This window comes from Siphonobacter sp. SORGH_AS_0500, from assembly GCF_002838835.1.
In the GTDB taxonomy this organism is placed as follows: domain Bacteria; phylum Bacteroidota; class Bacteroidia; order Cytophagales; family Spirosomataceae; genus Siphonobacter.
Genome location: NZ_NHPP01000015.1, coordinates 1 through 57,671, shown reverse-complemented (window position 1 = coordinate 57,671; position 57,671 = coordinate 1). Strand labels below are relative to the sequence as shown.

Genomic DNA, 57,671 nt, shown 5'->3' with positions numbered 1-57,671 from the left:
GCCCTCTCCTGCCAGCGTGACCGCTGCCAGCTTTTTTCTAGGAGCATTAACTCAGACCATGAAATCATAGCATTGTGAGGAAATGGTTGCTACCAGCGGAAAAGCTGGTAGCGGCATGACCTACCTATCCGCTCAGAAAAACTAGATGCATTGTAGCTGCCAACGTGGCCGCTGCCAGCTTTTTCGCTGGCAGCACTACCCCAGGCCATGAAATCATAGCTATCATGAGGGAGTGGTTGCTGCCAGCATGCTCCGACCAGCTTTTCCGCAAAAATGAATAGAATTAATTGTTCGCTTACAATCAAAAACTAATGGCGAGTCGTAGAATGCTTTGATTTGGTCGAATTAAATCTTTTTCTTTTCCTCGTTTTTCCTTATTTATGGGTATGAAACGGGTTATTTTCTTCCTCAGCACTTTCTTTACTTGGTCTATGGCCTCCGCCCAACAAACTATTTTCGAGCAGTCGAAAGGAGCCGAAACCCCAACTTACGAGCAGGGTATGGCTTATTTTCAGCAACTGGATCAGCAGTATCCACAGGTTCAGATGCGAACCATGGGGCCAACTGATTCGGGCGAACCCCTGCACTTGATTGTGGTGAGCAAAGACAAAAATTTCGATCTGGCCGAACAGCGAAAAAAAGGCAAAGCCATTCTGCTGATTGATAATGCCATTCACCCCGGCGAGCCCGATGGTGTGGATGCCTGTCAGTTATTACTTCGGAATCTATTAACCGAAAAAGATGGATTAAGGCTGCCAGACCATCTGGTGCTGTGTATAATTCCGTTCTACAATATCGACGGAGCTTTGAATCGGAATTCCTTTAGTCGAGCGAACCAGAATGGGCCTCATGCGTACGGGTTTCGGGCCAATGGGCAGAACTATGATTTAAACCGGGATTTCGTAAAGGCAAATAGTAAAAATGCGACCTCCTTTGCCGAAATTTTTCATCAGGTTGATCCTGATGTATTTGTAGATACGCACGTAAGTAACGGAGCTGATTATCAACACGTCATGACCCTGATTGCCACGCAGCATAGTAAAATGGGCGGTGTTTTAGGGGAGTTCCTGCATACGAAAATGGAGCCTTACCTCTATCAGAAAATGCAGGAGAAGGGTTATCCCATGACTCCATACGTGACGAATTTCGGCCCCAATGTTACCAAGGAAGGATTCAGCGGATTTATTGATTACCCTCGCTACTCAACGGGTTATGCCGCTCTGTTTCAGACGCTGGGATTCATGCCTGAAACACACATGCTGAAGTCTTACGACCAGCGGGTAAAGTCTACGTATGAGTTATTAAAAATCTATCTGGACTTCACAGTAACAAATGCTAACGAAATCCTAACCCTGCGAAAACAAGCCAAAGAAGCCGTGAAAACGCAGCAAATCTTTCCTTTAGCCTGGAAGAAGGACACTACCCGTTCGCGTACGATTGAGTTTCTGGGTTATGAGCATGGGTATAAGCCCAGCGAAGTTTCGGGTCAACCCCGGCTGTATTATGATCGCTCCAAACCTTTTCAGATGAGCGTGCCGTATTATGATTATTTTGTACCGACGGTTACCGTTCAAAAGCCCAAAGCCTACCTTATTCCCCAAGCGTGGTGGCCTGTGATCGAACGTTTGAAAATGAATAAGGTAGTCATGAAGCGTCTGGAAAAAGATCAGACGATGTCTGTGGAAGCCTATCGTATTGAATCTTACCAAACTTCCCCACGAGCGTATGAGGGCCATTACCCGCACACGGACGTGAAAGTGAGTTCAAAAACGCAGGAAATTCATTTCCGAAAAGGTGATTATTACATCGAATGCAATCAGGACAAGAATCGGTATATCATTGAAACGCTGGAACCTACCAGCCCCGAAGGTTTTTTTGCCTGGAACTTCTTTGATTCCATTTTACAGCAAAAAGAAGGGTATTCAGATTATGTTTTCGAAGACCTCGCGGCGGAGTTCCTCAAGACCCATCCCGAAGTAAAAAAGCAACTAGAGGAAAAGCGGGCGAATGATCCTGCCTTTGCTAAAAATGGTCGGGCTCAACTGGATTTTGTGTATCGGCTTTCGCCCTACTACGAACCCGAACACCTCCGTTATCCCGTATATAGAGTACTCCGTTAAAGTCAAAGTTATCGTTATAAAGGTTGAAACCGGGGAAAACATCCTCGGTTTTTCTTCGTTCAGCCTAGTAACTACACGTTCGTTTATCTTCGCTTGCATCCGTCAACACTTACTTATTTAGTGCTTATGAAGTTATTTTCGATCTTACCTTTTCTTCTCATTTCGATGGGCGTTTTTTTCAATGACGCCACCGTTTACGCTCTTGATTTTAAGTCATTACCCGATTCCAGTGCTAATACGAAAGGCGATACCTTACCCCCTGGCGTTGAAAATTTCCCGAGTCTGGTACAGGTAACTCGTCCACCAGCAGATACACTCAAGCATTTTACCTACGCCGTTACACTCGGTGGGGATTATCGTTCGGGTAACGTACAGCGTTCGCTTTATACCATTAATACCTCTTTAGACTACCTGAATCCGAAATCTATCGTTGGATTTTACAGTTCGCCCCGGTATACATACGGACGCATCAGCGGCGAACTTCAGGAACGGGAGTTATTTGTCGATTTCAACACGACGCTCTGGTATAGTCAGAATGATGCCTATTTGATGGCTTTCGGGGTGCACGAAGAAAGTAACCTGCGACAAATTCCAGCTCGGTGGTATGGGGGATCGGGAATTGGCTGGCGAATTTTTGGTGGGAAAAAACGCCCGAATACACTTATTAAGCTTTCCATGACCAACGCTATTGTTTTCGAATATACCGATTTTATTACCATGCAGGACATTCGGGTAATCCGAAACTCAACCCGTGTTCGGATCGGAACGACGCTTAACAAAATGGCTTTCAACAGTACGCTTTTCGTCCAACCCGCTCTGAATGAAGCCAACCTTCGCTGGAGTTCGTTAAGCACGTTGGCGTATGCTTTGGGCAAAAGACTGGCCTTGTCCTTAACTGCCGATCACACCTATGAAAGCGTAGTATTGCCCGGTCGAAGACGAACCGATTTTCACTGGGCCATTGGCTTAACGTTTAAAAACTAGAAAACCGAAGGGCGGCAGATTTGTATCTGCCGCCCTTCTTTATTGGTAGAGACGCGACTTTATTGCGTCTGGGTACCAATAAATCTATTCAGAAACAATTCTTCCGTCCAGCATTTCCAATTTCCGGTCAGCCATCTGGGCTAATTCTTCGTTGTGAGTTACCAGTACAAAAGTCTGATTGAGTTCGTCGCGAAGCTGGAAAAATAATTCGTGTAATTCACGAGCATTTTTAGAATCAAGATTACCCGAAGGTTCATCCGCAAATATGACCGCTGGTGCATTAATCAAAGCCCGAGCTACGGCAACTCGTTGTTGCTCGCCGCCCGAAAGCTGGCTGGGGTGATGACTCTCCCGTTGGGCCAATCCAAGCTTCGCTAATAGCATCCGGGCACGCTCTTCGGTTTCTGCCGTTTTCCCAGCAATCCAGGCGGGCATGCATACGTTCTCCAGGGCCGTAAATTCTGGTAACAGATTGTGAAACTGAAAAATAAACCCAATGCGACGATTGCGGAATTCCGCCAGAGCCCGGTCCTTTAGGCTACTAATTTCCTGCCCATCCAGAAAAATCTGACCAGAATCAGGCCGATCCAGGGTGCCTAACAGGTGGAGCAAGGTACTTTTCCCGGCCCCCGAGGCTCCCACGATAGAAACGATTTCTCCGGGCTGAATCTGTAGATCAATTCCTTTCAGGACGGGTAAGGAACCGTATGTTTTTACGAGTTGACGAGCTTCAAGCATATTAAATATATCAGGCAAAAATAGGCCGTAATTCCTCTGTTAATCAGTTCATTAAATGAATTACACCCGAACTGACGAACGAAGGCAGCTATAGTTTGTTGAGCAAAGTTGTAAAACTTTGTCCAAGATAACTCAAAGACTTTATCGATTTCTGCCTAATTTTCGGGCTGTAAAGTGAAACCTCACTCAACTTCCTAATGAACATACACGAATACCAGGCGAAAGAGATCCTCAAACGTTACGGAGTACGTATTCAGGAGGGCATCGTCGCTGACACACCCGACAAAGCGGTAGAAGTAGCCCGCGAACTCAACATCAAAACGGGTACGAAATGGTTTGTGGTAAAAGCTCAGATCCATGCCGGTGGCCGTGGTAAAGGCGGTGGCGTAAAGCTGGCTAAGAACTACGAAGAAGTCCGTGAGAAATCAGGACAGATTCTGGGCATGCAATTAGTTACCCACCAAACCGGTCCCGAAGGTAAGAAAGTACATAAGATCCTCATCTCTGAAGATGTGTATTACCCCGGAGCTACGGAGCCCAAAGAATTTTATCTGGCTATTCTTTTAGATCGTACTAAAGCCTGTAACGTCATCATGGCGTCTACCGAAGGTGGTATGGACATCGAAGAGGTAGCGGAGCATTCTCCCGAAAAAATCATCAAAGAATGGATCGATCCTAAAGTGGGTCTTCAGGGCTTCCAGGCTCGGAAAATCGCTTTTGCTTTAGGTCTGGAAGGCGATGCTTTCAAAGAAATGGTGAAATTCATCGGCTCTCTCTACAAAGCATATATCGATACGGATGCGTCTCAATTCGAGATTAACCCCGTGTTGAAAACGTCTGATAACAAAATTCTGGCCGTTGATGCAAAAGTTAACCTGGACGACAACGCTCTGTATCGTCACACGGATTTAGCTGAAATGCGTGACGTTCGCGAAGAAGATCCTCTGGAAGTAGAAGCTGGTCACCACAACCTGAACTACGTGAAACTGGACGGCAACATTGGCTGTATGGTAAACGGTGCAGGTCTGGCCATGGCTACGATGGACTTAATCAAGCTTTCCGGTGGTGAGCCTGCTAACTTCCTCGACGTAGGGGGTGGAGCCAACGCTCAGACCGTAGAAGCTGGTTTCCGTATTATCCTGAAAGATCCTAACGTAAAAGCCATCCTGATCAACATCTTCGGTGGTATCGTTCGTTGCGACCGTGTAGCTACGGGTATCGTTGAAGCTTACAAAGCAATCGGTAATATTCCTGTACCTATCGTCGTTCGTCTGCAAGGAACGAATGCGGAAGAAGGAGCAAAAATCATCGACGAGTCAGGTCTGGAAGTACACTCTGCGGTACAATTGAAAGACGCTGCTGACCGTCTGAAAGACGTTTTAGCTACCCAATTCTAAGAAGTTTACGGTTTGCGGTTCTTAGTTTTCAGTAAATGCAAATCGGATATCTTCAAAATAAAGAAGGCCACTCTTGGAGAGTGGCCTTCTTTATTTTGAATCGTTCGCAATTTCCTTTTTCTACCGAAACTACATTATTCCAACCACTGAAAATTACAAACTACCCCTATCTGCGAGCGTAATACTTCTCCGCTTCAGGTAACAATTTCTTCAAATCGTTAATCCGCTGCTGATCCGAAGGGTGTGAAGATAATAACACGGGAGGTTTCTGAGCATTTTTGCTGGCTTCAGCCATGCGTCCCCAGAAAGTAATAGCCTCTTGGGGATCGTAACCCGCCATCGCCATAAAGATTAAACCCAGGTGGTCGGCTTCGCTTTCGTGCTGACGGCTGTATCGCAGAATGGCCAGGTTAGCTCCAATAGGTGCCGCTACGTTAAAAACTGAACTCCAGATGTTATTAGCTCGGGAAGGATTGCTGGCATTTGCCACGCCTAAGGCTACCTGTCCACCCGTTAATAACCCCTGAGCTACGTATTGCTGACTTACCCGCTCAGAACCATGCTTGGCAATGGCGTGAGAAATCTCGTGTCCCATTACTGTAGCCAGACCTGCCTCTGTCTTCGTGACAGGCAACAGACCCGTGTAAACAACTACCTTACCACCAGGCATACACCAGGCGTTTACCTGATTATCCTGAACAAGGTTAAACTCCCAGTGATACCCATCCAGGTATTCAGGGTGTTTGATTTCGTTGAAATACTTCGTAGCCGCAGCAGCAATTCGCTCCCCTACTTTCTTGACTAGCTGGGTATTAGCGTTACTGTTGGAGATGACTTTGTTAGTATCCAGAAACTGCTTGTAACTTACCAGAGCCTGCTGGTTCATTTCAGCGTCAGATACTAATAATAATTGATTCCGGTTTGAAATAGGTACACGACTACAAGCCCAGACAGTGGCTGCCAGTACAATACCCAGGGCGAAGGTTCTTTTCATGTTGTGGAAATGCTAAAAATGTTACTTACTCATAGAAAATCCTGTACCGAGCCTGTAAAGTATATTTGTTCGCTTAGCTTTGCAGGATGTCTCAGTTAAGGCCGCAAAATTGAGGAATAAAACTCATTCAATTACGCTGGGTTAGTACTGTAATTAAACATTTTTATACTATGCGAATTTTTTGCATCGGGCGAAACTATGCGGAGCATATCGCCGAACTTCAAAACGAACGTCCGACCGATCCTGTCATATTTACGAAACCAGATTCAGCATTATTACGAGAAAACAATCCTTTTTATTTGCCGGACTTTACCGAAGACGTGCACCATGAACTGGAAATTGTTCTTAAAATCAACAAATTAGGTAAGAATATTCCCGTGCAATTCGCGGATAATTATTACGAGGAAATTGCACTGGGTATTGACTTCACTGCCCGGGATATTCAGGCCAAACAAAAGGCCAAAGGTCTGCCCTGGGAAATTGCCAAAGGCTTCGATGGCTCGGCTCCTATTTCGAAGTTCGTACCCAAGAGTCAGTTCGCTGAGTTCCCGAAACTCACCTTCGATTTGAGCGTGAACGGCGAAGTTCGTCAGCAAGGAGACACAACCATGATGCTGTGGTCATTTGGGGAAATCATTGCCTATCTTTCTAAGTTCTTTACCCTGAAAATCGGTGACCTGATTTACACAGGAACACCCGCGGGTGTAGGTCAGGTGCATATTGGAGACCGCCTCGTTGGTCGTCTGGAAGGGCAGGAAATGTTCAATTTTGAAATCAAGTAAGCGTTGTAGGTTTTCAGTTAAGTTGCTTTCTATTCTTAATAAGTTAACTTATAACCCAACTTCCCGAAAGTTCTGAACTTTCGGGAAGTTGATCACCTAAGCCTTAACACTTGCCTTAGAGGTAAACTTAGGCAACAGGGACATAATGTTGCCAGCAAAAAAGCTGGCAGCGAGAGGCCTGTAGTGTATTTCGATCACAAACCCCTCGGTAACGGATTTACTATCCGCCAATAATTGCTATAAACCAGCCCAACTCCAAACCTTTTATCGTCACTATTCCCTTGGTTATTCGTTATATTCTTTTCTTTGCTTTAGTCAGTCTGTCTGCTCAGGCTCAGCATTCTTATCTTTTCCCGATTCTTCCCGGTGAAAACGCTCTATTGGCTGGAACCTTCGCCGAGCTACGTCCGCAGCATTTTCACGCCGGAATGGACATTAAAACCCAGCAACGGGAAGGCCTCTCGGTCAAGTGCATTGAGCGGGGTTACGTATCCAAAATCATTGTTAGCCGAACCGGTTACGGAAATGCGGTTTTTGTAAAACATACCACAGGCGAAACCAGCGTTTACGCCCACTTACAGCAATTTAACCCCCGCATTACCCAATACCTAAGACAGCAGCAATTAGCTCAGGGCACGACCGAAATCATGGTAAACCCGAAAGCCAATCTATTACCGCTGCAACGAGGAGAAGAATTAGGGCTGTCCGGTAACTCCGGCGGTTCGATGGGACCGCATTTGCATTTTGAAATACGTAATGCTCAGGGACTTAATGTAGATCCGTTGAATTACTCTTTCAAAGAAGTTCAGGATGATATTCCTCCCGTCATGGAAGCGTTGGCTATTCGTACGCTTTCAGGCGACTCTCGTATCCAGGGAAGATTTGGTCGAATGGAATACAGTCTTGTTCGGGAAGAATCGCCTAAGCCCTCGGTACACCTGTACCGGATGCGGGATACCCTTCGAGCCATCGGCGAAATAGGGCTGGAACTACTGGCTTACGATCAAAGTAATGGTTCGTCTTCCAAAAATGGAATCAGTTGTCTGGAAATCCACGTCGATGGTCGGGAATTACATTACCACCAACTAAGCCAGATTCCAGAGGCCTTTACCGATGATATTAACATTCATACCGATTATGCGACCTATTATGAAACGGGCAAATTCTTCCAGCGGTGTTACAAAGCCGACGGTAACGACCGGGTTCCGATTTATTCTACGGGTTCGGGGAAATTGAGAATAACAAACAAGGCCGTTCATCAGGTTACTTTAACCATTTGGGATCATTTCCAGAACAAAACGCAATTACACCTGATCGTAAAAGGCGAAGCAACGGAAGGAAATTCCCCCGATCCTAACCTGCGTTGGTCGGTGGAAGAAAACTGGCTGGTCATCAAAGGATCATTACCTGACTCCCTTAATGTATACTTACCGAAAGGGCAGCAAACCTTAACGGCAGTTTATCCGGGGTGTTACCTCTGGGATTTGAGAAAAGGGCTTCCCGATTCGCTTGACGCGGGGACTAAACGCATTCGATTCAACTTTGTTGGGACGGCTTATCCTCAGCAACAAGGAAAGGTATTGAATGATCGGCTAACGCTGGAATGGAAGCCCGGCAGTTTATACGATACGCTTTACGTTATGCTTCAGGAAAAGGATGGCAAGTTACTCGTTGGTGAGCCGACCACTCCATTGAAAGGTAAAATAACCATTCATTATCAGCCCAAGTCGCCCATTTCACTCTATGAGAAAACGGCTTTATACCGGGAAGATAAACAATCCGTTTTTGTGGGTGGACACTGGAAAGACGGGCAGTTACACGCCGAAACCAGGTTCTTTGGTACTTATTACCTTGCTACCGACACGCTAGCTCCCACCATTACCCCTGTAAGTATTTCCAGCCGTCAGTTGCGTTTTAAAATTAGAGACAATCTTTCGGGTATAAAATCCTGGAAAACCCGTATAGGTACTGAAACGGTGATTCTGGATTATGACGAGAAGAATAATTTGCTCTTTTCAGAAATAAGAGAAGAAAATCACCCTTTCCGTGGTGAATTGAAGCTGGAGATAACGGACAATTCAGGAAACAAAGCTACTTTTGGCAGACCGAATCTGAACTAGAAGACAGGTTAGCTTTTCGGAGCTGATTCCAGGAATCTTATTCGGAGATACGTCGTTCTGATAACACATTACTTTCAGCATCCAACCTATCGGACTGCTATCAATTAATAAACTTATGTCTCTTCAAAAAGGTGATCTGGCTCCGGCCTTTGAAGCGGTTGATCAAGACGGTAACCTCGTCAAGCTCAGCGATTTTACTGGCAAGAAAGTCGTTTTATATTTTTATCCCAAAGACGATACGCCCGGTTGCACGGCTCAGGCCTGTAACCTTCGCGACAACTACGAAGCTTTATTAAAGTCAGGTTTTGTGGTATTAGGCGTAAGCGTCGATGATGAAAAGTCTCATCAGAAATTTGCCAAGAAATACGAGTTACCTTTCCCCCTTTTAGCGGATACTGACCACAAAATTGTGGAAGATTACGGCGTTTGGGTGGAGAAAAATATGTACGGTCGCCAGTACATGGGTACTGCACGGACTACTTTCGTTATTGATGAATCAGGACTTATTGCTGAGGTAATTCAGAAAGTAGATACCAAAGAGCACACCAGTCAGATTTTAAAGTAACGTAGCTTTTCTGCTTTTAATTATTCCAGGGTAATCGCCTAAATTTAACCTCTTTCTTTAGAGATACCCTTTATTGTTTCGCTTATCTATACTTATGAATCTTCAGGACATCGCTTCTCAAGTTCGCCGTGACATCGTACGGATGGTACACGGAGTCAAATCAGGCCACCCCGGTGGATCCCTCGGCTGTACTGATCTGCTCGTGAGTCTTTATTTCAAACACATGGAATTAAAGACCGACGATCAGGGTCAGGTTGTTTTCGATATGGAAGGCAATAACGAAGACGTTTTCTTCCTTTCAAACGGTCACATTTCTCCCGTTCTCTACTCTGTTCTGGCTCATCGCGGTTACTTCCCCGTACCCGAACTGGCTACGTTCCGTAAGCTGGATTCCCGCTTGCAGGGTCACCCAGCAACGGCTGAGCACTTACCCGGCATTCGTATTGCTTCTGGTTCGCTGGGTCAGGGGCTTTCGGTAGCCACCGGAGTTGCTCTGGGTAAAAAACTCAAAGGCGATTCGCATCTGGTATACGTCCTGATGGGCGACGGCGAGCAGCAGGAAGGCCAAGTCTGGGAAGCAGCGACGTTTGCTCCTCACCACAAAGTAGATAACCTGATTGCATTCATTGACTTCAATGGTCAGCAGATCGATGGTCCTACGGAAAAGGTAATGAACAATCGCGACCTCGGAGCTAAATACGAGGCGTTTGGTTGGGAAGTGCTGCACATGGATGGTAACGATTATACTTCACTCGATACCGTTCTGACGCAGGCCAAAGGTTTAGCCGGACAAGGCAAACCCATCATGATCATCACGAAAACTGAAATGGGTCAGGGTGTTGATTTCATGATGCATACGCACAAATGGCACGGCACCGCTCCCAACGACGAGCAATTAGCCAAAGCCCTCGCTCAACTTCCCGAAACTTTAGGAGATTATTAATAAGTTGTCAGTTTACGGTTGTCAGTTGTCAGTTCATAAGCTGATCATCAACTGAAAACGGTAAACAGAAGACTGAAAACTGACTATAATGAAACAATATCCCTATACCGATAAAAAAGATACTCGTTCTGGTTTTGGTGCGGGTATGACCGAACTGGGTCGCACCAATCCTGATGTGGTTACCCTTTGTGCTGACTTAGTGGGTTCGTTGAAAATTGATACGTTTATTCAGGAAAACCCCGAGCGTTTTTTCCAGTGCGGTATCTCTGAAGCAAACATGATCGGCGTTTCGGCAGGTCTGGCCATTACAGGAAAAATTCCTTTTGCGACGACTTTCGCTAACTTCGGTTCCAGCCGCGTGTTTGACCAGGTTCGTCAATCCGTTGCTTACTCTAACAAAAACGTAAAAATCGCCGTTTCGCACGCAGGTCTTACCCTGGGTGAAGATGGAGCTACCCACCAGGTACTCGAAGATCTGGCCATGATGAAGCTCTGCCCAACATGACTGTGATTAACCCCTGCGATTATAACCAGACCAAGGCAGCCACCATCGCCAGTGCGAACTACGAAGGTCCCGTTTACCTGCGTTTTGGTCGTCCGGTTATTCCCGTATTCATTCCTGAAGATATGCCTTTCGAAATCGGTAAGGCTATTACACTGAATGAAGGCACGGACGTGAGTATCTTCGCTACAGGTCACCTGGTTTGGGAAGCTCTCCAGGCGTGCCAGCTTCTGGAAGATGAAGGTATTTCTGCCGAAATCATTAACATTCATACCATCAAGCCCCTCGATACGGAAGCCATTCTGGCTTCGGTGAAAAAAACGGGCTGCTGCGTAAGTGCTGAAGAGCACCAGATTAACGGTGGTTTAGGCGAGAGCATCGCTCATACGCTGATAACGAATTACCTGGCTCCTCAGGAATTCATTGGCGTGAAAGATACCTTCGGTGAAAGCGGTACGCCCGATGAACTGATGGAAAAATACGGACTGAAAGCCGCCAGCATTGTTGAAGCTGCGAAGAAGGCAATTGCCCGTAAGTCAAAATAAGACATCGTTCTTCCAACGATTTCAGAGCTAGAGATTAAAGAAATTCTAATCTCTAGCTCTCTTTTTTTCCATTTACTTTACGGTCTGTTTTTCCCTTATTTCACTGATTTTAACATTTCGACAGGGATTTTGCCCGAAACTCGCTTGCAGTGAGGGGTCGTAAATGCATATAATTGCTTTTCCATCACCAATTACCAGACCATGACCGATCAGGAACTGCTTGATAAATTTGCGAACCCGGAGACGCGGAACTACGCGTTCAACCTGCTGGTTCGTAAGTATCAGCAGAAGGTGTATGGGCTTATTCGTAAAATGGTGATCGATCACTCCGATGCGGATGATCTTACTCAGGAAACCTTTATTAAAGTCTGGCAACACCTCGAAACCTTTCGAGGCGATTCCCAGCTGTATACCTGGCTTTACCGAATTGCGACGAATGAAACCTTCAATTTCCTGAATAAAAAACGTCGTCGCTTCTTTTTATCGCTGGATTCGGTAGACCATGAGCTGGAAGCTAAAATTGACGCCGATCCCCTACTCTCGGGCGACGACATTCAGAATAAATTGCAAAAAGCCATTCTTCGGTTACCTGAAAAACAGCGACTGGTCTTTCATCTACGGTATTACGATGAAATGCCTTACGAAGAAATGTCCGAAGTGACCGGCACCTCCGAAGGAGCTCTCAAGGCTTCCTATCACCATGCGGTAAAAAAAATTGAAGAATTTTTAAACGGTAATTAAACTTTGAGAGCTTAGTTTGTTCCAAAGGCAAAATATCAACAAACTGATAATCAGTCATTTCATTTTAATTATCCGCTGATTTTATTGGATATATACAATGGATAATAAAAGAATTCGTTTGGAAGACATTCCAAAAATTAACCCCGTCCATACACCTGACCACTACTTTGAAGATTTACCGCAACGAATTCAGGCTCGTGTGCAGCAAAATCCCACCAAAGTACTCAAACCTCACTGGACGGCTCGCCACAGCTGGCTTACCGCAGGAGCGGCCGCTTCAGTTGCTATTCTGATGTATCTGAGCTGGCCCACCCGGCAGGATTCCATCGGCGTAGAAACGCTTAGCCAGCTCAAAACCGAGGACATTGTTCAATACCTCGAACACGAAAATGTTTCTTTGCAGGATCTTTCCGATACGGAAAAGAACAAAATGCTGATCGATAGTTTAGGTAACCAGCCTTTACCTCAGGTGAAGATTTCCAATAAAGAAATTATGGAACAGCTTTCGCTGGAAGATTTTGAAGACGTTATTTAGTACCATTACCCACCGTTGCCACGGTTTTTCCCTAAGCACTATGAAACTCTGGATCGCAGGTAGTTTATTTTTCTTTTTGTCGCTGACGCTTCAGGCTCAAAACAAGGGTAGAGAAGGCCAGCAACAAGTCCGGGCCGCCAAAATCACCTGGATTACCAACCGATTGAATCTTACGCCCGATCAGGCCAAAGATTTCTGGCCTTTATTTAACGAATACGAAGACAAGCGTCGGGAAGTTCGTCACCGCATTCGCCGATTAAATGGTGAAACGAATAATTTATCCGCCAGTGATGAAGCCATCCGCAAGAACCTGAAAGAGATCATCGATCTACGCCAGCAGGAAGTGGATCTGGAGCGGGAATATCAGGCTAAATACCTGAAAGTGATTAATGTAAAACAGTTATCTGAGTTATATAAAGCGGATCAGCGATTTACCCAGATGCTAATCGAACGCCTTAATCATAATCGACAACCCCGGGAGAAAGATTCGAACTAGGCCCCTAATGAATACCTTTGAAGCAATGCATTTTAAAAATGCATTGCTTTTTTTGTGCAACAAAATGGCCCGAAAACCAGTTAGTTACCGTTAATCAAAGCCTGCATCCGAAACAATTTTTACGTATGGTAAAGTCTGTTGCGTGTAAACTTACGTTCATATGTAAAATGAAAGGCTTTACCTATATCTGCGTTCACTTTATGTCAGGAATTACCCTACCATCTTATCTCAACCAATTCTATCCCATGCGTTCGTTATTTATTGCTCTAGGCCTGTTCTGGGCCGGTGTAGCTTCCGCTCAAAGAGAAAATATTTCCATTGGCCCCATGATTGGAGGGACTTATTCAACGCTTCCCAATCTTGGCTCTAACGTTCTCACAACTAAATACAAAGCAGGTCCAGCCGCTGGTGTTTTCATCAACTATAGTATTAAAGAACATTTCGGGCTATCAGCAAACGTACTTTATACCCGCTGGGGAACGAAGATTGAAACGCCAACGCCAGCTTTTAATCTGAACCTTGATTACATCCATGTACCGATTTTGGCTACCTACTACTTTGGTAACGATATGGGCCAGGGGGCCGTTCGTCCAAAAATATTTCTAGGTCCTAGCGTAAGTTTTCAAACAGGACAATCAGGCAGTCCTTTTATCATTAACGACTCTTTCAAAAAGTTTGATGTTGGAGCAACTGCCGGAGCTGGTTTGAATATTGGTTTTGCTCATCAGCAATGGTTAAATATTGATGTTCGATATAATCTCGGATTTAGTAAAGTTTATACGGACCCAAACCTCAGTAAAGTTCATAACCAGTCCTTCTCTTTACTCGTAGGCTATAGCTTCCCTCTGGGTTCTTACGATAAAAATAAGAATTCCTTTTCAGGGAAAAGACGTTAGTTATTCGTGCTTAAGCAAAAACGACCCGGTGATGAGCCGGGTCGTTTTTGTTTAAGCACGAATATTAGTTTAATCTGGGATCGGTAGGATAATGGGAAAGTACACGGTAAGCTCCCCCCATATTCCGTAGCGTAACCCGCCAGAGCTGATCTGTTGACGTATCAAACAGATCGTTTGTACTAACCTTTGAGATAATCCAGGAATCGCGACTTAACTCAGAAGTAAGCTGTCCGGCATTCCAGCCCGAGTAGCCGATGAAAAATCGAATGTCTTCGGTTTTTAGCGTACCCAGATTCAAGAGTTTCTTTATCTGTTCAAAGTTTCCACTCCAATATAAATTTCCATCCAACTGAATCGAATCTTCAATCAGATCAGGCCTCCGGTGAATGTAGTGAAGCGTATTTTTCTCCACCGGGCCTCCTACAAACAGAGGAATATCGGGGTAAATGTCTTCTTCAATTACATCATCCAGTAAAAGCTCCGTCGTTTGATTTAATACCAGTCCGAAAGAACCTTGCTCGTTATGTTCACAAATCAACACCACACTTCGCTCAAAATTTTCATCGCCCAAAAAAGGTTCAGCCAATAACAAACAGCCTTTGGTAACCTTCGTTTGAGCATTGTTTTTTCCGGGTAGAAAGTCGCTCAATTCCTTCATGGTCAGTTCTCATTTAAAAATCACTGAAAAACGGTGCTTAAGCAAGATAACTTAATTTTTCAGCATAAACGTGTGTGATATCCGTAAAAAAATCTGCCAAAAGCGAAAAATGGCTATGCGTTTGGAGTTTTGGGTTGGGAGTTAAGCGTTTTGAGTTTTTAGAATTACTCCTCCCGCAATCGCTCGGCTCTGTCGAGTGACGAAATAGATGAACAAGCCGGTGGCATTGAAAACATTTAGGTCAGGCAAACACTAGCTCCCCTATCTCTTTTAAAAAGACAGCCAAAAGCCTACAGTTTATATGATAACCCCAAAACATGCGATTCTTCACGTAGAAACGCGACTTTATCCCCTTTATGCCGTGGTTGGTGAGACATTAGCCACGGCAGGGAAAGCCAGACGCGATGAAGTCACGTCTCTACCTAATGATTTCTCTCGTAGTTGCTCGGCTTTACCGAGTGAGGAAATAGATGAATGGGCCAGTAGAATTGAAAAATGGCTGGATTTGGTAAATCATTTAGCTTACCTCTATTGTCTTTGGGAAACACGGCCAGAGGCCTACAGTTAAGTCGTCACTCGGCAGAGCCGAGCGACTGCAAAAGAGAGGAATGTAACAAAATCAGTATTCAATCATTCAATCATTCATTCCCTCAATCATTCAAAACTGAACCCCTTACCAGATTTCTACGCCTTTATTGAGGTAAGATGACAAGTTTTCGGTAGGAGCCTGCGACGAGGTTATTAATAAATCCAGCTCTTCGTAATCGCACACTTTACAGGTTTCTGCGGTATTAAACTTATCCTTCCAGGCCGTTGCAATCACTTTCTTGGAAACCTGAGTCATTTTCTGTTTCACCAGAGCCTCTTCCCAGTACGGCGTCGTCACGCCGAGTTCATGATGAATGGAGCAAACACCCATGATGCACAAATCCGGGCGAAGTCGTTCGATCATATTAATCACTGCCGCTCCGAGGGTTACCTGAGCCCGTTTGAAAATCCAGCCCCCCATCAAATGAACTTCCACATTGGGGTGTTCGCTCAGAATTTGAGCAATGGATAAACTATTCGTAAATATCTGAACCTGAAGTTCTGGTGGTAACGATCGGGCAATTAACATGTTGGTAGATCCATTATCCAGAATAATCGTTTGCCCGGATTCAAATACGGCCAGTGCTTTTTGTGCAATCTCCTGTTTTTCGGTTTGAGCATAGGCAATTCGTTCCGTCAGTTTCAAGGGAGCTGGAGCTTTAGGAACCGCCGGAACCGCCCCCCCGTGGACTTTTTTCAAAAGGCCATCCTTCGCCAGTTCATTCAAATCCCGGCGGATGGTATCATCCGAAACGTTAAGCTCCTGACTTAATTCCACGGAACTTACCCGTTGTTGCTGAACCAGTTTCTGAAGGATATATTGAAGGCGTTCTTCGCGGAGCATTTCGTTTTTATTCGTTTTTCTTCCCAAAAGTAACACATATTTAATTTGGAAGTATGCGTTTTGTTACGGTTTTTTGTTGAACTAAATCGTATTAACGAAAAATAACGCATGAAGCTAGTCATATTCGATATGGATGGGGTTTTGGTTGATAGTGAACCCATCTATCATCATTTTCATCCTTATTACTTTGAAACTCAATTAGGCATTACCTTGAGTCAGTTGGAGCTGGATAGCGTCACGGGCGTGGCTCCGAGAGAAATTTTCGGACGGTTTAAAACGATTTATCCCGATCTGCTTCCTGAACCAGCCGTTGTGTACGTTGAACGAGAGTATGATTTGTTGATGGAAAAATTCGCCAGTCTCGATCCGCTTCCTTTAGTAAATGGCATTTCAGACGTTCTGAAAAGGTTGGATGAAGAGAATATTCCTATGGTTCTATCCTCCTCCAACCAACGGCGGATGATCGAACTATGCCTGGATCGCTCGGGTTTTCGACCTTACTTTCAGAATATTCTAAGCGGCGAAGATGTACCCCGGTCCAAACCGGATCCTGAGATTTTCCTGCGGCAGGCCGCTTTTTACGGAGTAAAACCCGAGGAATGCCTGGTAATTGAAGATTCTACCAACGGCTGCCGGGCCGCCAAAGCTGCCGGAATGGCTTGTCTGGGTTATGTCAATCCCAATTCCGGGAACCAGGATTTATCGTTAGCCGACTGGCGAATCGACTCCTGGAATGAAAATACCATTTCTCAGTTATTAACCATTCTAAAAAGGGCCGATTTACAAACTGCTTTGTAGGATATGAAACGAATTCTGATTGACATGGACGACGTTCTGGCAGATGCTTCTGGACGTTTCATCGAATATTGTATTAATCGAGTAGGAAAAACGGTTACCCGTGAGTTGTTGCAAGGCTCTAATTGGGCAGAAGCGGTTGATATTCACGCCGATACTGTTAAAACCTGGGTTCATGAACCAGGCTTTTTCCGGGGAATGCAGGTTATGCCTGATGCTCAGGAGGTGGTAAAAAGATTGATGGATCACTACGAAGTTTTCATCGTTTCTGCCGCGATTGAGTTTCCCAATTCACTTAAAGAAAAAGTGGATTGGCTGGCAGAGTATTTTCCTTTCATCGATTGGCGGTATATTGTCCTCTGTGGGCACAAATGGATGATTGAAGCGGATTACCTCATCGACGATCACGAGAAAAATCTGAATACCTTCCGTGGCACTCCGATTTTGTTTGATGCCCCACATAACCAAACGCTGGAAGGTTATCAACGTGTAAAAACCTGGCGTGAAGTAGAGCGGTTGCTATTACCTGCTCCCATTGAAGCGTAGACCTTACGACATAAAAACGACCCTATGGTTTCGTCTGAAATCACCCAAACAGACCCATTGAATTACCCGGCAGCTCGCCTATCAGTAAGCACCTTTTTCTTTTTAATGGGACTGAGTTTTGCTAGCTGGGCCGCCCGTATTCCCGACATTCAGCAAGCCATGCACCTTAGTCCGGGGCAGTTAGGTTCTGTTTTATTGGGTATGCCGCTGGGTTCGCTGGTAGCCCTGGCTCCGGCGGGTTGGCTGGTAACGAAAATTGGCAGTCGGACGGTAACCTTATGGTCATTGATTTTTTACGTGGGTATCCTCCCCTTCCTGGGATTTATGGATACGGGCTGGCAACTGGCTCTGGCCTTGTTCTGCTACGGAGCCGCTGGTGATGTAGCCAATATCGCTGTAAACACGCAAGTAGTAAGTGTGGAAGCGGGGTTTGGCAAACCCATCATGTCTTCCTGCCATGGTTTGTTCAGCCTGGGAGCTTTCGCTGGTTCTGCTCTGGGTGGTATTGCGGGGGCCCTGCACATTACTCCCTTTTATCATTTTCTGGGAGTCATGGCTCTTTCGATTTTAATTGCCTTATTGGCTTACCGATCATTGATTAGTACGGATCGGAAAGAGCAAACAAGTTCAGAAAAGACACCCATGTTTGTCCTGCCCGACCGTGCTTTATTACTGCTGGGATTGATTTCGTTCTGCTGCATGCTGACCGAAGGAGCCATGGCCGACTGGTCGTCCATTTATTACCGTCAGAGTGGTGGAGCAGTGGCCTCTATGGGTTACACCGCTTTTACCATCACCATGGCTACGGGTCGGTTTATGGGGGACTGGTTAACGGTTCGATATGGTATTCGAAAAATGCTGCAAATGAGCGGATTAGGCATTGCTCTCGGAATGGCTCTGGCCGTAGGCGTATCTTTCCCGATTGCGGTTATTATCGGTTTCTTAATCATCGGATTTGGGGTCGCGGCAGTCGTTCCCCTGGTGTACTCAGAAGCGGGTCGCTCCGAAACCATGTCTGCGGGAATTGCTCTGGCGGCGGTTTCTACTGTAGGTTACACCGGATTTCTGATGGGACCGCCTCTCATTGGTTTTATTGCCGAAGCGGCTACCCTACGAATAGCTTTATTCTTGGTCGTGATACTGGGTTTAGGCATCTGGTTTTTAGCTCATCGAGTCAAACGCTAGGAGATTCTAGCTGAAAACGCTTGGGTACATCAGAAGCTTAACAGCGGTAAAATGCCCGTACATTTTTCTGAAAATACTACCGTAGCTGTTTTTTCATGCCTGCTGATAAAGAAAAAACTCCGCTCAAACGAGCGGAGTTTTTCAACCTTCCCACTATAAACTACTCTGATAAAATCGTGTATATCGCGAAGAGCCGAAGCTCTATTTCTCTTCTTAGGGTAATAAACTCAGAAAAGCCGTTTCCTGATGCTAGGTTTGATGATTTATGGACGAAAAAGTCAAGTGAGAAATCTGCTTTTAATCTCGAATAACTGATTTTTGATGCCTCATCTACATCTTCGAAAACCCCTTCCTTCGTTCAACTAATCAAAAACTAATTGTCACAATACCAGACCGGGTTTGAATTACGCAAGGAGCCTTTTTTAACAAAATCTCTAAGTCGATTTTAATCCTATTTTAAGTTAAGCATGACTTAAAATATACGCTTTCTCAGCGGCTTCATGGGCAATCTAACACGTACTCCCCGTGGATTCCTGTACCTTTGCTTCGCTTTTTTCAATGCTATGAATCACACGTCTACTCTGAAAATCTGGTCAGGATTACTTTATTTATACCTGGCCTGGGGAAGTACCTATTTGGCTCTTCATTACCTCGTTGAAACCGTTCCTCCGCTAATGGCTTCTGGCATTCGAAATTTTTCGGCGGGGATTATTATGATGATTTGGGCAAAAGTTACCGAACCCAACGTTCGTCTGAGTTCCAAAGCCTGGCTTACTTCTCTCCTCATCGGAACCTTGTTGCTGGGTGCAGGGAACGGGGGTGTAACCATCGCTTTGGCCTGGGTTCCTACGGGTTATGCAGCTCTCATTGTCGCAGCCGTACCGATCTGGCTGGTTCTGTTGCAGTGGCTCTGGCTAAAAAATATCCCAAGCCCCATGGTCATCATGGGCGTATTAATCGGGCTCGTCGGCGTCGGTTTATTACTTGATTTCAATTCATTCTCGCTGGAAGGCGATTCCGCTCAGTTCACATTGGGCATTATCGCGTTATTAACGGCTACGTTTTGCTGGAGCCTGGGGATGGTTATTTCTCAGCGAGCTCAGCTACCTTATTCGGCAGCTTACCTTTCGGCCATGCAAATGTTGGCCGGCGGGACTGTAACCTTATTAGGAAGTTTGGTGGCAGGTGAGTTTCCTCTTTTTAATCCATCGGGTTTGAACGCCAGCACTTGTTATTCCTTTTTATACCTGCTTATTTTTGGTTCGCTCGGTGGATTTACCGTATTCAGTTGGTTGTCCCAACGTACGTCCCCCACGTTACTGGCGACTTATAACTACGTTAACCCGCTGGTTGCCTTGTTATTAGGTTACTTATTTGTTAACGAACCTCTGTCATTAAAAGTAGTATTGGCCGCAGGAATTATCATTTCGGCTGTCATTCTGATTTCGGTGGGGCAGCGATTGAAAAAACGAGCAGAGCCTGTTTCTCAGGAATCATAAATTCAGGATCATTTGAAAAGTGGCGTTCGTAAGGTTAATTGCCCCCTAGTATCGTCTCATTTCAGATGCATTGAACAGAACTTTAATCTCTATTGATCCTATGAAAAACCATGGTTGTTTTTACTAAGCAGTATGCTCTTTCTAAACGTGCAGGCTCAACAGGTTATCCCTCTTTACGACTTCAGCCCGATTCCGAATCAGGGCCCCAAAGCTTCTCTGACCGATGAAATTGAGGAAGGGTCCGGGAAAGATTCTTTCCATCGAATCAAAAATATAACGAAACCTTCCATTACCGTTTACAAGCCCGCCAAACCTAATGGTACGTCAGTTATTATTTGTCCCGGTGGTGGTTACTACATTCTCGCCATTGACCACGAAGGCGTTGACGTAGCGAAAATGTTCAATGAAGCGGGCGTTACGGCTTTCGTATTGAAATATCGACTTCCTTCTACGGCGAACCTGATGGAGGTAAATGAGATTGGCCCTTTGATGGATGCCCAGCAAGCCATCCGTCTGGTACGTTCCCGAGCGAAGGAGTTCGGGATTAATCCTGATCGCATTGGAATTATGGGCTTTTCAGCGGGGGGTCACGTAGCGTCAACGGCTGGAACACATTTCGAAAAACCCGTGGGTAACTGGAAAGGTCGGTCAGACGTTTCGGTTCGCCCGGATTTTATGATCTTGTTATACCCCGTTATTACCATGGACCCATCCTTTACGCACATGGGTTCACACGATGCCTTGCTCGGTAAAAAGCCAACGGCTGAACTGGAAACGGAATATTCTAACGAAAAGCAGATTACTTCAAAAACGCCACCAACGTTTCTGGTTCACGCAGCGGATGACAAAGCCGTTCCGGTTAATAACTCCATCAGTTTCTTTCAGGCTCTGGAGAAAAACGGCGTCCCCGTCGAGCTACACGTCTATCCGAAAGGCGGCCATGGATTTGGAATGAATAATAAAACCACTCCCGATCAATGGACTGAACGGCTGAAGAACTGGATGAGTACACTCTTCAAAGACTAGTCATAGCGTAATAAACCAGAAAGGCTCCAATGTTTGAACGTCGGAGCCTTTCTGGTTTATTAACTCCGTTGAGAAGATCGCCGGACCACCAAGTCGGTTTGTAAAATCCGGGTTTGGTAACGAATGGGCTTCCCCTTCTTTTCGATCAAATCGATTAATAATTCCGCGGCCTGTTGCCCCATTTCAAAGCCGGGCTGAGCCACCGAACTCAGCGGCGGATCTAACAAGGGAGCAATCGGAGGATCTGAAAAGCCAATCAATGAAACCTGATCGGGCATTTTCATGCCTACCTCCCGAATGGCTAAATGGGCACCCAGAGCGATGCTCGTACTCGCGGCCAGAATTCCGTCGGGATGATCTGTCAAGTCTGAAAATAACTCCTTCGTTAACTGATTCCCACTTATTTGCCGAAAGGGCCCTTCCACCAACCATTCGCTTCGGATGGGTAAATTATGCTTTTGTAAAGCAGCTTTAAAGCCCGCCGTTCGTTGTTGCACAATAGGTAAGTGCTGAGGTCCGGTTAAGCAGGCCAGTTTTCGGCATCCCTGTTCAATCAAGTGTTCCGTACCCCGAAAAGCTCCGTCAAAATCATCGACAATCACCTGGTGGGTTTGGAAGTTTTCTACTTTCCGATCGAAGAAAACAACCGGTATGCCCTGCTCCTGTAACGTATGAAAATGATCCAGATTACGAATTTGGCTGGCGGTAGAAACGATTAACCCATCCGCCCGACGCACCAGAATGTTTCGTACATCGGTTACTTCGCGTTCCACTGAATCATGGCTTTGATAAATCATGATGTAATAACCCATCCGGTACGCCACATCTTCAATCCCGCTAATAACTGAGCTAAAAAACGAATTCGCAATTTCAGGAACGATAATGCCAATCGTCTGGCTACGACTTCGTTGCAAACTCAAAGCAATAGGGTTAGGCGTATAACTCAGCTCCCGGGCTAGTTCCAATACACGTTTTTTGGTTTCGGCTCCAATCTCACTGCTGTCTCGCAAAGCTCGGGAAACGGTCGATTTAGATAAGCCCAATCGGCGGGCAATTTCTTTCAGCGTAATGATGGGTGTATTCGCCATAGGAGAAAGCAGCCTTTCTATAAATAATACAATTTATTTCCTGCCCATTAAAAGGGCTATTGTTAAAGGCTTTTGAATTGAAATTGAACTTTACCAAAAAAAACTGAAGTAAATATAGTTCCGGGAACGGTTTCGGGAACGGTTGCGTGAAAATATTTTCATATTCCTTTGGTAGACGGTTCATCACTCCGCTAATATCATTCCATGATTTCGCCAGAATTTGATTCGGTAAAAATCAGATTTCCAGGAATAATCGAATGTGATATCTACTAACCTCAGGTCTATGAACAGCACGTCCCGCCGTCCTACTTTACGCTCAACAGTGGCAAAATCGAAGGTCACTACTGCTCAACTGTTCGAACGTTTTATTCAAAATGCCGACGCTACCGCTTTCTCCGACCTGTACCATCGGTATCACAAGCGGTTATTGGTGTATGCAACCAAGATTCTGAACTCGACTGAGCTGGCTGAAGAAGTCGTATTGGACGTGTTTATGCACTTCTGGACGAATCGTTCCCGTTTGCAAATTCATACCTCATTTGAGTCCTATTTATTCCGTTCGGTGCGTAACCTGGCTTTCGATTATTTAAAACATTACCGTCACGAATTACATTTACACGAAATTACTCCAGAAGTAGCCAATTCGCTGCCTCTGTCTGAAGACCGTCTGGCAGATCAGTACGATTACCAGATTGTTAGCAATTTCATTGAAACCAATATTTCAGCTTTGCCTAAACGCTGCCGCTTGATTTTCCGCATGAGCCGCGAAGAAGGGTTGATGTATCGGGAAATTGCAGAAAAACTAAACCTCTCGATTAAAACCGTAGAAGCCCAAATGGGCCGGGCCCTGAAGATGCTACGTTCTGCCTACGAACAACAATTTCAGGCCGTATAAGCATACCAACCCACTGTAAGATTGCCCAAAAAGCCGTTGCCTAGTAACGGCTTTTTTGTTGTTTATTCACTTCCTACAACCTAACCTGTCCTCTCGAACAAAGTAACAGAATTTTTCCACCCTGGTTGGTATCCTGACCAACCAATAGGCTTTTCCTAATGGCTGGTGAGGACACCAGCCAGGGTGGAACCTGTTATCTTGGACGAAATAAGAGAATTCATACAGGAATGGGAATACCTGTAGTTTACGAAAGTCTTGTATAAAAGGAATGGGTTACTTAAAAGACGAAAGGTCCTTCGCTACGCTCTGAATGAAAGATGTAGGCAAAAACTCCTCTGGGGTTAAACTTAAACGATCCCCGGATGTGATCCAGGGATCGTTTGCCTAGGTTATCACTTGGGTCCATCCAGATCGGATTTATCTACCTTGCATCTCACCCCGGGTTGCACCCGGGGCTATTGATAATTAAACCCCGCTGGGGTTATACCTTCCATTTCCAAACGTCTTGTCTAACTTTACAGGTTCTCCCTTTCCAACTGAAAACTGAAAACTGAAAACTGAAAACTGAAAACTGAAAACTGAAAACTGAAAACTGAAAACTCAAAACTCAAAACTCAAAACTCAAAACTCAAAACTCAAAACTGAAAACTCAAAACTCAAAACTCAAAACTCAAAACTCAAAACTGAAAACTCAAAACTCAAAACTCAAAACTCAAAACCGCAGCGGCGGCCGCTCAAAACTGAAAAACTAAAAATAAACCGGATGCACTTTTACTTTGAACTTGGGGGGAACCTTAGAAACCCGGAATTCTACCGCTGGAGCCGGGATTTTGAAGCAATTGGCAATAAAAAGCAAACTGCGGAGAAGGTTAGAATGCGTAGGAATTCGGGTTAAATCCAGGTCAGGAGAGATGAAAAACTGCCGAACCGGGCGACGGCCCATCGCCACACTTTTCTCGTAATCGGCAGAAATCATATTATCAATGCCGTACCCTACGGCGATGTTCATCAGCTTAGGCCAGCGAATCTGACGATCATCTAGTTTCTGAAAAGAAGCAGGATTTACGGACAGCCAATACGTTTGCCCATTGTAATCTTTCAGCCAGCTTTCATTCCAGCTTCTTCCTAATAATTCTGGACGTTCCCGGGCGAGTTTAGTGGAGTGAACACTCCACTTGGGCGTGAAACGAACTTCTCCCCAGCTTAACTGCTGAGCAACCAATAGAGCCGGGCCCGTTACATTCGCCGCAATGTCACCCAGAGAAAAACCGTATTCGGGCGAAAACCCATCCAGGACTTCGATGGGTAACATGAAGGTAATTCCGCTGGTAGCTCCCGAAACGGCCGCCTGCTTATTATTCATTCCCGCCCATTGGTAAGCCGCCATTCCGATGCGGGCGATCTGGTAAGCGGTATACGCATGGCCGGCCTTGTCAATCTGCAACCACTCCTGATTGTCGTTGAACGTATGGAAGTTTTTCAGCGGCTTTTTATACCAAGCCTTGCTCAAACCATAAATCGTTCCGGCGAAACCTACCCCCTGCCCGATTAATAATCCATTCAGTCGATCCTGCCGAATCTGGCCGAAAACCGATGATGTGGTCACTAAAAGGATCAGGAAAAGTATACGCATAAGAAACATTCTGAGTTGCAAATAAAATACATCCCAGCCAAGTGCCTGCGTATTATTCAGAATTGGCCTCTTTTAGAAGTTAGGAAAAGGAATGAATCAAGTGTTATAAACAAATAATCTCAAAACTACCCCTAATAACTCCCAAGGTATTTCCGAACGCCCCATTCCAAAGCCAACAGCGTAATAAGAATGAAGAAAATCCAGCGTAAGTTAATGGGTTCACGGAGATCTTCCGTACTGGTAAGTTTATCGGGTAAATCGCGGCTTACTAATGCTTTTTCAAGGTTATCTAATTGACTAGCCGTAAAAAACTGTCCACCCGTCTGCTGGCTCAACTGGCGTAGGCCATTATAGTCAGCGGTGGTATTGGCTAGCTCCAGTTGTTCATCCCGAATGATAAATTCACCCGAAGCCGTTTCGTCTTTGCCCAACACTTTTGCCGTTGCCGTATATTTGTAAACTCCAACGGGTAAGTTACTGATTTCAAATCGACTGGCAGAAGAAACATAGGTATACTTGCGAGTCTGTCCTTTTTCATCCGTTACACTTAGGGCTACTTCCGGACCATAAATTCGCTCGTAGAGATCGTTATAAATTTCAGTTTCCAAGGACACTCTATCTTCAATCTGGAACTGATGCTGCGTGGGATATACCCGCAATTTTCGCTTATCGTCTTTTGCTGATAAAAACTGAATAATTTTCGTAAAAAGATCATCTACGGCTTCCTGTTTTTCGGTTAACCGATACTCCTCCAAACGCCATTCCCATAGCCCTTCTCCTAGTAATATTGCCCCGCGTTTAGCCCCCGTATTCAATACTAAGAGAGGTTTCGTGGTCTCGATGTTATTCTTTTTCTGATACAGTACGACTTCCGAATTGGCCAACGGCTTCACTTCCCCAAAAGGCACCGTCATAGGTGGGAGCCGACGCAGTAACTCCATCGTTTCAGGGTTCAGATTCAATCGGGTAAAATTGCGGTTGTAGAATCCGGTTACCTTATCCACCTGTCCCGGTTGCGACTGAATCTGAGCAATCTGCTGAGCATTATTTAAGGGCGTTGTACCCGTTTGACTGGCCACAATCCAGAAAGCTGGAACACCCGTATCCAGTAATCTTTTGATATACGGTCCAGCCGAATTAAAGGCATCCGGTTGCTGATGAAAGATTATTAAATCATATTTTTTGTCAGAAGGCTGAGCCGGAGAAATGGGGTTAACAATCTGAAAATCAAATTCAAAATTGTCATTTTTTTCAATAATACTACGAATGGCTTTAATGTCCGGGTGCGGAGCAGAAGCCACTACTAATATCTTTTGCCGACCATCAATGACTTCGATGTAAACATCTTTTCGGTTATTCCGAGTATTGAATTCACCAGGTAATGGCAGTACTTCAACCGTCAAATGCTGAATGCCTTTGGCCGAAGCCTGAGTTGTGAAATTAACCGTCGCTAAAGCATTTTCTTTATCAAAGCGAACGGTTTGCTGGCTTAAGGTTTGCCCGCCTTTCCGAAGGAGAACGGTCGCCGTTTTTCCGGCATACCCATCCGCTACTACATCGGCTTGTAACGGAAACTGATTTCCCAGATAAGCAATTTGATTAGCCGAAAGAGATTTCAGATTAACGTCGCGTTTTGGAGTCGTATCTCCTACCGCCAAGGCATGAATGGGAAAGGGGTAAGAATTGAAAGTCGGTGAAGCTCCGCGATTAATAATGCCGTCTGAAAGCAGCACTACGTCCGTCACGTTTCGGCCTTCGAGATTGGTTTTGACATGACTCAATAAGCCGGAAAGATCCGTCGATTTTTGGGTAAATTGCACAGAGTCCAACGTTGAAACAGGCGTTTCTCGTAGGGTTTGCAGGGCGACGGTATAACCCTTATCCTGTAAAGATTCACTCAGTTTTTTTAGTCCGGCCATCAGGTTTTCGCCCAGTTTTCCTACCGAAGCGGAATTATCCAGAGCCAAAACCACCGTTTTCTTTTCTATACTAACTTCCGTTTGCCTCAGTAATACATTGAGCAATAACAAACATAGCGTAGACACTACTACGAACCGAAGCCCGGCTAAAGCCAGATTAGCAGGTTTACTCCAGGAAGACTTGGGTTGATAAAGAAGAAAAGCGTAGAGTCCACCCACCAAAAGGCATAACGGAATCCACCACGGCGACGACTGAAAAACGAAGTTCAAATGGGTTAGCGTTTTGGGTTTGGGGTTTTGAGTTTCGAGTTTTGGGTTTTGAGTTATCAGTACAAGACGTGGTGGCAGCCTTTATCTACTTTTAACTAATAACCCAAAACTCAAAACCTATTAACTCCCAAACACATTTCCTAGGTCAATAAACCACCGTTTACGTGGATCGTTTGACCTGTAATATATTTTGACATATCAGAACCCAGGAATACGCAGGCGTCGGCCACTTCTTCAGGCTCGCCACCGCGTTTCATAGGGATGGAGTTCATCCATTCTTCTACGGCTTTCTCGTTTACTTCACCCGTCATTTCGGTAACGATGAAACCGGGAGCAATGGCATTGGAGCGAACGTTACGGCTCGCTAATTCCAGGGCAACTGATTTCGTAAAACCAATGATTCCCGCTTTAGAAGCCGCGTAGTTAGCCTGCCCTGCATTTCCACGAACGCCAACGATAGACGTCAGGTTGATGATTGAACCGCTCTTGGCTTTCATCATGGTGCGAGTAGCCGCTTTCGTCAGGTTAAATACGGACTTCAGGTTCACCCGGATTACTTCGTCCCAAGCCTCTTCCGTCATCCGCATCAACAGACCGTCTTTGGTAATACCAGCATTGTTAACCAGCACATCCAGCGTTCCGAAATCAGCCACAACCTGTGCAACGAGTTCTTCCGCTGCCTTGAAATCAGAAGCATCTGAACGGTATCCCTTGGCTTTAACGCCCAGAGCGGCCAATTCTGCTTCAAGAGCCTGACCTTTTTCTACACTCGACAAATAAGTAAAGGCTACGGAAGCACCTTCCTGAGCGAAGCGTGTGGCAATGGCCCGGCCAATTCCCCGGGAAGCTCCCGTAATCAGGGCAACTTTTCCTTCTAATAAAGGCATAACTAATAAAAGTGTTTGAAGTACAAGTAACAAAATTAACCGCACAAAATTAGAATTCAGTTTAGAGTTAGCAGTTTTCTGTTTTCTGTTTACGATTTACCCTTCGTCCCGAAAAGAAAATCCACCAGCAAAGGCGTAGATTTCTCACTTGATTATGGATGGTTTTTTATCTCTTATTTCATTAAAGCTCCCTGACGTGCAGGCCATACTATCCCTGGTACTCAAATGTCATTAATTAAAATTTCTGGATGACCCGGGGTTATTCATGTTTGATTCCCGTGGGGTTATTACTTACCTTTTCAAAACGCCATTACGGATTTCTCTTTCTCTGTTTTTATAACACCAACCCCGGCATTCTCCCCAGCTCGTCATCCATCCGCCATGGTTGGTGTATAGTGATTAGTGACGGATCGTTAGGGTCGGCCCAGTTATGATTCCATCACCCTGGTTGGTGAGGACACCAACCACTATGCTTTATATGGATGGCTGGTGAAGACACCAGCTAGGGTGGCAGAAATGTCCAGACTGGTTACCCCGGATTGTCATCCGGGGCTATGCATATTAAACCCCTCCGGGGTTAAAGTCTCCCTTTTCAAACCCCTTCCCTACCTTTACAGGTTTCCGCCCTGGTTGGTGTCCTCACCAACCACTATGCTTTTAGTAAGGGCTGGTGAAGACACCAGTCAGGGTGGCAGAAATGTCCAGACTGGTTACCCCGGATTATCATCCGGGGCTATTCAGGTTCAACCCCTCCGGGGTTATGGTTCCCTTTCCAAACGTCTTGCCTACCTTTACGGGTTTCTCTTTCCAACTGAAAACTGAAAACTGAAAACTGAAAACTGAAAACTGAAAACTGAAAACTGAAAACTGAAAACTGAAAACTCAAAACTCAAAACTCAAAACTCAAAACTCAAAACCGCAGCGGCGGCCGCTCAAAACCCCTTACCTTTGCTATTTCAAGTGAATACTATGAATTACTATGAATATTGGAGATCGAGTTCGGTTGGTGCATGGCCGCGAAGAAGGCATTATTACTAAATTCCTGGCGGGAGATTTGGTAGAAGTAGAAATTGAAGCCGGTTTCCGGATTCCCGTGCAAAAGCGGGAAGTATCGCTGATTTCACCAGAAGAGAAAAACCGGTTCCGGACCGTTCCTGCTCAAAATACGGATGCGATTAAGCCTCGTCATTCGGAAGTTGTCGCCAACAAAGGCTTATACCTGGCTTTTATTCCCGTAAATGACCGGGAAATGACGATGTATATCGTTAATAATACGGATTGGGACGTTCCTTTCTCAGTTATCAATGGTTCTGAACCTCATTTCAAAAGCCTGGGATCAGGCATTCTGAAAGCTCGCAGCAGCCAGAAAACGGGCGACTGGCAGGTAAAGGATTTTGAAAGCTGGGGCGTATTTACCGTTCAGGCTTTGTTCTCTCGCCTAGCCTTTATGCAGGTACGGCCGCCCTTGGAAAAGAAAATCCGTTTCCGGGCAGGGACTTTCTTTAAAACGAAGCAGCGGATTCCCGTGCTTGACCAGGTCGGACACTTATTTCAACTGGATGAAGAAAATATTCAGCCCGAAAAACTGAAAGAAAGTCTGACAGAGAAGAAAGTGGAAGAAGTAAAGCCGGTACTCGAAAAACCCGAAACTACGGTTGATCTGCACATTGAAAAGTTAACCCGTCATTTCCTGGCGATGGATAATGCCGAAATGCTGGAGCTTCAGATGAAAACGTTTAATACCGCCCTGGAAAACGCCGTTGCTCACGGTCTGGACGAAATCATTTTCATTCATGGCGTTGGTAACGGGACTCTTCGCACGGAGATTCACCGCAAACTAGGTCGTCACCCCCACGTAGCGTTTTTCTCTGATGCTCAGAAAGAGAAGTTTGGATATGGAGCTACCCGGGTGAAAATTAAATAGTTTACTGTTTTCAGTTTTCAATACAAGATAAAAGTAGGTTCGTTGTAGCTAATTCTTTCCTACGCTGTTCTGGATTTGCAATCCAGAACCAGTCTGTTACGGATCTGTGATCCGTACATGGGGATTATAAATCCGAAAGAGCGTGCAGCCACGACAACAGCGTTTTACACGCAATGCATCGCATCTTTACCCAACTGAAAACGGTAAACCGACAACTGAAAATTCAAAAATTTACTGCTGGTAAAATCTTTTAGGGAATAAATGTATTGATTCATTCGTACTCCTATCATATTCATTATTCCATCATTCCGAATTCCCTAAGTAATGCATCATTATCAGTGCCGTTTTCCTTTTTCCAGTGGTTTTTGGGCGGCAATTGGATTCCTTTTTTTGATTTCGCTCGGGGGCTGTCAACCGAAACGTTCGGTGTCCAGCAATCCGCCAGCCCCCAAGGAATCGTATCTCTACACGAAGAAACAAGTGGAAAGTCGTCGATACCTCTCAACTATTAATCTTCCCGTTGACATTTCATTACTGGAAGTAGAACGTCAGATTAATGCCAATTTAACAGATTTGATTTATGAAGACCTGAGTTACGAAGATCAGGATGATCTCATGGCCCGGGTCTGGAAACGAGGCCGTATCCTGGTTACACCCGGAGCCAGCGTCGCGAATGAAAGTTCTTTGAATCTGAAGGTTCCGCTAAAAATATGGATTAAAACCCGTTATAGCGTTTTGGGGTTATCTACCGAAAAAGAGCTCAATTTCGAGATCGACGTTCGTTTGTCGACGCGGTTTATGATTGCTCCCAACTGGGATGCTCATACGACCACCAAACTGGAGGGGTATGACTGGGTGACCAAGCCCGTTTTGAAACTCGGGCCCCTTTCCATTCCGGTCGCAGGATTGGTAGATAAGGCTCTGAATTCAAAAAAATCTTCGCTTGAGAAAGGTATTGATGATGCAGTTGCGAAGAATATTGAAGTAAAAAAATACGTCATTCAGGCCTGGAATGCGGCTTTACAACCCTACCAGGTATCCGAAAAATACAGAACCTGGTTAAAAATAACACCGGTTTCCATTCAGATGTCACCCCTGCGGACGGTGGGCAAGACGATTCAATCGACCATCGGTATTCAGACCTATACGGAGACCGCCTTTGGTGAAAAGCCTGTTATTCAGAACGTCACTCAGGTTCCAGATTTAAAATTGGCGACTCAGGCAACCGATGAGTTTAAAATTGGTTTAGTTAGTGAACTCTCCCACGCCGAGGCCGAACGAATGGTATCAGACACCGTCGTGGGACAGAAGTTTACGTATGGTAACTATTCCGTGGAAGTAACTTCCATTAAGCTTTATGGAGATGCCAATGCATTAGCCATTCGGGCTGGCTTGAAAGGAAGCATTGATGGATTTATCTATTTCAAGGGTATTCCTTATTATGATCCAGTAAGCAAATCGGTTACTTTGCGAGACATGGATTACGATCTGGAGACGCGTAGTTTCCTCTTTAAGACGGCGAACTGGTTATTGCAAAGTCGTTTGCGGAAAACGTTACAGTCAGCTTTAACTTTTCCCGTTGGCGAACCCATCGTAGAAGCTCAGAAGCAAATTCAGGCTTTATTAACGAAAAATCAGGTAGCCAAAGGAGTAACCCTAACGGGTAAAATTGAGTCCATTACCCCCGATCAGGTGTACCTGACTTCGGGATCGATATACGCCGTAGTGTTTGCAAAAGGAAAAGTCCAATTGCATGTCGACGGACTTTAGTTTAGTGATTAGTGGACTGTTTTCCGTGGTCATTTTCAGGTAACATCATACATTTTCACTCCTTTACTCTGTGGTTAATAGAACAGCGTACTACTGAAATTAACGGAAAACTGGAAATCGAAAACTGAAAACTAACCACTCACTGCTTACCTTTGTAGGCAGCAAGCCATCTTATCGCTTCCTTTTTAACCGAAGGAAGAGGAAAGTCCGGGCAGCGTAGAGCACCGTGCTACCTAACGGGTAGGCAGTTAACTGGCGACGGTTAACTGACAGCTAGTACCACAGAAAAGATACCGCTTTTCTTCGGAAGAGTAAGGGTGAAAAGGTAGGGTAAGAGCCTACCGCTCCTTTGGTGACAAAGGAGGCAGGGCAAACCTCACGGGCTGAAAGACCAAATAAACCAGTGGTACCCGCAAGGGTCGAAGGGCTGCTCGTCCGGTGCTGGTGGGTAGGTCGTTAGAGGCGTCGGGTGACTGGCGTCCTAGATAAATGATAAGACGTTTTTGTGTAACAGCAAAGATGACAGAACCCGGCTTATCGGCTTGTTTTTTTCTAGTAAAAAGAAGTGAGTTCAACCTGTTCAAAAGCTATTCATAGCTCCTGGTCAAGCATTCTCCTCAACCGGAATCGCTTTCTATTTAATGTGCACATGAAAAGAACCCTTCTGTCGATTACGCTTTTAAGTTTATTGGTGCGGCCCCTGATGGCTCAAACACCAGACAAAAAATACCAGACTCCTCAGACTCTGGAAGAGCAAAACCAGCAGAGAGTATTAGCTGAAGCTGAAAGTAAACGGCTGCATCGCTCCTATGAAGGTTTCAACAAAATGAATACCTGGTCGGTAAGCGTGCATGGCGGCATCAGCAAGTTTTACGGTGACTTACAAACGGGTAATTTCTTCGCTAAAGGTCCCGGAGAGAAAGTACCTTTCTTTGGGGGCGTTTCCGTCAATAAACAGCTTTCGCACATTTTCGGCGTATCCGCTGAATTTGGAATTGGACAGCTCAGTGGTAGTAAGGATCGTACCACTTATACCGATCACAATAGTGTTTCCCCCAGCATTTCTTACGTACCGAGTTATTTCAACTCTGATGTTATGCAGGGAGCCTTGACGGGAAGTGTGAACCTTAAATCGCTTCTTTTTGGTACGCGTAAACTTCGTCGGCTGAAATTCGACGTTTTTGCGGGTGTGGGTTTCCTCTATTATAACACTCGGGTCTATTCTATTTATGCCCAGTCGTTTGTTAACTCACTGGGTGAGAATATTACCTACGAACCCAATGATCAGATTCGGTTTTCTAACGGCCCTAACAGTTCAAAAACTGCCGGGGTCTGGGGTGGCTCAGGCTCTAAATATACCCGTGATCTGGTGATTCCTACGGGTGTTCACCTGGTGTATGAATGGTCCCCTAACCTGGATTTAGGTATTCGATACTCCTTCAACCATACATTCTCCGAAAAGCTGGATATGACTTTGGGTGGATATGATAACTCATCAGCCAGTCAGGTTTTCTCTTCGGTTAATAATACCTCTTTTCGTAAGGGAGAATCTGCCAACGATACGTACGGTACCCTGGGAATTGAGGTTACCTATAAATTTGGTCGGAAAGCGGGTCGGGTAAAATCAGATGGCACGTATGAAAAAGACAAAGTCTATCATTTACGCTGGACGGACCCTAAAGATCTCATTGAAGCACCTTATAACCCTACACTTGATACTGCTCTGGCTCGGGTAAAGGCCATTATGCCGGGCGAAGTGGATCCTCGCCTATACACTGATTCAGATGGCGATGGTGTGGCGGATTTATTTGATAAAGAACCAGACACGCCCGCCAATAGCATCGTTTCAGGCTCTGGTGTGGCCATGAATCTTCAGGAATTATTGCAACCTTTTGTCAATGCTAAGGTTCCAAAAGACGTTTGTACGCAGATTTTCGGTAACGTAGAATTCAAGACGGATCAATCGACGCTTTTACCCGAAGCCAAACGTCTGCTGAATGATGTTATTTCGTATTTGAATAACGCAACTGATTGCCGTATCGTGGTTGTTGGTCACACCGACCGCCGGGCTTCTGACGCCTACAACATGAAATTATCCCGTCGGCGGACGCAGGCTGTGAAAAAATATTTGACGAGTTATGGTTTGAAAGATCCCAGCCGGGTAACGGTCGAATGGTACGGCGAATTCCGCCCTGTAGCTCCGAACGATCGTCCGAACGCAGGTATGCAACGCAACCGCCGCGTAGAGCTGAGAATTTTACCGCTGAATAACTGGAAGAATTACCCAGGGAATTAGGTTAGTTTTCTGTTGACAGTTTTCAGTTTAGGGTTTTGGGTTGATTTGTTCAGCTCAAAACCCTTTCTCTTTTTAGGTACATTGTTGGGTTTGGAGTTTTTTGTTTAGCGTTTTGAGGCTTATTCAAAATCAAAAACTCTTGAACAAACCTCTGGTGTGAGATTCCCTTTCGTTCCTAACGGCAGGTTCCTACCTGCCATGATTTCTATTGAACTGTCATCCAAGCAAAGCGAAGGACCTCATTTTCCCCGGGTTACACCCGGGGCTATTCGTATTGAACCCCGCTGGGGTTATTGTTATCTTCTCAAGCAACTCTCCTGCCTTTATAGGTTTCCCATCCGCCCTGGTTGGTGTCCTCACCAACCGCTAGGCTTTTAGTAAGGGCTGGTGAAGACACCAGCCAGGGCGGGAGAATAAGAACCGTGAAATCAAACAGAAACCCCGGATTTTCATCCGGGGCTATCCATATTCAACCCCTTCAGGGTTATGATTCTCATTTCCAAACCTTTCTCCTACCTTTATCGGTTTTTCCTTTCCAAACTCCAAACAGAAAAACTCCAAACAGAAAAACTCCAAACAGAAAAACTCCAAACAGAAAAACTCCAAACAATAAACTGAAAACTGAAAACTAAGTCTTATCTTTGCGATCCGATTCGGAAACCGGGGGACGGGTTCCCCCACAAACCCAACTATAATGGTAAAAATTCGCTTAGCTCGTCGCGGTCGCAAAAAACATGCAATGTATGATGTCGTTGTTGCAGACGCTCGTGCACCCCGTGATGGTCGTTTCATCGAGAAATTAGGTACTTACGATCCTAACACTCAACCTGCAACTATTAACCTTAACGAAGCTAGTGCTGTTAAATGGTTATTAAACGGTGCTCAACCTACGGATACGGCTCGTGCCATTCTTTCGTATAAAGGTTTGATGCTGAAAAAACACCTTCAGGTTGGTGTAAACAAAGGAGCTATTTCTCAGGAACAGGCTGATGAAAAATTTGCTTCATGGAAGCAATCCAAAGATGCTCAAGTAGTTGCTGCTACAGAAGGTATCGCTGGTAAAAAAGCAGAAGACAAAAAATCTCGTCTGGAAGCTGAATCTAAAGTTAACGCTGCTCGTGCAGAAGCTTTAGCTAAGAAAAACGCTCCAGTAGTAGAAGAAGCTCCTGCTGAAGAGGAAGCGGCTACCGAAGAAGCTCCGGCAACTGAAGGTGAAGCTACTCCAGAAGCAGCTGAATAAGCTTCTTCCCTGGTAAACGATTTTGGCAAGTCTGGCGGGTTTCCCGGCGGACTTGCTTTATTTTTGAGCTATAGAAAATCGCTCACTGGTTATAGATCGCTTTAAAAGAGCATGACAAAAGAAGATTGTTACGAATTAGGACGGATCACCAAAGCCCACGGCCTGAAAGGCGAAGTGCAGATGCTTTTTGAGGTGGACGATCCATTTGAATATGAAGAACTGGACAGTGTGTTAGTCGAAGTGAAAGGGCAGTTAATTCCTTTTTTCATCGAAAACATCAACATCCAGCCCAACCGTATTATCACCAAGTTTGAGGACATCAATACCATCGAAAAGGCCATGCCTCTCGTAGGGGCCAAACTTTGGTTGACGCTCGATAATCTCCCCGATCTGGATGACGATCAGTTTTACTTTCATGAAGTAGTGGGTTATCAGGTTATTGACACCAACTTAGGGCCTCTGGGTAAGGTTCGTGAATTTGCGGCCCTCTCCCACCAGGATCTGATGGTGATGGATTACGAAGGGAAAGAAGTTCTGATCCCTGTTATTGATGAAATGATTGGTGGAGCCGATCATGAGGCTCAGACCTTAACCGTTACCCTTCCTGAAGGCCTGCTCGATATTTACATGAGCGAAGCGAAAGACTCGGAAGAACGGGATGACGACGAAGAGGAAGAAGACGTTTAATTTCGTTGTTAGTTCATTATTACTTGTTGTTAGGCTATGCTGATTGAGGATAGTTCCTTTTTCAGTTTCAATGATTATTACCATGCGTTTGGATATTATTAGTGCCGTTCCTGAATTGCTGGATAGCTTTTTTCAGAACTCGATTGTAAAACGGGCTCAGGAAAAAGGCCATGTCGAGGTTCATATTCATAATTTGCACGACTACGGCATTGGTAAATACAAGCAGATTGATGATTATCCCTTTGGCGGCGGTGCGGGTATGGTCTTGATGATCGATCCCATTGCTCAGCTGATCCGCAAACTACAATCTGAACGTACTTACGACGAGGTCATTTACACAGCCCCCGACGGAGAGCGTTTCAACCAGCGAACGGCGAATACGCTTTCCATGACCGAAAATCTGATCATTATCTGTGGTCATTACAAAGGCATTGACGAACGGCTGCGAGAGATTTTTGTAACCAAAGAGATCAGCATTGGGGATTACGTTTTATCGGGTGGTGAATTAGCAGCTTCGGTAATTTCAGATGCTATTATTCGTCTATTACCCGGCGTTTTAGGCGATGAAACCTCAGCCCTGACGGATTCTTTTCAGGATAACCTTCTTGCCCCTCCCGTCTATACGCGGCCCTCGGAATGGGAAGGGCATAAAGTCCCGGACGTATTACTATCTGGACACGATGCCAAAATTCAGGACTGGCGACATGAACAGGCCGTTGAACGAACCCAACAAAGAAGACCTGATTTGTTAGCATAAAAGAAAATCCTCGACCTAACTTTTAGGCGAGGATTTTTCTTTTTATATTATTTTAAGGTTTTCATCCTTTGCAAAAAATTGGTAACATTGACCTTAATAACCTACGAAAGTTAATCTACCATAATCGTCTTTAATCTTACACGCCATGAATCTTAAAGATCTTCTAACTATTGCTAAAAATGAACTTAATGGTTTGTCTACTCTCGCTAATCCAGATTTCAGATTAGAACAGGCAGAGTATAAAGAAGATGAATCTATCTGGGAAGTCGTTGTTTCTTATCTAGTTGAAAATACGAATAAGCGTGTAGCTGCCACACCTCTTGCTCAACTAGCGTCTGATTTTCAGTACCATAGAATTTATAAAAAATTAAAAATCAATGCAAATAAGGAAGTGGTAGGTCTGTATATATACAATAATTGAAATGATTTTAATTGATACCAATGCTTTGGTTCTGTTGATAGTTGGGTTAATCGATAATAATCTAATTGGAAAACATAAACGAACTTCTATATACGACGAAGAAGATTTTCAATTACTGCTACAGGTAATTGGTGATCTCAATCAGTTAGTTGTTTTACCCAATATATGGACAGAAGTCGATAACCTTTTGAATAATTTCGGTGGAACCTATAAGTACCCTTACCTAGAAAGAATTACAGAAATCATAAGCGTTACTTCAGAAAAGTATCTTGATTCTGTAAGTGGCACAAAAACTCATTCATTTTATGAGCTGGGGTTAACCGATTCTTTGATTTTAGAATATGCAAAAGAATGTAAATTTCTAATAACCTCTGACTCTAAATTGTCTGACTACGCTACAGCCAGTGGTATAAAAGTATATGATATGGTAAAGCAGAAAAACACACGAATAGAAAATTATTAGTAATGTATCGAAACGGATTGTGGCTAGGTAGAGATGCTAACCACAATCTATTTATCAATAACGAACACCTATTTCATCTTATACACTTCGCTTCCCGCCAGTAAAAAACAGCCTAAGCCATAATCTTCAAAATCAGGCTTACTGCTTACCGTTACGGGTTGACCGTCTTTGGGTTCTTTGCCCGTACCCTGGACGTACCCTAAAAATCCGTTAGGCTGAACGGATTCTTTTACCAGAGCATTCCAGGCTTTCAAAACAACGGGCCGATAGGTTTTTGCTGGAATAATCCCCTGATTAATGCCCCAGGCCATGCCATATACAAAGAGAGCAGTTCCGGTTGCTTCTTTTCCACCGTAATTAGTAGGGTCATGAAGGCTGGCATTCCAGAAACCGTCCGTCCGCTGAATTTTTGGTAAGACACTTAACATATCTACCAGCATTTTCTGGTAGTCTTCGCGGTGGGGAGCATTTTTAGGAATGATTTGTAATACCCGAACCATTGCGGCAACAACCCAGCCATTGCCACGTGACCAGTAACAATCTTCGCCGTTGGGTTCTTTGTAGGGAGGCACAAAGTCCTTATCCCGCCACCAAAGTTTATCCTGTGGATTATACAGTCCCTTCCCTCCTTCTACGTCTTTAGAATGTTTGTACATTTCATACATGCGTTCGTAATACGCTGGGTTATTGGTCAGTTGCCCCAGTTTGGCAAACACAGGCATCGCCATTTGGATGGCATCAATCCAGGTCCAGTCGTTTACTTTGGATGTAGCCATCATGCTGTCGATACTAGCCTTGATGTCATGCATACATTCCTTTTTCGAAGGATTCATTTCATACAAAGCCAAGTACGTCTGACCGCAGCACTGGTTATCGGCATTACGGGTTTTGATCCCGCCACGCAGGCCCCATTTGTGGGATTCTCCCCAGGCATAAGCATAATCCAGATACTCTTTTTTCTTATCGATTTCGTGTAAGGCTAATAACCCTTCGTAGTACACCGCCCGAGTCCAGATGTTACTGGGGCGAGCTATATTCGTTACTATTTCTTTACCCGTATCCGGCCATTTTTGCATAAAATAGGCATTCGCCCGCTGCATGGGCTCCAGAATATCTTTAGTCTTCGAAAGCTTCTGTGCCTGCACACTGATGCTTAAGGCAAACAAGCCAATCGTGGCTAGGAATCTTTTCTTCATCATCTAATAGGTTTAGAATAAGACAGTAATCGCACTAGGTTAACCCGTAGGAATCGTTATTTTTTACTTAAGAATTGATCCAGTTTTAATCCTTTTGCAGCTTTTATTCCTTCCACTAACGAAGTTGCGTTAAGTCTCGCTCCTTCCAGTGACGTATGCGTGTGATCGATTTCCGTAAAGTGTTGCTTACTTACTTTCTCCTGCCCCGTTTCTTCGTAATGCTTTGCCACTATTTCATTCAGGTCAATGAACGTAGCTCCAGTTTGTTCGGCCACTTGTTTCGCCCAAAGACCATAATCTGAAGAAGCCCGAGTTACTTTCCCATCTTTCCAGTTATTACGAGGCACCAGCGATAAAACCACCGGAATGACCCCTTTGGCCTGAGCTTCGGTAATGTACTTCTTCATGTACCACCCATAGGTATGCACAGTCTCAGGTCGTTTCTGAATAGGGTTATAAATGTCTTGGGTCTCCTCTCCGATACCCCGAATACTGCCACGAGAACGAGCAGTATCGTCCAGAGCTCCGGCATCGTTATGACCGAATTGCATCAGTACATAATCACCGGGTTGCAAGCGAGCGACGATCTTTTCCCAACGGCCTTCGGTCTGAAATGTTCGGCTGGAACGGCCACCAATGGCGTGATTTTCGATATGAAGACGAGTAGTATCAAAAAATTCCGGCAAAAAATGACCCCAGCCCCAGAGGCCTTTGTCTCCATTATCCGAACCATTTTTTACGGTAGAATCTCCAATCAAATACAGGGTGGGTTTTACTTTGTAACGGGCCGCCAGAGCAACCGTTAACACCAGAGCAAAAAGAAAAAGTCGTTTGAGTGTATGCATAGTATCAGGTAGATATCGAACCCTCGTCCAGCCATTAGAAGATGTTTAATAAATGGATTACAGATTAATTGCCGTCAGGTTGGATCGTCTCCACCAATGGACTGGCCGGGAATTTCCATTGCTCAACCAGCGGCGGATGAGCTGGATCAAACCCGGGCAACTCTGCTACCAATTCTTTCGCCAGATCCAATTGAGCTGATTTTATTCCGTTCACCACACACTGAGCAAGTAGATAAGCTCCGTAGTTACTAAAATGAGTATTATCATGAATGTCCTTCGTTACCCCCGGTAAGCTACCTGCCGCAATGTGGACAAACGCCTTTTCGGATTCCCGAGGTCCGAGAGCTTCCCATAGTGTTTTACTCATGGCGTTCAGATCAATCAGAGGAACGTTTTCCTCCTTCGCTGTCTGTCGCATGGCTTCGGGAAACTCCCCCAACGTATTAACAATCTGACCTTTCGCATCAAAATTTCTCCGATGCATGGAAGTAATCAGGACAGGCTTCGCTCCTTTGTCACGGGCGGCAGCGATGTACTTTTTCAGCAATTCTTTATACCCCACAAAAGGCAATAAGTCTTTCTGTTTCTGATCGTTATGAGCAAATTCAATAAAGAGGTAGTCATTTGGTTTGATTACACTCAATATCTTTTCCAGTCTTTTTTCTGCCAGAAAACTCCATAACGATTCGCCCGACTCTGCGTAATTGGCAATCGCAACTCTGGCTGGCTTGAAAAACGGGGAATCATCTGTCCCCAGGCCGCATAAGGTTCCTGAGGCTGATCGACTACGGTAGAGTTACCTGCCAGAAAAATCGTTTGGGCCTTTGTGTTCCGGCGGATTTCCAGAGCGGCCACTTTGGGTAAGGCATCCGTAAATTCGAAGGTTAACTGATTATCCCAGTGCCTATAGTCCTTTTCGCGAGGCTTCAAACGAACCGAATCCTGATCCGAAATTCGGGCAGATTTAAGGTTAACTGTGAATTCTTTCCAGACGAGTTTGCGAGGTTTTGTTTCCACTTTTTCCAGCATCAATCGACGATTTTCGACTTTAATGGTTGTATAGGAAGCATCTTTTTCATCGCCCAGTAAAACCTTCACATCGTAGTTACCTTCCGGCAGATTCACCGAAAAAAAGAAAGGCTGAGAGCTGGTAATGTAATCCCGGAGGTAACGAACTGCGTAAAAACCCTGCACGGACGAGCCGGGCAGAAATCCATACCCTCGTTCAGAGGTATACTTCATATCCGCTGTTACTTTGGTATAGCCACGAGCTGCCGGACCCGCCCCAAAATCAAAGCGATACGACTGGGCAGAGGTCGTTCCTAGCCCAAGAAAAAGAATTCCGGCAAGTACGGAACGTAACATAGGTTTTTCAGTAAAAGACACAATGGTAGAAAAAATAAGGGGTTACTAGCAACCCGTACTATCAGGGCTTCGGTTTTTAACTAAAAGAGTATGCTCCATTAGATTATACCTAAGAAAAAAGCCTTAATCTTTCGATCAAGGCTTTTAATTATAAATCAAAATGACAGTTAATCCATTCACCATCCAGCTTGGCTCCGAACTTTTTATAGAATTCAATGGAAGGTTCGTTCCAGTCAAGCACCTGCCACATGAGGCCGGAACATTCGGTTTGTCTGGCTTCTTCTACCGTGGCTTCCAGCAGACGTTTTCCTAAACCATACCCTCGGAAGGCTTCTTTGATGATTAGGTCTTCCAGATATAATCGCTTGCCTTTCCAGGTAGAATACCGATAATAATACAAGGACATTCCCACTACTTCTCCTTTAACTTCGGCTATGATTGTTCCGAATAAGGGATTTTCGCCAAATCCGTCTTTCAATAATTGCTCCGGTGTGTTAATGACTTCATGTAAGGCTTTCTCGTATTCCGCTAGTTCTACAATTAACTGGTAAATGGATGGAACATCTTCGGGCGTCGCCTTTCTAATGATGGTACTCATGGGAAAACGTTTGAGTTTAGGGTTTTATGTGTTTTGAGTTATTACAGACATCCGGTCTATCCAGACCGGGTCCATCCAGTAGGTAACCCCGATGCAACCCCGGGTTTTACCCGGGGCTATTCAGGTTTAACCCCTCCGGGGTTACATCTTCCATTTCGAAACGTCTTGCCTAACTTTACGGGTTTATACTTTACAACCAACAACCAACAACCAACAACCAACAACCAACAACCAACAACCAACAACCAACAACCAACAACCAACAACCAACAACGTTAAACTTGGCTATACGCTTCCCACTTGTCCATAACGGCCTTAATATCCGGGGCTAACTCGGAATCAAACTGAAGCCATTGTTTCGTTTTAGGATGCTCGAAGCCGATGGACTTGGCGTGTAGAGCCTGTCTGGGACATAGGGCAAAACAATTTTCAACAAACTGACGATACCGGGTAAAGACCGTTCCTTTGACAATTCGATCGCCGCCATACATGGTGTCATTAAACAAGGGATGCCCCAGGTATCGCATATGAGCCCGAATCTGGTGCGTGCGTCCGGTTTCCAGGTTACATTGAACCAGACTGACGTATTTCAAATTTTTCAGTACTTTATAGTGGGTAACGGCATGTTTACCGTATTCTCCATCGGGAAACACATCCATTACTTTCCGATCGCGGGAGCTTCGACCAATATGTCCTTGAATGGTTCCGCTTTCTTCTTTAGGTTCGCCCCAAACCAATGCATAGTAGGTACGTTCGATGCTGTGTTCGAAAAACTGACGAGCCAGGTGACTCATCGCATAATCGTTTTTTGCCACAACCATTAATCCCGACGTATCCTTATCAATACGGTGCACCAGACCGGGCCGGATGTCACCATTTCTGCCCGTCGGTAAATTCTGAAAGTGATAAATTAAAGCATTCACCAATGTGCCGTCCCAGTTTCCGTAAGCCGGATGAACCACCATGCCGGCAGGTTTATACAACACCAGTAAATCGTCGTCTTCATAACGAATATCCAACGGGATATTCTGAGGGATTAACTCCGTTTCGGCTCTCGGGGGTTGAGGTAAGGAAATAACGATTTCATCCAGCGGTTTTACCTTATAACTCGCTTTGATTGCTTTCCCATTGACCTTTACCCCTTCCGTTTCAATACCCGCCTGAATTTTGGATCGGGTAGCATTCGGAATTTTTTCTGTTAAAAACTGGTCAATCCGGGCTAGTTTCTGACCCGCATCCACCAGAATTCGGTGATGTTCAAATAACTCGTCTTCTAACTCTTCTGCTTCTGTATTCATACGTTACAGGTATTGTTAAAACAAAACCCCACCTTCTGAAAAGGTGGGGATGTTTACTGATATCAGGAAAGAGCATCAACTAATGCCCATTACGTGACTGTAAAAGATCAATAACCATGTCCATTTTACCGGATAGACCATCAAATTTACCAGACAGATTATCTACGCGGTCGGTTAATGTATCCATCCGATCCGATAGGGTGTCCATTCGATTTGATATGGAATCCACCCGGTTAGATAACGTACCCATCCGAACAGACATCGAATCTACGCGATCCGATAAAGTGTCCATTCGGTCAGATATGGAATCCACCCGGTTAGATAACGTACCCATCCGAATGGACATCGAATCTACACGATCTGATAACGTAGCTACTTGATCTGACACAGCATCCACACGACCAGATAATGTATCTACTTTGACTCCAATAGAATCTACCCTGCCAGATAACGTATCTACTTGATCCGTTAAAAAACCAAGCTTTACGTTAAATTCAGCCTGAGCAATGACCAGTTGATATTGACCCGCTTCCAGGCGATCCAATCGGTTTTCTACCCGATCAAATCGTCGGCCCATGTCAGTAGTCAACTGACCTAAGCCATGAGCGATGGTGTCTATCTGTTTAACGTGGTCCACAGTTAAATTTTCTAGTTGTTCTACTCTTTGTTCCAAATACATTGAAGGTCCGATTGATTGCATTACACGTTCATGAACTGGCGGTATAATCTATAAATCGGGCGGTACAACTAACTAGTAATCCAATTAACCTACACTTCCTTCCAGGCTGATTTCAAGCAGTTTTTGTGCCTCAACAGCAAACTCCATCGGAAGCTGGTTCAATACTTCTTTCGCATAACCGTTTACAATCAGAGCAACGGCTGCTTCGGAAGGAATACCCCGCTGGTTACAGTAGAATAACTGGTCTTCGCCAATCTTCGAAGTCGTTGCCTCGTGCTCTACGGTTGCGGTATTATTTTTAACTTCAATATAAGGGAACGTATGTGCTCCACATTTATCACCTAATAACAGGGAATCACATTGGGAGAAGTTACGAGCATTTTCGGCTCTCTTCATTACCTCCACTAATCCCCGGTACGAGTTTTGCGAACGTCCCGCTGAGATACCTTTCGATACAATACGGGATTTAGTATTCTTCCCAATGTGAATCATTTTGGTTCCGGTATCTGCCTGCTGGAAGTTATTCGTAACTGCAACTGAATAAAACTCACCAATGGAATTATCGCCTTTCAGGATGACCGAAGGGTATTTCCAGGTAACAGCCGATCCCGTTTCTACCTGAGTCCAGGAAATTTTAGAATTCGCTCCATCGCAGATTCCGCGTTTGGTTACGAAGTTATAAATACCCCCTTTTCCTTCTTTGTCTCCGGGATACCAGTTTTGTACGGTTGAGTATTTAATTTCAGCATTTTCAGCTGCGATCAATTCTACTACCGCCGCGTGAAGCTGATTTTCATCCCGCATGGGAGCTGTACAACCTTCGAGGTAACTTACGTAACTTCCTTCGTCCGCCACAATCAGCGTACGCTCAAACTGACCCGTTCCAGCCGCATTGATACGGAAGTACGTAGACAGTTCCATCGGGCAACGAACGCCTTTGGGAATATAACAGAACGAACCATCCGAGAAAACAGCCGCATTCAACGCTGCAAAGAAGTTATCTTTAGGAGGAACTACCGATCCCAGGTACTTTTTAATCAACTCAGGATGTTCCTGAATCGCTTCCGTCATCGAACAGAAGATAATACCTCGTTCGGCCAGGTCTTTCTTGAAAGTAGTAGCAATTGAAACCGAGTCAATCACTGCATCCACCGCTACGCCTGACAGACGCTCTACGCCCGCGATACGTTCCTGCTCTTTCAGGGAAATACCCAGACGCTCGAACGTACGACGTAATTCTGGATCAATATCATCCAGAGATTCAACCGTTTTTTTCTGTTTCGGAGCCGAGTAATATTTTACCGACTGGTAATCTACTTTTTCGTAATGCACGTTCGCCCACGCGGGTTCTGTCATTTCCAGCCACATGCGGTAGGCTTTCAATCGCCACTCCAGCATCCACTCGGGTTCATTCTTTTTTGCGGAAATAAAACGCACTATATCTTCACTAAGCCCCGCCGGAGCTTCGTCAGCTTCGATCAGGGTCTCAAACCCATATTTGTATTCGGAACTGGTGATTTCGTCTAGGATATCTGCTTCCTTCGCCATGTTTGCTTGTCAGAGATTTATGCAAAAATATAACAAAACCTGCGGTGGAACGTTCAATGCAATGGATAAATTTACCCATTTGTTAATTCTGCAAAGGGAACGGGTCTGGAAACACTCTCTTCCAGAGATATAAAGGTCTCGGTTCGCTGAATACCGCCTACTTTCTGAATTTTATCGTGTAACACTTCCCGCAGGTGTGTCGTATCCCGGCAAACGATTTTCGCGAAATAGAATAGATGCCTGTGGTATAATGAATATTCACGACTTCAGGAATAGCTGCCAGTTTTTCGGCTACCTCAGCGTATAAAGAACTTTTATCCAGATAAATCCCTAGAAAAGCGGCAATGTCCCACCCTAGTTTGGTGTGATCAATCATCAACGTAGAACCCCTCACAATACCCATTTGCTCCATTTTACGCATCCGAACGTGTACAGTACCCCCGGAAACGAAGATTCTCTTACCAATTTCGGTATAGGGCATGGTGGCATCCTGCATCAGCAGACCCAATATCTTCAGGTCTACGTTATCAATCTCATAATTTTTATCCATTGCTTTGGCGTTTCTATTTAAAACTAAGCAATAATACAGACCAATTATTAATAATATCGTAAATTTTTTAATTTTTTTATACAACTCTTGCAAAACGGCACTTCTGTACATTACCTTTGTAACATCAAACGCGATAACGCTGTTCCACACTGTAGGGTGATGAAATTGGCAGCCATGCCCTCCTGTCTCGGGGGTGAAGAGTCCAGGAAAAAATCAGTATAAAGCCGGGCAAGTCCGACTGGGGTTGACCACCAAATTTTGTGCTGTATCTAACTGCTTCGTGGAGGTTCGAATCCTTCTCCTACAGCTCTAAGTACCATTTATTCCCATTCTTTCAAGGCTAGGCTTCTACGGATCATTGATCCGCCTAGTGTTTTTTTATCCGGTGAAAGCGGGATTTCGAAGAAATGGCAGTATTTTTATTTGGTTTTTAGTTTGTTGATGAAGTGTAATTCTGACACGCAACCTTTCTGAGGATTGCGTGTTTTTTTTGGAATGATTTCTTATCTTTTCCTGGTTTCGCCAAACATTTACCAATCCTTTCCCGTTATTTCGCGTTTTTTATTTCCCCATTGACGTCTTCATCAAATGGTATCAAACTACGCGGTTGTTTTAGGCATTTTATGTTCGGTTCTAGGATTGATCTTCTATACCTCTACTTTTCCTTCCCTCAAAAAATTTTACGATATCATCCCCCCAGTTCTTCTGAGCTATTTCATACCCGGTTTATTAACTACTGCAGGGGTCTTTGCACCCGAAGTGGTCGGTGATGATTCTGCGATTTATAAAGTCGTTTCGCAATACCTGCTTCCCGCCACGCTGGTATTATTTACCCTGTCAATGGACCTGAAGACCTTAAAACGACTCGGCTTTAAAACGGTAATGGTTTTCCTGGCGGGTATCATCGGCGTCGTAACTGGGGGGCCCATTGCCGTCTGGATTGTCAAGCAATTTTCGCCCGCAACGGTGGGCGGCGAAGGAGCTGATGCCGTCTGGAAAGGCCTAGCCACCATTGCCGGAAGCTGGACCGGCGGCGGAGCCAATCAGGTGGCATTAAAGGAAATTTTCAAACCGTCCGAAAAACTCTTTTCCCAAAGCGTTTCAGTAGACATTATCGTTGGTGAACTCTGGATGGCCCTCATGATTTATGGAGCGGGAAAATCCCTTGCCATCGATCGATTCTTTAAAGCCGATGCCTCAGCCATTACCGAAGTGCAGGTAAAACTGGAAGCGTACCAGGCCCAGAATCAGCGAACTCCGCAGCTTCGCGATTTACTGATGATCATTGCCATTGGTTTAGGGGTTACGGGCTTTGCCCATGCCATTGCGGATACTATTGTGCCCATTTTAAAAGAATACCCCGGCCTCGAACGCTTTAGCTTAACTTCTAAAGTTTTCTGGATTATTTCCATGGCAACGATCGTGGGGATTACTCTTTCCTTCACCCCAGTTCGTCAGCTCGAACACGTAGGATCCTCCAAAATTGGCAGTGTTTTTCTGTATTTGTTAATTGCCACCATCGGACTAAAAATGGACTTATGGGCCATCGCCGATAACCCCGGGCTTTTCGCTGTTGGCGTGATCTGGATTCTGATTCACGGCGTTTTTATTGTCCTGGCAGGCCGACTTTTCAAAGCACCATTTTTCTTTATGGCCGTCGGATCGCAGGCGGCCATCGGTGGCCCGGCTTCGGCTCCCGTCGTAGCCGCTGCCTTTCATCCTTCGCTGGCCCCCGTTGGAGTTTTATTAGCCATTCTAGGTTATGCCATTGGTACGTACGCAGGCTATATTACCGGGTTACTTATGCAATGGGCCGCCTATTAAGCTCAGATTACAGAATAAGGGAAAGGCTCGTCAATAAGCTTCTTTATTAGAAAAGCGATCGTTACCTGTTAACTAGAATATGCAATCCTCTAGACTTTTACTTAGCCTTCTGGGAATTCTGCTGGCGGCAACCACCTGGGCTCAACCACTTCCCTGGTCTGAACGCATGGCTAATTCCATCATGACTACCCGCCTGGATTCTGCTGAAATCAAAGCAGGTAAGCTTACGCAATGGGGTTACGAAGAGGGGGTTATTCTGTATGCCCTAAGCCGGATGGCCGAGCGTTCTGGGGATGGAAAATACTTCCATTACATGCAGCGGAATATTGATTCTTACCTCAATGACCAGGGAGAAATTCGAGGCTATCGTTTCGAGGATTATAACCTGGATAACATCCCTTCCGGGCGTTTACTGCTGAAATTGTACCTGGACACGGGTAAAGAGAAATACTGGAAAGCTGCTCAGTACGTGCATAGTCAGTTGGAATCTCAGCCTCGCACGAAAGAAGGCGGTTACTGGCACAAAAAGCGGTACCCCAATCAGATGTGGCTCGACGGCCTTTACATGGCAGAGCCTTTCTCCGCCGAATACGCCCTGATTGCCAAAGAACCTAAGTATCTCGATGAAGTTGCCAATCAGTTCATCTGGATGGAGAAAAACGCCCGCGACGCTAAAACGGGCTTGTTATACCACGCCTACGACGAAAGTCGCGAACAGAAATGGGCCCATCCACAAACCGGCGTTTCGCCGCATTTCTGGGGTCGTGCCGTAGCTGGTACGTCATGGCTCTAGTCGATGTGCTGGATTATTTCCCGAAAGATCACCCCAAACGCGGTCAACTAGAGGAAATTTTCCAGCGATTAATGCCCGCCGTTGTCAAGGTTCAGGATCCTAAAAGTGGTTGCTGGTGGCAAATCCTGGATAAAGGCACCGAAAAAGGGAACTACCTTGAAGCTTCGGCTTCCAACATGTTTGTGTATGGACTAGCCAAAGGCGTTCGCAAAGGTTTACTGGATGCCTCTTTCCTGAAAGTGGCACAAAAAGGGTATCAGGGTATCCTGAAAGAATTCATTACTACGGATGAAAAAGGATTAGTTCATCTCGACAAAACGGTAAGCGTAGGTGGATTAGGTGGGGATCCCTACCGCGACGGCAGTTATGCCTATTACATGAGTGAGAAAATCCGTCTGGATGATCTCAAGGGCGTAGGGCCGTTCATTCTGGCGAGTATTGAGATGGAAACCCTTCCTGAATTGTCCTATGCGAAAGGCAAAACGGTAGGCTTGGATTATTTTTTCAACAACGAATACACCAGTAAAGGCGAGCGGTACCATTATACCTGGGACGATTACCGTGATTCAGGTTATTCGTTATGGGGTAGCATTTTCCGCGATTATGGAGCCAAAACGGTATCCGTTCCTGAGGCTCCTACGGCGGCATCGCTGAAAAAACTGGATGTGTACATCATCGTCGATCCTGATACCAAAAAAGAAACGGCGAAGCCTAACTACATGACGGAAGCTTACGCCAAAGTCATTGCCGACTGGGTGAAAGCGGGTGGAACGCTGGTATTGTTAGCTAACGATACCTCTAATGCAGAGATTAAAAACTTCAATATTCTGGCAGGGAAGTTTGGTATTCAGTTCACAGGCCAAAACGTGAACATGGTCAAAAACAACATATACGACCAGGGGAAGCTTCTTTTTGATGGTAACCACCCGATTTTCGGCGATGTAAAAAAGGTGTTCATCAAAGAATTAGTTACCTTAAAAACCAAAGCTCCTGCCAAATCGGTATTAACGGCCAACGGCGATGAAATTATGGCCGTAGCTCAGCTTGGCAAAGGTCGTGTTTTTGTCCTTGGCGATCCCTGGATTTACAACGAATACCTGAACGGTAAACGATTACCAATGGAATACGAAAACTTCAAAGCCGCAAAGAATCTGAGTAAGTGGCTTTTGAAGAAATAAGCATCCACACTAACAGAAGCTTTTCCGACGTGCAAGTCCGATGCCAGCAAAACTATCTGGGCCATACTGACTGCGGTTACTCCATTCCGCAACTTATGCGAGATTACTGTCTCGTACTTACCTCATACTTACTTTTTGTATGTTGTTGTAGAAATGCGATCAATCGCGGCTCTATACCGTGGCTGGTGTCCTCACCAGCCACAGGGGTAGCTTTTCTTCGTTCTGGCTATCCCTCACGCTGATCACAATTGTTTTCGTTACCTCTAAATTAATTCCATTCCTAAGCCAGACGCGATCAATCGCGGCTCTACGTTCTTATCCTTTTAAAAATAATCTGCCGTGGCTGGTGACGACACCGTCCACGGGGTAACTCCCTTACTGATGTCCTCACCAACTACTAAATCCATCAGTTATTTTTTCAAATGACATAAATCACAGCTAAACTCAAAAGGCTTTGGTATTTTTGTAGGAAATGACTTTCCCCGGTTAGACCGGCTCTATTTTCTGCGTATGACACTGCCTCTTGATTCTATTCTTACGCTACGACTCGTGTTGGGTGAGATTTTAGCTGAACAATTACCCCAAGCCGGTCGCCAATGGCTGGATACGAAAGTAAATCTCACGAACCCCGTCAGCATTCAAACGGCTTTTGTAGCGGCTCCGCGTTTTACGGGGAAACAGCCGGTCTCCTTAAGCCCCGAACGTCGCCAGCAAATCGCTGAGCTGCGTTCCCATTTCAGTATACTGGCCTGGCCTCTGGATCGGGTTACTCGCTTATACCTGCTTTTGCACCTTCCTCTGGAGCAAAAAGAGTTATTCATTCAATCCATCGAAACCCTGTTTGAAACGGCGGAGATGAATGAACTCGTTGCCCTATACGCTTCACTTCCCGTATTACCTTACCCCGAAGCCTGGGTTTTTAGAGCCACAGAGGCCGTTCGTTCCAACATGGGGTTGTTTTCGATTCACTGGCCCTGGGGAATTCCTACCCTTCCGAGCAGTTTTCCGAACTGGCCTGGAACCAGCTAGTCATGAAAACCATTTTTAATGATAAATCAGTAGGTGGTATTTTAGGGCTGGAAAAACGTAGTAACCCTGCGTTAGCACGCATTCTAGTGGATTTTGCCCATGAACGCTGGGCCGCTGGTCGTTACGTACCCGCCAGAGCCTGGCAGGTGGTGGTTCCTTTTGTCAATGAATCTATGTTAGCTGACATTCGGCATTTGTTCCACTCCAATCGAGCCATTGACCGCGAGGCGGCTTACCTTATTTGTACGGAAACGAATTTTGCCCCGGCCCGCCTGTTACTACAGGAATATACCAGTGACGTTCCTGAACATCTTACCTGGCATCAGCTCGATACGCAGGTTGCTTAATTCATATTTTATCAGGTTTTCAAAGCCGCTATTTCTATGTGCCAGCACGAATTAAATCCTTCTCATTTCGAAGAAAATAAAGAAGAAGTTACGCATAGTAACCTGGAATTCACGCAGTACCGGGATCTGATCAAGGGCATGAAGTTCTTTGATCCCCACGTACACATGACTTCCCGCACGACCGACGATTATCAGGCCATGGCCGATGCCGGAGTAGTAGCCTTGATTGAACCCGCCTTCTGGCTTGGGCAACCCCGTACGGGCGTGGCTTCGTTTAAAGATTATTTCAGCAGTCTGGTGGGTTGGGAACGTTTTCGTTCGTCACAGTTTGGGATTAAGCACTACTGTACCATCGGCCTCAATTCCCGCGAGGCTAATAACGAAGCTCTGGCGGAACAGGTAATGGAAGTATTACCCTTGTTTGTGTACAAAGAGGGCGTGGTAGGCATCGGCGAAATTGGTTTTGACGACCAGACCGCTGCCGAAGAACGCTTTTATCGCCTGCAACTGGAACTGGCCAAAGAAGCCAATCTTCCCGTTCAGATTCACACGCCTCACCGCGACAAAAAACAGGGTACCGAACGCAGTATGGCTATCGCTCTGGAACACGGTCTGGACCCTGGTATGGTCATTGTTGATCACAACAATGAAGAAACCGTAAAAAGTGTGCTGGATCAGGGCTTTTGGGCAGCTTTCACCATCTACCCTTTCACTAAAATGGGAAATGAACGTATGGTGGAAGTCGTAAGACAATACGGCCCTGAGCGGATTATGGTGAATTCGGCGGCAGATTGGGGCATCTCCGATCCGCTGGCGGTTCCCAAAACGGCGGCTCTGATGAAAATGAAAGGCATTTCTGACGAAGCGGTTCGACTGGTTACCTATCAGAATGCCCTCGATGCCTTCGCCCAAAGCGGACAAATTGATGAAGCTGATTTCGGACAGGAAATTGACCAAAGTCAGAAATTCAATGGCAATACCATTCTTCGCGGTGGTCAGCAGCCCCGCATTGACAAAGATTCAATTTTTATTAAGTAATACCTATTGCATTACGTTCTTCTAATTATTCAATACTATATGGTTCGGTTATAAAATACTGACTATCAATTGGTCCACTGACAACCAAAAACGGTCAACTATTTACCTTTGCTACCGTGGTCTGTAACACGTAAGAATGCGTCCTATCATTCTGCGTGCTACGGACCACGTTCGTGTTCAGAAAAACAAACTTATTTTTATGGACCTTTAGGAAACTATTAAGTCTTATTGAAATCTTAATTTTGTCGATAGAGATGAATTCCGGTACTGCTTTTGTTAACCATGTTGACTAAATTGCCTGTCTGTTTCTGAAAAGGATTTTTCGAAACCTGCTTTATCACTGCTTTTCTAAGCTCTAGAAGAATACTATTTTGAACATCAAGGCATTTATTCAGTTAATGCGACCGGCGAACCTCGTCACGGCAGTCGCTGATGTCTGGGCCGGAGCAGCCATCGCCGGAGCTATTCCTCCCGCGTTTGACTGGCGTTCTTTTCTCACCCTCAGTGCCGCCACGGTTGGTTTATACGGAGGCGGTGTGGTTTTTAATGACGTTTTCGATGCTCAGCTCGACGCTGTAGAACGTCCCGAACGTCCCATCCCTAGCGGACAGATTTCCATCGAAGCTGCCATTTTTCAGGGAACCGTTCTGCATTTATTAGGCATCGGAGCCGCCAGCTTATGTAGCCTTGAAAGTGGTATTATTGCCGCCGCCATCGCTATCCTTACCCTAAGCTATGATCGTTTTGCCAAGCATGACGCTATCCTTGGGCCTTTAAATATGGGCCTTTGCCGCGGACTAAACTTATTATTAGGCGTAAGCTTAATTCCTGAGTTACTCAGCGATTATTACGCCGTCGGTTTTCTACCCATTATTTTCATTGCAGCCATTACCATGATTAGCCGGGGTGAAGTGCACGGCGGCCACTCCCGCACCATGCTTTTTGCCGGGGTGTTATATGCCGTGGTAGAAATAGCTCAGTTGGCTTTTGGCTACATGCAGGGACATTTACTGGAAGCTCTGCCTCTGGTTCTGATTCATGCCTTTATGGTTTTCAAGCCCTTATTAACGGCCTACCAGAATCCTATTGGCCCCAATATTGGTAAAGCCGTGAAAGCCGGTGTATTGTCTTTAATTATTATGAATGCTGCCTGGTGCATGGCTTTCGGAGCCTGGCCGCTGGGACTGGCAACTCTCCTCTTGTTACCTTTTTCGCTACAGTTAGCCAAATGGTTCGCCGTAACGTAAGAGTTGTGAGTTTTGGGTTTAGAGTTTAGGGTTGAAATAACCCCTAACCCTAAACTCTAAACCCAAAACTCACAACGCTAAATCATCCACTAAAGTCCATGGAAACCATTCAGCAGAGATTCACGGTCACGTTTTCGTATCCGGTTTTTTTTACCCAGCAACTTTTCGATCCTGAGAATCCCCAGCTTCGGGATTTTCTTAGTCAATACGGCGAAAGCGATTTCCACAAGAAGATTTTCTTTTGCATCGATTCCGGCGTGCTGGAAGCTCACCCTACGTTACCCGATCAAATTGCCCATTATTTCCGTTCGGTGAAAGGTATTACCTGCGTTCCCGAATGGCTGGTTATTCCCGGCGGGGAAGCCTCTAAAAACGATCCTGATTTATTCGAACAGATTGTCGATGCTGTGGATCGCTTTGGCATTGATCGTCACTCGTTTGTAGCCGCCATTGGGGGAGGTGCCGTTCTGGATTTGGTAGGCTACGCTGCCGCCGTTTCGCACCGGGGCGTGAAACACATTCGGATTCCAACAACCGTGCTTTCACAGAATGATTCGGGCGTAGGTGTGAAGAACGGTATTAACTACAAAGGCAAGAAAAACTTTCTGGGCACTTTTGCTCCACCAATTGCCGTTTTCAATGACAGCGATTTTCTGCGTACGCTGGACGACCGTGACTGGCGTTCAGGCATTTCGGAAGCCATTAAAGTAGCTCTCATTAAAGATAAAGCCTTTTTTGAGTGGATTGAAGCGAATGCCTTTCCTCTGTCTCAGCGGGATACCGAAGTAATGCAATACCTCATCCACCGTTGTGCGGAGTTACACATTCAGCACATCAGCAGCGGAGATCCCTTTGAAAGTGGCTCGGCTCGGCCGCTCGATTTTGGGCACTGGTCGGCTCATAAACTGGAATATCTGACCAATTTTGAAATTCGTCATGGCGAGGCCGTAGCCATTGGTATAGCTTTAGACACGTATTATTCCTTACTCGCGGGTCGGTTAAATCAAGCAGACACGCAGCGGGTGTTAAGCGTATTAACGCAGCTAGGTTTTGAATTATACCATCCGGCACTGGCAGAAAATGATTCGTTCCACCTGATTAACGGACTCCGGGAATTCCAGGAACACCTCGGTGGACGATTAACCATTACCTTGCTCGATGCGTTGGGTAAAGGCGTAGAAGTGCATGAAATGGATAACGAATTAATTCAGAAATCCGTAGCGGCCCTACAGGGAAATACGTTTGAAAACGTAAGCGAAGTACTTTAAATGAATACTAGCCCGGGATAATCACCTGGGCTTTCTCAATAATCCTCTAACCCAAAACAGGACCAGTCTATGAAAACATCTTTGGGTCACTTAACTTATTGCAGCAATATTCACCCCGGCGAACGTTGGGATGACCATTTCGACGCTTTAAAAGCCAGCATTCCCAGCATCCGGCAATCCCTGGCTCCGCACAAACCCTTCGGCATAGGCTTACGAGTGGCAGGTCTGGCGAGTAAGGACTTGTTACTGGAAACCAATCTTAAGCCTTTTCAGGAATGGCTGAAAGATCAGAACGCCTATGTATTTACCATGAATGGGTTTCCCTATGGCGGTTTTCACGATACCCGTGTCAAAGAAAATGTCCACGCTCCCGACTGGATTCAGCCCGAACGCCGCGACTATACCCTTCGTCTGTTTCAGATTCTTTCGAAGTTATTACCCGAAGGCATGCGGGGCAGTATTTCGACTTCACCCCTGACCTACCGCCACTGGTGCCCACAGGAATCTACCCGGACGGAAGCCTTTCAGCAGGCGACGCATCATATTTTGGAAGTGGTGCTGGCTTTAATTCAGATCAATCAGGAAACGGGCCAAGTTTTACACCTCAATCTGGAACCTGAACCGGATGGATTACTCGAAAACTCCACCGAGTTCATCGCCTGGTTTAACGACCAGTTACTTTTCGACGGGGTTCCTTACCTGGTTCAGAAGGCCGGATTAAATGAAGCCGAAGCCGAGGCAGCTCTTCGCACACACGTGCAGGTTTGTTACGATGTCTGCCATTTTGCCGTAGAATTTGAGAACCAGACTCAGGCCATTGATCTATTTGAACAGGAAGGCATTGGTATTGGTAAAATTCAGATTAGCTCGGCCCTGAAGGTTGATTTTGAGGATCAAATCGAAGAGAAACTGGAGTTACTCCAACGTTTTGACGAACCTACGTATCTGCACCAGGTCGTAGCTAAACATCAGGATACATTACTCAAGTATCCCGACCTGAACGCCGCTCTCTGGGAGGCCGATCCAACCGGACAATGGCGAATTCATTACCACGTTCCCCTATTTCTGGAACAATACGGATTGCTGCAATCGACGCAGCAGGACATTATTCAGGTGCTCAATCGGCAGAAACGTAAGCCTTTTACAGAGCACCTCGAAGTCGAAACCTATACCTGGGGCGTATTACCCTCCGAATCGCAGTTACCCATTACGGAATCGATTACCCGCGAAATGAAATGGGTGCTCGATCACATTGAACTCGGCACGCGGATTGATCTTAATTAAGCCCCGACCTTATTGCCTAACTCCTGTTGAAAATCATGCAAAAGACGGTTGTCATTGACGTAGTTGCCCTGAGTCAGAGTGTGATCGGGGAACATACGCCTTTCCTAAGCAATTACCTCAAAACCAGAAATATACAAACCATAACTCCCGTTTTCCCGGCGGTTACCACCACTGCACAAAGTGTGTATGTTACCGGAAAATGGCCGAGTGAAAACGGTATCGTCGGCAACGGCTGGTACGACCATCAGGATGCCGAAATCAAGTTCTGGAAACAGTCGAATCACCTGGTAAAAGGTGAGAAAATCTGGGAAGCGGCCCGCAAAGTCGATTCCAAATTTACCGTTTCCAAGATGTTCTGGTGGTATAATATGTACGCTTCGGCAGACTGGTCGGTTACGCCCCGCCCCCAGTATCATGCCGACGGCGTAAAGGCTCCCGATTGCTATAGCTACCCCCCGGAACTACGAGATCAGTTACAGGAACAATTAGGGCAATTTCCGCTCTTCAGCTTCTGGGGCCCGAATGCGAATATTAAATCAACGCAGTGGATTGCCGACGCTTCCATCTGGGTAGACCAGCGGAATGATCCCACATTAACCCTGATTTACCTGCCGCACCTGGACTATTGCCTGCAAAAATTCGGCCTGGATTTTGATCATATCAAGCAGGAACTCGGTGAAATTGATCGGGTATTAAAGCAATTGATTGAGTATTACCAGCAGAAAAATGCGAAGATTATTCTGCTTTCGGAATACGGTATTAATGATGTGAGTCGTCCCGTTCACCTGAACCGTATTTTGCGGGAAGCCGGGTTAATCTCAGTGCGAACCGAACGTTGGTACGAGTTACTCGACGCAGGTGTATCCGAAGCCTTCGCGGTGTCCGATCACCAGATTGCACACGTGTATGTGAAGGATAAATCGCGAATTCCTTTTGTGAAGCAGTTACTTGAAAAAGTACCGGGCGTAAAGCTGGTATTAGACGAAGCAGGAAAACGCGAGCATCACCTCGATCATGAACGTTCGGGAGATCTGGTACTAATGGCTGAAACGGATAGCTGGTTTACCTATTACTACTGGTTAGACGATAAAAAAGCTCCCGATTACGCTCATCTGGTGGATATTCACCGTAAGCCGGGGTACGATCCGGTAGAGATGTTCATGGACCCCAAGAATCCATTCATCAAGCTTCGGGCGGGATATAAGCTGGCTCGCAAGTTATTAGGCTTCCGGTATCTGATGGATGTCATTCCGCTGGATGCGACGCTGGTTAAAGGTTCTCACGGAGCCATTTACGCCCCCAAAGCATTCCATCCCGTGTTTATCTCGGATCAGCCCACGGGAAAAACTGAAATACTGGCTACCGATGTTTACGATTTAATTTGGCAACATTTGAATAGCTAGAAGGGGAAACCTTGGCTACTTCATTCCTAACCGCAGTCGCTCGGCTCTGCCGAGTGACCACCTAGCTATAGGCCTCTGGCCGATCTCATTCAAGTACTATATAAGATAAAGCACATACTTATCTATAAAAGCCATAAGCCCGATAGTTAATCGGCTTATGCTTTTAAGTGAATAACCGTTAGTATCTACTATTCTAGTGAACAGAGTTGCCAATACCTTTCTCGAAGACTTAAGCTGATAGATCTTCCCTTTAATAGAATAACTCAGGCTTCGTCACCCTGAAGTGAAAGTTTTCCAGGATTGTCTCATCATCCATAAGTAAACATAAGCAAAGCTAACCGCCTTATCTTTTTTCAATTCTTAATTACAAATACTTTTCGTTGATTTTAAACAGGGCGGCTAGAAGAACTTCTACGATAGAAATAAAAAGAT

48 protein-coding genes, 1 other RNA gene and 4 pseudogenes are annotated in these 57,671 nt (G+C 45.3%); 36 read left to right on the top strand and 17 right to left on the bottom strand.

Features of this window, described 5'->3' with window-relative positions:
• Positions 1 to 386 precede the first annotated feature (386 nt).
• Both BWI96_RS16540 and BWI96_RS16535 read left to right on the top strand, forming a co-directional pair.
• The gene (locus BWI96_RS16540) at positions 387 to 2,120 is read left to right on the top strand and encodes a M14 family zinc carboxypeptidase (protein ID WP_106637709.1); all 1,734 of its coding nucleotides are present in this window, start codon (positions 387 to 389) and stop codon (positions 2,118 to 2,120) included.
• A gap of 126 nt (positions 2,121 to 2,246) precedes the next feature.
• Positions 2,247 to 3,104, top strand: a complete 858-nt coding sequence (locus BWI96_RS16535; protein ID WP_106637651.1) for a DUF481 domain-containing protein — start codon at positions 2,247 to 2,249, stop codon at positions 3,102 to 3,104.
• Positions 3,105 to 3,188: 84 nt separating this feature from the next.
• On the opposite strand, the gene BWI96_RS16530 is transcribed toward BWI96_RS16535, so the two are convergent.
• The gene (locus tag BWI96_RS16530) at positions 3,189 to 3,842 is read right to left on the bottom strand and encodes an ABC transporter ATP-binding protein (RefSeq protein WP_106637650.1); all 654 of its coding nucleotides are present in this window, start codon (positions 3,840 to 3,842) and stop codon (positions 3,189 to 3,191) included.
• Between the two features lie 197 nt (positions 3,843 to 4,039).
• Between BWI96_RS16530 and sucC the strand changes: the two genes are divergently transcribed.
• Positions 4,040 to 5,239 (top strand): ADP-forming succinate--CoA ligase subunit beta, encoded by a 1,200-nt coding sequence (gene sucC / locus BWI96_RS16525; RefSeq protein ID WP_106637649.1) that lies wholly within the window; start codon positions 4,040 to 4,042, stop codon positions 5,237 to 5,239.
• A gap of 166 nt (positions 5,240 to 5,405) precedes the next feature.
• Here the strand turns inward: sucC and BWI96_RS16520 are convergent, their stop codons facing one another.
• Positions 5,406 to 6,233, bottom strand: a complete 828-nt coding sequence (locus BWI96_RS16520) for a M48 family metallopeptidase (protein ID WP_106637648.1) — start codon at positions 6,231 to 6,233, stop codon at positions 5,406 to 5,408.
• Positions 6,234 to 6,403: 170 nt separating this feature from the next.
• Here BWI96_RS16520 and BWI96_RS16515 point away from each other — a divergent pair, with 170 nt between their 5' ends.
• The 9 genes and pseudogenes from BWI96_RS16515 to BWI96_RS16475 all read left to right on the top strand — a co-directional run bounded on the left by BWI96_RS16515 (position 6,404) and on the right by BWI96_RS16475 (position 14,358).
• Positions 6,404 to 7,015: a fumarylacetoacetate hydrolase family protein gene (locus BWI96_RS16515; protein WP_106637647.1), complete on the top strand. Its 612-nt coding sequence runs from the start codon at positions 6,404 to 6,406 to the stop codon at positions 7,013 to 7,015.
• Positions 7,016 to 7,296: 281 nt separating this feature from the next.
• A complete protein-coding gene (locus BWI96_RS16510; protein WP_106637646.1) occupies positions 7,297 to 9,135 on the top strand; it encodes a M23 family metallopeptidase in 1,839 nt (612 codons plus the stop codon).
• A 115-nt stretch (positions 9,136 to 9,250) separates the two neighbouring features.
• Positions 9,251 to 9,700 (top strand): thioredoxin-dependent thiol peroxidase, encoded by a 450-nt coding sequence (bcp, locus tag BWI96_RS16505; protein WP_106637645.1) that lies wholly within the window; start codon positions 9,251 to 9,253, stop codon positions 9,698 to 9,700.
• A gap of 94 nt (positions 9,701 to 9,794) precedes the next feature.
• Positions 9,795 to 10,643: a transketolase gene (locus tag BWI96_RS16500; protein ID WP_106637644.1), complete on the top strand. Its 849-nt coding sequence runs from the start codon at positions 9,795 to 9,797 to the stop codon at positions 10,641 to 10,643.
• Positions 10,644 to 10,731: 88 nt separating this feature from the next.
• Positions 10,732 to 11,690 (top strand): annotated as a pseudogene (locus BWI96_RS16495) (transketolase family protein).
• Between the two features lie 201 nt (positions 11,691 to 11,891).
• Complete coding sequence (locus BWI96_RS16490; RefSeq protein WP_106637643.1) at positions 11,892 to 12,431, top strand: RNA polymerase sigma factor; 540 nt, start codon at positions 11,892 to 11,894, stop codon at positions 12,429 to 12,431.
• Positions 12,432 to 12,528: 97 nt separating this feature from the next.
• Positions 12,529 to 12,966: a hypothetical protein gene (locus tag BWI96_RS16485; protein WP_106637642.1), complete on the top strand. Its 438-nt coding sequence runs from the start codon at positions 12,529 to 12,531 to the stop codon at positions 12,964 to 12,966.
• A 40-nt stretch (positions 12,967 to 13,006) separates the two neighbouring features.
• Entirely contained in the window at positions 13,007 to 13,462 is a 456-nt protein-coding gene (locus tag BWI96_RS16480; RefSeq protein ID WP_106637641.1) for a hypothetical protein, read from the top strand.
• Positions 13,463 to 13,707: 245 nt separating this feature from the next.
• On the top strand, positions 13,708 to 14,358 hold the full coding sequence (locus tag BWI96_RS16475) for a porin family protein (protein WP_157830404.1): 651 nt from the start codon (positions 13,708 to 13,710) through the stop codon (positions 14,356 to 14,358).
• A gap of 64 nt (positions 14,359 to 14,422) precedes the next feature.
• On the opposite strand, the gene BWI96_RS16470 is transcribed toward BWI96_RS16475, so the two are convergent.
• Positions 14,423 to 15,016: a YqgE/AlgH family protein gene (locus BWI96_RS16470; RefSeq protein ID WP_106637639.1), complete on the bottom strand. Its 594-nt coding sequence runs from the start codon at positions 15,014 to 15,016 to the stop codon at positions 14,423 to 14,425.
• Positions 15,017 to 15,317: 301 nt separating this feature from the next.
• Between BWI96_RS16470 and BWI96_RS16465 the strand changes: the two genes are divergently transcribed.
• Positions 15,318 to 15,584 carry a hypothetical protein gene (locus BWI96_RS16465; protein WP_106637638.1) on the top strand — a complete coding sequence of 89 codons (267 nt, stop codon included), beginning with the start codon at positions 15,318 to 15,320 and terminating at the stop codon, positions 15,582 to 15,584.
• A 105-nt stretch (positions 15,585 to 15,689) separates the two neighbouring features.
• Here the strand turns inward: BWI96_RS16465 and BWI96_RS16460 are convergent, their stop codons facing one another.
• A complete protein-coding gene (locus BWI96_RS16460) occupies positions 15,690 to 16,448 on the bottom strand; it encodes a DeoR/GlpR family DNA-binding transcription regulator (RefSeq protein WP_198555275.1) in 759 nt (252 codons plus the stop codon).
• A gap of 108 nt (positions 16,449 to 16,556) precedes the next feature.
• Between BWI96_RS16460 and BWI96_RS16455 the strand changes: the two genes are divergently transcribed.
• The 5 genes from BWI96_RS16455 to BWI96_RS16430 all read left to right on the top strand — a co-directional run bounded on the left by BWI96_RS16455 (position 16,557) and on the right by BWI96_RS16430 (position 21,499).
• Entirely contained in the window at positions 16,557 to 17,246 is a 690-nt protein-coding gene (locus tag BWI96_RS16455) for an HAD family phosphatase (protein ID WP_106637636.1), read from the top strand.
• 3 nt (positions 17,247 to 17,249) lie between these two features.
• Complete coding sequence (locus BWI96_RS16450) at positions 17,250 to 17,789, top strand: 5'(3')-deoxyribonucleotidase (protein WP_106637635.1); 540 nt, start codon at positions 17,250 to 17,252, stop codon at positions 17,787 to 17,789.
• A gap of 24 nt (positions 17,790 to 17,813) precedes the next feature.
• On the top strand, positions 17,814 to 18,974 hold the full coding sequence (locus tag BWI96_RS16445; RefSeq protein WP_106637634.1) for an MFS transporter: 1,161 nt from the start codon (positions 17,814 to 17,816) through the stop codon (positions 18,972 to 18,974).
• 563 nt (positions 18,975 to 19,537) lie between these two features.
• The gene (locus BWI96_RS16435) at positions 19,538 to 20,473 is read left to right on the top strand and encodes an EamA family transporter (RefSeq protein ID WP_198555274.1); all 936 of its coding nucleotides are present in this window, start codon (positions 19,538 to 19,540) and stop codon (positions 20,471 to 20,473) included.
• A 132-nt stretch (positions 20,474 to 20,605) separates the two neighbouring features.
• Entirely contained in the window at positions 20,606 to 21,499 is an 894-nt protein-coding gene (locus BWI96_RS16430) for an alpha/beta hydrolase (RefSeq protein WP_106637631.1), read from the top strand.
• A gap of 59 nt (positions 21,500 to 21,558) precedes the next feature.
• On the opposite strand, the gene BWI96_RS16425 is transcribed toward BWI96_RS16430, so the two are convergent.
• Positions 21,559 to 22,587 carry a LacI family DNA-binding transcriptional regulator gene (locus BWI96_RS16425; RefSeq protein WP_106637630.1) on the bottom strand — a complete coding sequence of 343 codons (1,029 nt, stop codon included), beginning with the start codon at positions 22,585 to 22,587 and terminating at the stop codon, positions 21,559 to 21,561.
• Between the two features lie 283 nt (positions 22,588 to 22,870).
• Between BWI96_RS16425 and BWI96_RS16420 the strand changes: the two genes are divergently transcribed.
• On the top strand, positions 22,871 to 23,482 hold the full coding sequence (locus tag BWI96_RS16420; protein WP_106637629.1) for an RNA polymerase sigma-70 factor: 612 nt from the start codon (positions 22,871 to 22,873) through the stop codon (positions 23,480 to 23,482).
• A 748-nt stretch (positions 23,483 to 24,230) separates the two neighbouring features.
• Here BWI96_RS16420 and BWI96_RS16410 read toward each other — a convergent pair.
• From BWI96_RS16410 to fabG, 3 genes are all read right to left on the bottom strand, one after another.
• Entirely contained in the window at positions 24,231 to 25,115 is an 885-nt protein-coding gene (locus tag BWI96_RS16410) for a DUF2279 domain-containing protein (protein WP_157830402.1), read from the bottom strand.
• Positions 25,116 to 25,246: 131 nt separating this feature from the next.
• On the bottom strand, positions 25,247 to 27,304 hold the full coding sequence (locus tag BWI96_RS16405) for a hypothetical protein (RefSeq protein ID WP_106637627.1): 2,058 nt from the start codon (positions 27,302 to 27,304) through the stop codon (positions 25,247 to 25,249).
• A gap of 140 nt (positions 27,305 to 27,444) precedes the next feature.
• On the bottom strand, positions 27,445 to 28,191 hold the full coding sequence (fabG, locus tag BWI96_RS16400; RefSeq protein WP_106637626.1) for a 3-oxoacyl-[acyl-carrier-protein] reductase: 747 nt from the start codon (positions 28,189 to 28,191) through the stop codon (positions 27,445 to 27,447).
• A 979-nt stretch (positions 28,192 to 29,170) separates the two neighbouring features.
• Between fabG and BWI96_RS16395 the strand changes: the two genes are divergently transcribed.
• The 9 genes from BWI96_RS16395 (at position 29,171) to BWI96_RS16355 (ending at position 37,749) form a co-directional block, all read left to right on the top strand.
• Positions 29,171 to 30,115: a DUF2027 domain-containing protein gene (locus BWI96_RS16395; RefSeq protein WP_106637625.1), complete on the top strand. Its 945-nt coding sequence runs from the start codon at positions 29,171 to 29,173 to the stop codon at positions 30,113 to 30,115.
• Positions 30,116 to 30,439: 324 nt separating this feature from the next.
• Positions 30,440 to 31,885 (top strand): DUF4403 family protein, encoded by a 1,446-nt coding sequence (locus BWI96_RS16390; RefSeq protein ID WP_106637624.1) that lies wholly within the window; start codon positions 30,440 to 30,442, stop codon positions 31,883 to 31,885.
• A 158-nt stretch (positions 31,886 to 32,043) separates the two neighbouring features.
• Positions 32,044 to 32,438: RNase P RNA component class A (rnpB, locus tag BWI96_RS16385), an RNA gene on the top strand.
• A 96-nt stretch (positions 32,439 to 32,534) separates the two neighbouring features.
• Positions 32,535 to 34,181 carry an OmpA family protein gene (locus tag BWI96_RS16380; RefSeq protein WP_232793770.1) on the top strand — a complete coding sequence of 549 codons (1,647 nt, stop codon included), beginning with the start codon at positions 32,535 to 32,537 and terminating at the stop codon, positions 34,179 to 34,181.
• A gap of 691 nt (positions 34,182 to 34,872) precedes the next feature.
• Positions 34,873 to 35,421 (top strand): 30S ribosomal protein S16, encoded by a 549-nt coding sequence (locus BWI96_RS16375; protein ID WP_106637623.1) that lies wholly within the window; start codon positions 34,873 to 34,875, stop codon positions 35,419 to 35,421.
• 111 nt (positions 35,422 to 35,532) lie between these two features.
• Positions 35,533 to 36,108, top strand: a complete 576-nt coding sequence (gene rimM / locus BWI96_RS16370; RefSeq protein WP_106637622.1) for a ribosome maturation factor RimM — start codon at positions 35,533 to 35,535, stop codon at positions 36,106 to 36,108.
• Between the two features lie 82 nt (positions 36,109 to 36,190).
• Positions 36,191 to 36,865 carry a tRNA (guanosine(37)-N1)-methyltransferase TrmD gene (trmD, locus tag BWI96_RS16365; protein WP_106637707.1) on the top strand — a complete coding sequence of 225 codons (675 nt, stop codon included), beginning with the start codon at positions 36,191 to 36,193 and terminating at the stop codon, positions 36,863 to 36,865.
• Between the two features lie 145 nt (positions 36,866 to 37,010).
• On the top strand, positions 37,011 to 37,286 hold the full coding sequence (locus BWI96_RS16360; protein ID WP_106637621.1) for a hypothetical protein: 276 nt from the start codon (positions 37,011 to 37,013) through the stop codon (positions 37,284 to 37,286).
• A gap of 1 nt (position 37,287) precedes the next feature.
• A complete protein-coding gene (locus tag BWI96_RS16355) occupies positions 37,288 to 37,749 on the top strand; it encodes a PIN domain-containing protein (protein ID WP_106637620.1) in 462 nt (153 codons plus the stop codon).
• 68 nt (positions 37,750 to 37,817) lie between these two features.
• On the opposite strand, the gene BWI96_RS16350 is transcribed toward BWI96_RS16355, so the two are convergent.
• The 9 genes and pseudogenes from BWI96_RS16350 to BWI96_RS16315 form a co-directional block, all read right to left on the bottom strand.
• Entirely contained in the window at positions 37,818 to 38,948 is a 1,131-nt protein-coding gene (locus BWI96_RS16350; RefSeq protein ID WP_106637619.1) for a glycoside hydrolase family 88 protein, read from the bottom strand.
• A 53-nt stretch (positions 38,949 to 39,001) separates the two neighbouring features.
• Complete coding sequence (locus tag BWI96_RS16345; protein WP_106637618.1) at positions 39,002 to 39,790, bottom strand: rhamnogalacturonan acetylesterase; 789 nt, start codon at positions 39,788 to 39,790, stop codon at positions 39,002 to 39,004.
• A 64-nt stretch (positions 39,791 to 39,854) separates the two neighbouring features.
• Positions 39,855 to 40,460, bottom strand: coding sequence for a rhamnogalacturonan acetylesterase (locus tag BWI96_RS22555; RefSeq protein ID WP_369804202.1), 606 nt, complete (start codon positions 40,458 to 40,460; stop codon positions 39,855 to 39,857).
• Entirely contained in the window at positions 40,430 to 41,155 is a 726-nt protein-coding gene (locus BWI96_RS22550) for a hypothetical protein (protein WP_232793769.1), read from the bottom strand. The genes BWI96_RS22555 and BWI96_RS22550 overlap by 31 nt, the downstream gene beginning before the upstream one ends.
• 148 nt (positions 41,156 to 41,303) lie before the next feature.
• Entirely contained in the window at positions 41,304 to 41,753 is a 450-nt protein-coding gene (locus BWI96_RS16335) for a GNAT family N-acetyltransferase (RefSeq protein WP_106637617.1), read from the bottom strand.
• A gap of 275 nt (positions 41,754 to 42,028) precedes the next feature.
• Positions 42,029 to 43,051 (bottom strand): RluA family pseudouridine synthase, encoded by a 1,023-nt coding sequence (locus tag BWI96_RS16330; RefSeq protein ID WP_106637616.1) that lies wholly within the window; start codon positions 43,049 to 43,051, stop codon positions 42,029 to 42,031.
• Positions 43,052 to 43,130: 79 nt separating this feature from the next.
• Positions 43,131 to 43,688 carry a hypothetical protein gene (locus BWI96_RS16325; protein WP_157830401.1) on the bottom strand — a complete coding sequence of 186 codons (558 nt, stop codon included), beginning with the start codon at positions 43,686 to 43,688 and terminating at the stop codon, positions 43,131 to 43,133.
• Between the two features lie 126 nt (positions 43,689 to 43,814).
• Complete coding sequence (sufB, locus tag BWI96_RS16320) at positions 43,815 to 45,278, bottom strand: Fe-S cluster assembly protein SufB (protein WP_106637614.1); 1,464 nt, start codon at positions 45,276 to 45,278, stop codon at positions 43,815 to 43,817.
• 71 nt (positions 45,279 to 45,349) lie between these two features.
• Positions 45,350 to 45,828 (bottom strand): annotated as a pseudogene (locus tag BWI96_RS16315) (Lrp/AsnC ligand binding domain-containing protein).
• A 588-nt stretch (positions 45,829 to 46,416) separates the two neighbouring features.
• Here BWI96_RS16315 and BWI96_RS16310 point away from each other — a divergent pair.
• The 8 genes and pseudogenes from BWI96_RS16310 (at position 46,417) to BWI96_RS16270 (ending at position 57,239) form a co-directional block, all read left to right on the top strand.
• Positions 46,417 to 47,652 carry a DUF819 domain-containing protein gene (locus tag BWI96_RS16310; RefSeq protein ID WP_106637613.1) on the top strand — a complete coding sequence of 412 codons (1,236 nt, stop codon included), beginning with the start codon at positions 46,417 to 46,419 and terminating at the stop codon, positions 47,650 to 47,652.
• Positions 47,653 to 47,731: 79 nt separating this feature from the next.
• Positions 47,732 to 49,623: pseudogene (locus tag BWI96_RS16305) on the top strand (glycoside hydrolase family 88 protein).
• Between the two features lie 510 nt (positions 49,624 to 50,133).
• A pseudogene (locus BWI96_RS22545) lies at positions 50,134 to 50,999 on the top strand (EboA domain-containing protein).
• Positions 51,000 to 51,137: 138 nt separating this feature from the next.
• Complete coding sequence (locus BWI96_RS16290) at positions 51,138 to 52,037, top strand: TatD family hydrolase (protein WP_369804201.1); 900 nt, start codon at positions 51,138 to 51,140, stop codon at positions 52,035 to 52,037.
• A gap of 371 nt (positions 52,038 to 52,408) precedes the next feature.
• On the top strand, positions 52,409 to 53,284 hold the full coding sequence (eboC, locus tag BWI96_RS16285; protein ID WP_369804197.1) for a UbiA-like protein EboC: 876 nt from the start codon (positions 52,409 to 52,411) through the stop codon (positions 53,282 to 53,284).
• Between the two features lie 98 nt (positions 53,285 to 53,382).
• Positions 53,383 to 54,552, top strand: a complete 1,170-nt coding sequence (locus BWI96_RS16280; RefSeq protein ID WP_106637608.1) for a 3-dehydroquinate synthase — start codon at positions 53,383 to 53,385, stop codon at positions 54,550 to 54,552.
• Positions 54,553 to 54,621: 69 nt separating this feature from the next.
• Positions 54,622 to 55,836, top strand: a complete 1,215-nt coding sequence (eboE, locus tag BWI96_RS16275; protein WP_106637607.1) for a metabolite traffic protein EboE — start codon at positions 54,622 to 54,624, stop codon at positions 55,834 to 55,836.
• 35 nt (positions 55,837 to 55,871) lie between these two features.
• Positions 55,872 to 57,239 (top strand): alkaline phosphatase family protein, encoded by a 1,368-nt coding sequence (locus BWI96_RS16270; protein ID WP_106637606.1) that lies wholly within the window; start codon positions 55,872 to 55,874, stop codon positions 57,237 to 57,239.
• Positions 57,240 to 57,671 lie beyond the last annotated feature (432 nt).

What these genes read in the sequence shown, in the direction of transcription:
- BWI96_RS22550 (WP_232793769.1), bottom strand. Translation starts at nt 41,155, where the DNA reads ATGTTACGTTCCGTACTTGCCGGAATTCTTTTTCTTGGGCTAGGAACG.
- BWI96_RS16390 (WP_106637624.1), top strand. Translation starts at nt 30,440, where the DNA reads ATGCATCATTATCAGTGCCGTTTTCCTTTTTCCAGTGGTTTTTGGGCG.
- BWI96_RS16485 (WP_106637642.1), top strand. Translation starts at nt 12,529, where the DNA reads ATGGATAATAAAAGAATTCGTTTGGAAGACATTCCAAAAATTAACCCC.
- BWI96_RS16445 (WP_106637634.1), top strand. Translation starts at nt 17,814, where the DNA reads ATGGTTTCGTCTGAAATCACCCAAACAGACCCATTGAATTACCCGGCA.
- eboE (WP_106637607.1), top strand. Translation starts at nt 54,622, where the DNA reads ATGAAAACATCTTTGGGTCACTTAACTTATTGCAGCAATATTCACCCC.
- rimM (WP_106637622.1), top strand. Translation starts at nt 35,533, where the DNA reads ATGACAAAAGAAGATTGTTACGAATTAGGACGGATCACCAAAGCCCAC.
- BWI96_RS16535 (WP_106637651.1), top strand. Translation starts at nt 2,247, where the DNA reads ATGAAGTTATTTTCGATCTTACCTTTTCTTCTCATTTCGATGGGCGTT.
- BWI96_RS16335 (WP_106637617.1), bottom strand. Translation starts at nt 41,753, where the DNA reads ATGAGTACCATCATTAGAAAGGCGACGCCCGAAGATGTTCCATCCATT.
- BWI96_RS16480 (WP_106637641.1), top strand. Translation starts at nt 13,007, where the DNA reads ATGAAACTCTGGATCGCAGGTAGTTTATTTTTCTTTTTGTCGCTGACG.
- BWI96_RS16355 (WP_106637620.1), top strand. Translation starts at nt 37,288, where the DNA reads ATGATTTTAATTGATACCAATGCTTTGGTTCTGTTGATAGTTGGGTTA.
- BWI96_RS16360 (WP_106637621.1), top strand. Translation starts at nt 37,011, where the DNA reads ATGAATCTTAAAGATCTTCTAACTATTGCTAAAAATGAACTTAATGGT.
- BWI96_RS16435 (WP_198555274.1), top strand. Translation starts at nt 19,538, where the DNA reads ATGAATCACACGTCTACTCTGAAAATCTGGTCAGGATTACTTTATTTA.
- BWI96_RS16490 (WP_106637643.1), top strand. Translation starts at nt 11,892, where the DNA reads ATGACCGATCAGGAACTGCTTGATAAATTTGCGAACCCGGAGACGCGG.
- BWI96_RS16270 (WP_106637606.1), top strand. Translation starts at nt 55,872, where the DNA reads ATGCAAAAGACGGTTGTCATTGACGTAGTTGCCCTGAGTCAGAGTGTG.
- BWI96_RS16410 (WP_157830402.1), bottom strand. Translation starts at nt 25,115, where the DNA reads ATGCGTATACTTTTCCTGATCCTTTTAGTGACCACATCATCGGTTTTC.
- BWI96_RS16450 (WP_106637635.1), top strand. Translation starts at nt 17,250, where the DNA reads ATGAAACGAATTCTGATTGACATGGACGACGTTCTGGCAGATGCTTCT.
- sufB (WP_106637614.1), bottom strand. Translation starts at nt 45,278, where the DNA reads ATGGCGAAGGAAGCAGATATCCTAGACGAAATCACCAGTTCCGAATAC.
- BWI96_RS16460 (WP_198555275.1), bottom strand. Translation starts at nt 16,448, where the DNA reads ATGCTCCGCGAAGAACGCCTTCAATATATCCTTCAGAAACTGGTTCAG.
- BWI96_RS16540 (WP_106637709.1), top strand. Translation starts at nt 387, where the DNA reads ATGAAACGGGTTATTTTCTTCCTCAGCACTTTCTTTACTTGGTCTATG.
- BWI96_RS16420 (WP_106637629.1), top strand. Translation starts at nt 22,871, where the DNA reads ATGAACAGCACGTCCCGCCGTCCTACTTTACGCTCAACAGTGGCAAAA.
- BWI96_RS16380 (WP_232793770.1), top strand. Translation starts at nt 32,535, where the DNA reads ATGAAAAGAACCCTTCTGTCGATTACGCTTTTAAGTTTATTGGTGCGG.
- BWI96_RS16515 (WP_106637647.1), top strand. Translation starts at nt 6,404, where the DNA reads ATGCGAATTTTTTGCATCGGGCGAAACTATGCGGAGCATATCGCCGAA.
- trmD (WP_106637707.1), top strand. Translation starts at nt 36,191, where the DNA reads ATGCGTTTGGATATTATTAGTGCCGTTCCTGAATTGCTGGATAGCTTT.
- BWI96_RS16425 (WP_106637630.1), bottom strand. Translation starts at nt 22,587, where the DNA reads ATGGCGAATACACCCATCATTACGCTGAAAGAAATTGCCCGCCGATTG.
- BWI96_RS16475 (WP_157830404.1), top strand. Translation starts at nt 13,708, where the DNA reads ATGCGTTCGTTATTTATTGCTCTAGGCCTGTTCTGGGCCGGTGTAGCT.
- fabG (WP_106637626.1), bottom strand. Translation starts at nt 28,191, where the DNA reads ATGCCTTTATTAGAAGGAAAAGTTGCCCTGATTACGGGAGCTTCCCGG.
- BWI96_RS16530 (WP_106637650.1), bottom strand. Translation starts at nt 3,842, where the DNA reads ATGCTTGAAGCTCGTCAACTCGTAAAAACATACGGTTCCTTACCCGTC.
- BWI96_RS16465 (WP_106637638.1), top strand. Translation starts at nt 15,318, where the DNA reads ATGATAACCCCAAAACATGCGATTCTTCACGTAGAAACGCGACTTTAT.
- bcp (WP_106637645.1), top strand. Translation starts at nt 9,251, where the DNA reads ATGTCTCTTCAAAAAGGTGATCTGGCTCCGGCCTTTGAAGCGGTTGAT.
- BWI96_RS16345 (WP_106637618.1), bottom strand. Translation starts at nt 39,790, where the DNA reads ATGCATACACTCAAACGACTTTTTCTTTTTGCTCTGGTGTTAACGGTT.
- BWI96_RS16500 (WP_106637644.1), top strand. Translation starts at nt 9,795, where the DNA reads ATGAATCTTCAGGACATCGCTTCTCAAGTTCGCCGTGACATCGTACGG.
- BWI96_RS16520 (WP_106637648.1), bottom strand. Translation starts at nt 6,233, where the DNA reads ATGAAAAGAACCTTCGCCCTGGGTATTGTACTGGCAGCCACTGTCTGG.
- BWI96_RS16455 (WP_106637636.1), top strand. Translation starts at nt 16,557, where the DNA reads ATGAAGCTAGTCATATTCGATATGGATGGGGTTTTGGTTGATAGTGAA.
- sucC (WP_106637649.1), top strand. Translation starts at nt 4,040, where the DNA reads ATGAACATACACGAATACCAGGCGAAAGAGATCCTCAAACGTTACGGA.
- BWI96_RS16330 (WP_106637616.1), bottom strand. Translation starts at nt 43,051, where the DNA reads ATGAATACAGAAGCAGAAGAGTTAGAAGACGAGTTATTTGAACATCAC.
- BWI96_RS16470 (WP_106637639.1), bottom strand. Translation starts at nt 15,016, where the DNA reads ATGAAGGAATTGAGCGACTTTCTACCCGGAAAAAACAATGCTCAAACG.
- BWI96_RS16430 (WP_106637631.1), top strand. Translation starts at nt 20,606, where the DNA reads ATGCTCTTTCTAAACGTGCAGGCTCAACAGGTTATCCCTCTTTACGAC.
- BWI96_RS16310 (WP_106637613.1), top strand. Translation starts at nt 46,417, where the DNA reads ATGGTATCAAACTACGCGGTTGTTTTAGGCATTTTATGTTCGGTTCTA.
- BWI96_RS16290 (WP_369804201.1), top strand. Translation starts at nt 51,138, where the DNA reads ATGAAGTTCTTTGATCCCCACGTACACATGACTTCCCGCACGACCGAC.
- BWI96_RS16395 (WP_106637625.1), top strand. Translation starts at nt 29,171, where the DNA reads ATGAATATTGGAGATCGAGTTCGGTTGGTGCATGGCCGCGAAGAAGGC.
- BWI96_RS16280 (WP_106637608.1), top strand. Translation starts at nt 53,383, where the DNA reads ATGGAAACCATTCAGCAGAGATTCACGGTCACGTTTTCGTATCCGGTT.
- BWI96_RS16350 (WP_106637619.1), bottom strand. Translation starts at nt 38,948, where the DNA reads ATGATGAAGAAAAGATTCCTAGCCACGATTGGCTTGTTTGCCTTAAGC.